At 65.7% G+C, this 40,423-nt stretch carries 47 protein-coding genes, 1 pseudogene and 1 riboswitch; of the genes and pseudogenes, 21 read left to right on the top strand and 27 right to left on the bottom strand.

The window, feature by feature from the left end; all coding sequences use genetic code 11:
* The 5 genes from SAS01S_RS11960 to rimP all read right to left on the bottom strand — a co-directional run.
* On the bottom strand, positions 1 to 447 hold a 447-nt coding region (locus SAS01S_RS11960; RefSeq protein ID WP_174544958.1), incomplete at its 3' end, for a translation initiation factor IF-2 associated domain-containing protein.
* Positions 444 to 1,235 carry a DUF448 domain-containing protein gene (locus tag SAS01S_RS11955; protein ID WP_439646839.1) on the bottom strand — a complete coding sequence of 264 codons (792 nt, stop codon included), beginning with the start codon at positions 1,233 to 1,235 and terminating at the stop codon, positions 444 to 446. The genes SAS01S_RS11960 and SAS01S_RS11955, both read right to left, overlap by 4 nt.
* Before the next feature lie 61 nt (positions 1,236 to 1,296).
* Positions 1,297 to 1,527: a tautomerase family protein gene (locus SAS01S_RS11950; RefSeq protein ID WP_066808197.1), complete on the bottom strand. Its 231-nt coding sequence runs from the start codon at positions 1,525 to 1,527 to the stop codon at positions 1,297 to 1,299.
* Positions 1,527 to 3,140 carry a transcription termination factor NusA gene (nusA, locus tag SAS01S_RS11945; RefSeq protein ID WP_066808195.1) on the bottom strand — a complete coding sequence of 538 codons (1,614 nt, stop codon included), beginning with the start codon at positions 3,138 to 3,140 and terminating at the stop codon, positions 1,527 to 1,529. Before nusA ends, SAS01S_RS11950 begins: the two co-directional genes overlap by 1 nt.
* A complete protein-coding gene (gene rimP / locus SAS01S_RS11940) occupies positions 3,140 to 3,670 on the bottom strand; it encodes a ribosome maturation protein RimP (protein ID WP_066808193.1) in 531 nt (176 codons plus the stop codon). Before rimP ends, nusA begins: the two co-directional genes overlap by 1 nt.
* A 182-nt stretch (positions 3,671 to 3,852) precedes the next feature.
* Here rimP and SAS01S_RS11935 point away from each other — a divergent pair, with 182 nt between their 5' ends.
* On the top strand, positions 3,853 to 5,097 hold the full coding sequence (locus tag SAS01S_RS11935; RefSeq protein WP_066808191.1) for a PQQ-dependent sugar dehydrogenase: 1,245 nt from the start codon (positions 3,853 to 3,855) through the stop codon (positions 5,095 to 5,097).
* 257 nt (positions 5,098 to 5,354) lie between these two features.
* Here SAS01S_RS11935 and SAS01S_RS11930 read toward each other — a convergent pair whose 3' ends face one another.
* Both SAS01S_RS11930 and SAS01S_RS11925 read right to left on the bottom strand, forming a co-directional pair.
* The gene (locus SAS01S_RS11930) at positions 5,355 to 5,744 is read right to left on the bottom strand and encodes a PaaI family thioesterase (protein WP_066808188.1); all 390 of its coding nucleotides are present in this window, start codon (positions 5,742 to 5,744) and stop codon (positions 5,355 to 5,357) included.
* Positions 5,741 to 6,175: a PaaI family thioesterase gene (locus SAS01S_RS11925; protein ID WP_066808186.1), complete on the bottom strand. Its 435-nt coding sequence runs from the start codon at positions 6,173 to 6,175 to the stop codon at positions 5,741 to 5,743. The genes SAS01S_RS11930 and SAS01S_RS11925 overlap by 4 nt, the downstream gene beginning before the upstream one ends.
* A 107-nt stretch (positions 6,176 to 6,282) precedes the next feature.
* Between SAS01S_RS11925 and SAS01S_RS11920 the strand changes: the two genes are divergently transcribed.
* From SAS01S_RS11920 to SAS01S_RS11910, 3 genes are all read left to right on the top strand, one after another.
* The gene (locus SAS01S_RS11920) at positions 6,283 to 7,824 is read left to right on the top strand and encodes an acyl-CoA synthetase (protein ID WP_066808184.1); all 1,542 of its coding nucleotides are present in this window, start codon (positions 6,283 to 6,285) and stop codon (positions 7,822 to 7,824) included.
* A 96-nt stretch (positions 7,825 to 7,920) separates the two neighbouring features.
* Positions 7,921 to 8,703, top strand: coding sequence for a crotonase/enoyl-CoA hydratase family protein (locus SAS01S_RS11915; RefSeq protein ID WP_066808183.1), 783 nt, complete (start codon positions 7,921 to 7,923; stop codon positions 8,701 to 8,703).
* 5 nt (positions 8,704 to 8,708) lie between these two features.
* Positions 8,709 to 9,200 carry a GNAT family N-acetyltransferase gene (locus SAS01S_RS11910; RefSeq protein ID WP_157082788.1) on the top strand — a complete coding sequence of 164 codons (492 nt, stop codon included), beginning with the start codon at positions 8,709 to 8,711 and terminating at the stop codon, positions 9,198 to 9,200.
* Here the strand turns inward: SAS01S_RS11910 and SAS01S_RS11905 are convergent.
* Positions 9,197 to 9,622: an acyl-CoA thioesterase gene (locus tag SAS01S_RS11905; protein ID WP_066808182.1), complete on the bottom strand. Its 426-nt coding sequence runs from the start codon at positions 9,620 to 9,622 to the stop codon at positions 9,197 to 9,199. The two genes, SAS01S_RS11910 and SAS01S_RS11905, sit on opposite strands and share 4 nt — an antisense overlap.
* A gap of 180 nt (positions 9,623 to 9,802) precedes the next feature.
* On the opposite strand from SAS01S_RS11905, the gene SAS01S_RS11900 reads away from it, so the two are divergent.
* The 13 genes from SAS01S_RS11900 (at position 9,803) to SAS01S_RS11845 (ending at position 19,096) form a co-directional block, all read left to right on the top strand.
* On the top strand, positions 9,803 to 10,255 hold the full coding sequence (locus tag SAS01S_RS11900; RefSeq protein WP_157082787.1) for a hypothetical protein: 453 nt from the start codon (positions 9,803 to 9,805) through the stop codon (positions 10,253 to 10,255).
* Between the two features lie 90 nt (positions 10,256 to 10,345).
* A complete protein-coding gene (locus tag SAS01S_RS11895) occupies positions 10,346 to 11,011 on the top strand; it encodes a nitroreductase (protein WP_066808180.1) in 666 nt (221 codons plus the stop codon).
* Positions 11,012 to 11,363: 352 nt separating this feature from the next.
* On the top strand, positions 11,364 to 12,002 hold the full coding sequence (locus tag SAS01S_RS11890; protein WP_066808179.1) for a nicotinate-nucleotide adenylyltransferase: 639 nt from the start codon (positions 11,364 to 11,366) through the stop codon (positions 12,000 to 12,002).
* Positions 12,003 to 12,010: 8 nt separating this feature from the next.
* On the top strand, positions 12,011 to 12,397 hold the full coding sequence (gene rsfS, locus SAS01S_RS11885) for a ribosome silencing factor (protein ID WP_066808177.1): 387 nt from the start codon (positions 12,011 to 12,013) through the stop codon (positions 12,395 to 12,397).
* A 146-nt stretch (positions 12,398 to 12,543) separates the two neighbouring features.
* The gene (locus SAS01S_RS11880) at positions 12,544 to 12,966 is read left to right on the top strand and encodes a 23S rRNA (pseudouridine(1915)-N(3))-methyltransferase RlmH (RefSeq protein WP_066808175.1); all 423 of its coding nucleotides are present in this window, start codon (positions 12,544 to 12,546) and stop codon (positions 12,964 to 12,966) included.
* Positions 12,967 to 12,970: 4 nt separating this feature from the next.
* Positions 12,971 to 14,164 (top strand): murein hydrolase activator EnvC family protein, encoded by a 1,194-nt coding sequence (locus SAS01S_RS11875; protein WP_066808173.1) that lies wholly within the window; start codon positions 12,971 to 12,973, stop codon positions 14,162 to 14,164.
* A 59-nt stretch (positions 14,165 to 14,223) separates the two neighbouring features.
* On the top strand, positions 14,224 to 15,567 hold the full coding sequence (locus SAS01S_RS11870; RefSeq protein WP_066808171.1) for a S41 family peptidase: 1,344 nt from the start codon (positions 14,224 to 14,226) through the stop codon (positions 15,565 to 15,567).
* Between the two features lie 7 nt (positions 15,568 to 15,574).
* A complete protein-coding gene (locus SAS01S_RS11865) occupies positions 15,575 to 16,045 on the top strand; it encodes a disulfide bond formation protein B (RefSeq protein ID WP_066808169.1) in 471 nt (156 codons plus the stop codon).
* The gene (locus tag SAS01S_RS11860; protein WP_066808167.1) at positions 16,042 to 16,578 is read left to right on the top strand and encodes a demethoxyubiquinone hydroxylase family protein; all 537 of its coding nucleotides are present in this window, start codon (positions 16,042 to 16,044) and stop codon (positions 16,576 to 16,578) included. Before SAS01S_RS11865 ends, SAS01S_RS11860 begins: the two co-directional genes overlap by 4 nt.
* A gap of 25 nt (positions 16,579 to 16,603) precedes the next feature.
* On the top strand, positions 16,604 to 17,050 hold the full coding sequence (locus SAS01S_RS22980) for a hypothetical protein (RefSeq protein ID WP_066808165.1): 447 nt from the start codon (positions 16,604 to 16,606) through the stop codon (positions 17,048 to 17,050).
* 150 nt (positions 17,051 to 17,200) lie between these two features.
* A complete protein-coding gene (locus SAS01S_RS11850) occupies positions 17,201 to 17,560 on the top strand; it encodes a DUF2306 domain-containing protein (RefSeq protein WP_369405740.1) in 360 nt (119 codons plus the stop codon).
* Positions 17,557 to 17,709, top strand: a complete 153-nt coding sequence (locus SAS01S_RS23335; RefSeq protein WP_369405739.1) for a DUF2306 domain-containing protein — start codon at positions 17,557 to 17,559, stop codon at positions 17,707 to 17,709. The genes SAS01S_RS11850 and SAS01S_RS23335 overlap by 4 nt, the downstream gene beginning before the upstream one ends.
* A gap of 4 nt (positions 17,710 to 17,713) precedes the next feature.
* On the top strand, positions 17,714 to 19,096 hold the full coding sequence (locus tag SAS01S_RS11845) for a glycosyltransferase family protein (protein WP_066808163.1): 1,383 nt from the start codon (positions 17,714 to 17,716) through the stop codon (positions 19,094 to 19,096).
* An 80-nt stretch (positions 19,097 to 19,176) separates the two neighbouring features.
* Here SAS01S_RS11845 and SAS01S_RS11840 read toward each other — a convergent pair whose 3' ends face one another.
* Complete coding sequence (locus tag SAS01S_RS11840) at positions 19,177 to 19,707, bottom strand: hypothetical protein (protein WP_066808162.1); 531 nt, start codon at positions 19,705 to 19,707, stop codon at positions 19,177 to 19,179.
* A 126-nt stretch (positions 19,708 to 19,833) separates the two neighbouring features.
* Positions 19,834 to 19,914, top strand: a riboswitch (ZMP/ZTP riboswitch).
* A 22-nt stretch (positions 19,915 to 19,936) separates the two neighbouring features.
* Here SAS01S_RS11840 and SAS01S_RS11835 point away from each other — a divergent pair.
* Positions 19,937 to 20,635 (top strand): DJ-1/PfpI family protein, encoded by a 699-nt coding sequence (locus SAS01S_RS11835; protein ID WP_066808160.1) that lies wholly within the window; start codon positions 19,937 to 19,939, stop codon positions 20,633 to 20,635.
* Here the strand turns inward: SAS01S_RS11835 and SAS01S_RS11830 are convergent.
* The 10 genes from SAS01S_RS11830 to SAS01S_RS11785 form a co-directional block, all read right to left on the bottom strand.
* The gene (locus tag SAS01S_RS11830) at positions 20,601 to 21,251 is read right to left on the bottom strand and encodes a DedA family protein (protein WP_066808157.1); all 651 of its coding nucleotides are present in this window, start codon (positions 21,249 to 21,251) and stop codon (positions 20,601 to 20,603) included. The two genes, SAS01S_RS11835 and SAS01S_RS11830, sit on opposite strands and share 35 nt — an antisense overlap.
* 60 nt (positions 21,252 to 21,311) lie before the next feature.
* The gene (locus SAS01S_RS11825; protein ID WP_066808155.1) at positions 21,312 to 22,367 is read right to left on the bottom strand and encodes a sulfotransferase; all 1,056 of its coding nucleotides are present in this window, start codon (positions 22,365 to 22,367) and stop codon (positions 21,312 to 21,314) included.
* Positions 22,318 to 22,719, bottom strand: a complete 402-nt coding sequence (locus SAS01S_RS22535; protein WP_066808153.1) for a hypothetical protein — start codon at positions 22,717 to 22,719, stop codon at positions 22,318 to 22,320. Before SAS01S_RS22535 ends, SAS01S_RS11825 begins: the two co-directional genes overlap by 50 nt.
* Positions 22,716 to 22,949, bottom strand: coding sequence for a hypothetical protein (locus SAS01S_RS11815; RefSeq protein WP_157082786.1), 234 nt, complete (start codon positions 22,947 to 22,949; stop codon positions 22,716 to 22,718). The genes SAS01S_RS22535 and SAS01S_RS11815 overlap by 4 nt, the downstream gene beginning before the upstream one ends.
* Positions 22,946 to 24,316: an arylsulfotransferase family protein gene (locus SAS01S_RS11810; RefSeq protein ID WP_066808150.1), complete on the bottom strand. Its 1,371-nt coding sequence runs from the start codon at positions 24,314 to 24,316 to the stop codon at positions 22,946 to 22,948. The genes SAS01S_RS11815 and SAS01S_RS11810 overlap by 4 nt, the downstream gene beginning before the upstream one ends.
* 194 nt (positions 24,317 to 24,510) lie before the next feature.
* Positions 24,511 to 25,899: a UdgX family uracil-DNA binding protein gene (locus SAS01S_RS11805; RefSeq protein ID WP_066808148.1), complete on the bottom strand. Its 1,389-nt coding sequence runs from the start codon at positions 25,897 to 25,899 to the stop codon at positions 24,511 to 24,513.
* A gap of 56 nt (positions 25,900 to 25,955) precedes the next feature.
* Complete coding sequence (locus SAS01S_RS11800) at positions 25,956 to 27,215, bottom strand: putative DNA modification/repair radical SAM protein (protein ID WP_066808146.1); 1,260 nt, start codon at positions 27,213 to 27,215, stop codon at positions 25,956 to 25,958.
* Positions 27,216 to 27,273: 58 nt separating this feature from the next.
* The gene (locus tag SAS01S_RS11795; RefSeq protein ID WP_218016290.1) at positions 27,274 to 28,218 is read right to left on the bottom strand and encodes a retroviral-like aspartic protease family protein; all 945 of its coding nucleotides are present in this window, start codon (positions 28,216 to 28,218) and stop codon (positions 27,274 to 27,276) included.
* 103 nt (positions 28,219 to 28,321) lie between these two features.
* Entirely contained in the window at positions 28,322 to 30,730 is a 2,409-nt protein-coding gene (locus tag SAS01S_RS11790; RefSeq protein ID WP_084238890.1) for a ligase-associated DNA damage response DEXH box helicase, read from the bottom strand.
* A gap of 33 nt (positions 30,731 to 30,763) precedes the next feature.
* Positions 30,764 to 31,441 (bottom strand): hypothetical protein, encoded by a 678-nt coding sequence (locus SAS01S_RS11785; RefSeq protein WP_066808141.1) that lies wholly within the window; start codon positions 31,439 to 31,441, stop codon positions 30,764 to 30,766.
* Between the two features lie 62 nt (positions 31,442 to 31,503).
* Here SAS01S_RS11785 and SAS01S_RS11780 point away from each other — a divergent pair, with 62 nt between their 5' ends.
* The 3 genes from SAS01S_RS11780 to SAS01S_RS11770 are packed head-to-tail and all read left to right on the top strand — an operon-like array spanning position 31,504 to position 34,377.
* The gene (locus SAS01S_RS11780; protein ID WP_066808199.1) at positions 31,504 to 32,502 is read left to right on the top strand and encodes a ligase-associated DNA damage response exonuclease; all 999 of its coding nucleotides are present in this window, start codon (positions 31,504 to 31,506) and stop codon (positions 32,500 to 32,502) included.
* 46 nt (positions 32,503 to 32,548) lie between these two features.
* On the top strand, positions 32,549 to 33,616 hold the full coding sequence (locus SAS01S_RS11775; RefSeq protein WP_066808139.1) for a zinc-binding dehydrogenase: 1,068 nt from the start codon (positions 32,549 to 32,551) through the stop codon (positions 33,614 to 33,616).
* Between the two features lie 53 nt (positions 33,617 to 33,669).
* Positions 33,670 to 34,377, top strand: coding sequence for a DUF899 family protein (locus tag SAS01S_RS11770; RefSeq protein ID WP_066808137.1), 708 nt, complete (start codon positions 33,670 to 33,672; stop codon positions 34,375 to 34,377).
* Here the strand turns inward: SAS01S_RS11770 and SAS01S_RS11765 are convergent.
* The 8 genes and pseudogenes from SAS01S_RS11765 to SAS01S_RS23015 form a co-directional block, all read right to left on the bottom strand.
* Positions 34,371 to 34,670 (bottom strand): putative quinol monooxygenase, encoded by a 300-nt coding sequence (locus SAS01S_RS11765; RefSeq protein WP_066808135.1) that lies wholly within the window; start codon positions 34,668 to 34,670, stop codon positions 34,371 to 34,373. The genes SAS01S_RS11770 and SAS01S_RS11765 overlap by 7 nt on opposite strands.
* Before the next feature lie 219 nt (positions 34,671 to 34,889).
* Positions 34,890 to 35,279, bottom strand: a complete 390-nt coding sequence (locus SAS01S_RS11760; RefSeq protein WP_066808133.1) for an STAS/SEC14 domain-containing protein — start codon at positions 35,277 to 35,279, stop codon at positions 34,890 to 34,892.
* Positions 35,280 to 35,320: 41 nt separating this feature from the next.
* Positions 35,321 to 36,823 carry an RNA polymerase factor sigma-54 gene (gene rpoN, locus SAS01S_RS11755; RefSeq protein ID WP_066808131.1) on the bottom strand — a complete coding sequence of 501 codons (1,503 nt, stop codon included), beginning with the start codon at positions 36,821 to 36,823 and terminating at the stop codon, positions 35,321 to 35,323.
* A gap of 117 nt (positions 36,824 to 36,940) precedes the next feature.
* Positions 36,941 to 37,717, bottom strand: a complete 777-nt coding sequence (lptB, locus tag SAS01S_RS11750; protein WP_066808129.1) for an LPS export ABC transporter ATP-binding protein — start codon at positions 37,715 to 37,717, stop codon at positions 36,941 to 36,943.
* Positions 37,718 to 37,876: 159 nt separating this feature from the next.
* Positions 37,877 to 38,521, bottom strand: coding sequence for an LPS export ABC transporter periplasmic protein LptC (lptC, locus tag SAS01S_RS11745; RefSeq protein ID WP_066808123.1), 645 nt, complete (start codon positions 38,519 to 38,521; stop codon positions 37,877 to 37,879).
* A complete protein-coding gene (locus SAS01S_RS11740; RefSeq protein WP_066808121.1) occupies positions 38,514 to 39,134 on the bottom strand; it encodes a ribonuclease D in 621 nt (206 codons plus the stop codon). Before SAS01S_RS11740 ends, lptC begins: the two co-directional genes overlap by 8 nt.
* 56 nt (positions 39,135 to 39,190) lie before the next feature.
* Entirely contained in the window at positions 39,191 to 39,988 is a 798-nt protein-coding gene (locus tag SAS01S_RS11735) for a TerC family protein (protein ID WP_066808119.1), read from the bottom strand.
* A 118-nt stretch (positions 39,989 to 40,106) separates the two neighbouring features.
* A pseudogene (locus tag SAS01S_RS23015) lies at positions 40,107 to 40,423 on the bottom strand (hypothetical protein); the annotation flags it as partial.

Genomic DNA, 40,423 nt, shown 5'->3' with positions numbered 1-40,423 from the left:
GGCGGGCACCTCGGCCGGTGCCGGCGGCGGCGCGACCACCTTGCCCTTTTCTTCGACGCGGCGTTTTTCGTCCTCGACCGCGGCCTGACGCTGCGCGTCCTCACGGCGGCGCGCCTCCTCCAGCGCGCCCATGCGCTGTTCTTCGGCTTCGCGCAGCAATTGCGTCTGGCGCTCCTGCGCCGACAGCTGCGGCGCCGCGGGCGTACGAGCGACCGGGGCCGCGGGGGCGGGCGCCGGGGTCGGCGCTTGTGCTTCCTCGACGACCGGCGCCTCGGCAGGGCCGCCGGCATTCGGGCCGAGCACGCGACGGCGCTTGACCTCGACCACGACGGTGTTCGAGCGCCCGTGGCTGAAGCTTTGCTTCACCTTGCCGGTCTCGACCGTGCGCTTCAGCCCCAATGGCTGGCGCATTCCGAGTTTCGGCTTGTCGTTGTCGGTATCGCTCACTCAATATCCTCGTCGTTCTCGGCCGAGCCGCCAGCGCTTCCTGTAGCGGAAAGCGCCGATGCGCCCTGCGAGGCCGTTTCGCAAGGCTCGGTAGTCAAATCAGGGCCGATAAAATGCCGCCAGCGGTCGAGCGCGTCACGCACGCGGACCGCGGCAGCGGGGTCGGTCACGGCGATATGTACCACATTTTCGCGGCCTAGCGCCAAGGACAATATGGTGCGCGGGAGAGGAAGTGCCAAGCCCTCTTCGCCCGATCCTTCGCGATCGCGCCCGACCCGCCACGCCTGAGCGAGCTTGCGCGCGCCGTCGCTGCCGGCATCGGAGGCATGGAGCAACAGCCGGACTTGGCCCGATCGCGCCGCCTTCTCCACACGTTCCGTGCCGTTGACGATCTTGCCCGCCTTCGATTCGAGGCCGAGCCGGTCGAGGAACGCGCGCTGCAACTGGTCCGCGATCAGCGTGCCCAAATCGGCGGGGATCGTCAGGTCGTTCGACTTGAATGCCCGCGCCAGTGCGCCGCGCAGCTTGCCCTTGGCATTGGCCGCGTCGAGTTCGCTTTGCGTCACCCCGATCCACGCCCCGCGGCCCGGCGCCTTGGCCCGGATGTCGGGCAGCACCTGACCCTCGGGCCCGAGCGCCAGCCGGATCAACTCGCCGCGCGGCTCCCGGTCGCCCGACAGGATGCAGCGGCGGATGGGGTCGCTGGAGCCCTTCCCCTTCGGAATAGGAGAGTCGCCTGTAACCGCAGCATCGGCCGAGGCATCGAGCGTCGACTGTTGCTGCTCCACCTCTTGCCCCTCTCCCGAAGGGGAGTGGCTGGGGTTACGCCGCTTGCCTACGTTGGCGTTATCATTGCGAGGGGACCGCATGCGCGTCTCCCTCGCTTTTGGGGGCATCGCGATCGGCGATCAGGATGCCGCCGGCGCCATAATTCTCGGTCGAAACCTCCTCGATCACGATCTGCACCGCAGCCGGGTTCTTTCCCAGCCGCTCGACGAGCGACTGGGTGACGTCCGCCACGATTCCGGACTTCTGGTCCTTCGTGGCGGTGCCCGAGATGCGGATCGAGACGAACGGCATCAGGCTTCTTCACCCTCCGCCGCTTCGCCTTCCGCGGCGGGTTCGTCCTCGAACCAATGCGCGCGGGCGGCCATGATGATCTCATTACCCTGCTCATCCGTCAGGCCATATTCGGCCAGCACGCCACCCTTATGCTCGGGACGCTTGGGCGCGTCCTCGGCGCGGCGGCGCGGTTCCTGGCGCTTCTTCTCGACCAGTTCGTCGGTGGCGAGATCGGCGAGATCGTCGAGCGTCTTGATCCCAGCCTTGCCGAGCGTGACCAGCATCGCTTCGGTCATGTAGGGCATGCCGGCGAGCGCATCCTCGACGCCGAGCGCCTTGCGCTCCTCGCGATTGGCCTGTTCGCGGCGATCGAGCGCTTCCTGCGCGCGGCTCTGCAGCTCCTGGCCGAGATCGTCGTCAAAGCCTTCGATCGCGGCGAGTTCGGCGAGGTCGACATAAGCCACTTCCTCGAGCGCGCCGAAGCCCTCGGCGACCAGCAGCTGGGCCAAGGTCTCGTCGACGTCGAGCTCGTTCTGGAACATTTCCGACCGCTCGACGAACTCGCGCTGGCGCTTCTCGCTGGCATCGGCCTCGGTCAGGATGTCGATCGCCTTGGCGGTCAGCTGGCTAGCGAGGCGGACGTTCTGGCCGCGGCGACCGATCGCCAGGCTGAGCTGGTCGTCCGGCACCACCACTTCGATCCGGTCCTCTTCCTCGTCGATCACGACGCGGCTGACCGATGCCGGCTGCAGCGCGTTGACGACGAAGGTCGCGGTGTCCTCGGACCAGGGAATGATGTCGATCTTCTCGCCCTGCATTTCCTGGACCACCGCCTGAACGCGGCTGCCCTTCATGCCGACGCAGGCGCCGACCGGGTCGATGCTGGAGTCGTGGCTGATCACGCCGATCTTGGCGCGCGACCCCGGATCGCGGGCCGCAGCCTTGATCTCGATGATGCCGTCATAGATTTCGGGCACTTCCTGCGCGAACAGCTTCTTCATGAAGTCGGGGTGCGCGCGGCTCAGGAAAATCTGCGGCCCGCGATTCTCGCGGCGGACATTGAGGATCAGCGAGCGGATGCGGTCGTTGACGCGTACCACTTCGCGCGGGATTTGCTGGTCGCGGCGGATGACGCCCTCGGCGCGGCCCAGATCGACGACGACGTGACCGAACTCGACGCGCTTGACCACGCCGGTGATGATCTCGCCCATGCGGTCCTTGAACTCTTCGAACTGGCGCTCGCGCTCGGCGTCGCGGACCTTCTGGAAGATGACCTGCTTGGCGGCCTGGGCGGCGATGCGGCCGAATTCGATCGGGGGCAGCGGATCGACGATGAAGTCGCCGACCTTGGCGTCCTTCTGCAGCTTCTGCGCGCCCTTCAAATCGACCTGCTTGAAATAATCGTCGACCGCCTCGACCACTTCGACGACGCGCCACAAGCGCAGGTCGCCGGTATTCGGGTCGAGCTTGGCGCGGATGTCATTCTCGGCGCCGTAGCGCGCGCGGGCGGCGCGCTGGATGGCGTCTTCCATCGCCTCGATCACGATGCCGCGGTCGATCATCTTTTCGGTCGCGACCGAGTTTGCGATCGCGATCAGTTCGGCCCGGTTGGCGGTAACGGCGGTGGCCATCAGTTACTTTCCTCTGTCTCGAATTCTTCTGCGCCGTCGCTCGACAGCGGCGCGGTTGCGGCAATTAGTTTGTCGGTGATCAGCAATTTCGCATCGGCGACCTGATCGAAGCCGATCGTCATCGGCTGATGCTTCTTTACATCGATCGTGATGCGGTCGCCGTCCACCCCGGCGAGATCGCCGGTGAGTTGCTTGCGGCCATCGACCGGCGCGGTCAGGTGGATGCGCGCCTCTTGCCCGATCCAATTGGCGAAATCCTTGAGCCGCGTCAGCGGCCGATCGATTCCAGGCGACGATACTTCGAGGCGATAGGCGTCTTCGATCGGATCGACCTCGTCGAACTTGTCGGAGATCCGGCGCGACAGGTCGGCGCAATCGTCGATCGTCAGCTGACCCGTGTCCGGCCGCTCGGCCATTACCTGCAACGTGAGGTCGTCCTTGCCCCCGAACATCTTCACGCGCACCAGATCGAAGCCAAGGGCCTGGGCCTCTGGCTCGATCAATTGCGTCAGTCGGGCGATGTCCGCCATGGGGTGTCCGTGAAACAAGCAGGTTGGGCGCCGGGGAGCGGGAGCCCTCCGACCTCTTCACCTGGCGATGTAGAGATTGGCCAATGATATAGGCCGGTCAGCGCGCCGTGGCAAGCGGGCAACCCTGGCGATCCGCGAGACGTTGTGCCAGCATCGCTCTCCCCCCTCCCCGGAGATGCCCGATGATCCGTCTTGCGATGTTGTCGACCGCCCTGTTCGCCATGGCCTGCTCGGCGCCCCCCGATACCGCCGGCAAAGACACCGGCAGCCCCGCTATCACCGGCAACGCCCAAGCCGCCCCGATCACCGATCTGCCCGATGATTCGCCGCTCGAACCCGAGATCAAGAATATCCCGGCGGCGACCGGCCGCGCCAATTTACCGCTCACCCAGCCCCCGTTCGCGGTCGCGAAGATCGGCGAGTTTGACGAGCCGTTCGCGATGGCATTCCTGCCCGGCGACCAGGGTCTGCTCGTCACCGAGAAAGGGGGCGCGCTCAAGCTGCGCCGGACAGACGGCGGCGTCGTGACCATCAACGGCGTGCCCAAGGTCGTGGCGGGCGGGCAGGGCGGCCTGCTCGATGTCGCGATCGCGCCCGATTATGCCGCCAGCCACCACATCTATCTGAGCTACGCAGAGCCGGGTCCGGGCGGCAGCGCGCTGGCGCTTGCCCGCGCGACGCTCGACATTGCCGGCAAGAGGCTCGCCGACCTCTCGGTGATCTGGCGCTCGGGCTCATCCGGCCCAGGCGGCCAGTTCGGGTCGGTCATCACCTTCTCACCCGACGGGCAAAATCTGTTCCTGACCTCGGGCGAGCGCCAGCGCTTCACCCCGGCACAGGATCCCAAACAGGCGCTCGGCAAGATCCTGCGGCTGACGCTCGACGGAAAGGCGGCGCCGGGCAATCCGATGTACGACAAGGGTGGGATCGAGGCGACGACCTGGACCAGCGGGCACCGTAACCCTTATGGTCTGGTCTTCGCTCCCGACGGAAAATTGTGGGAGGACGAAATGGGTCCGCGCGGCGGCGACGAGCTCAACCTGATCCTGCCGGGCAAGAATTACGGTTGGCCGATCGTCTCCAATGGCGACAATTATTCGGGCCAGCCGATTCCCGATCATCCCAGCCGCCCGGATTTCGAGGCGCCCAAATTGTGGTGGAACCCGTCGGTCTCGCCGGCCGGCATGATCTATTATTCGGGCGACATGTTCCCGGCGCTCAAGGGCTCGCTCCTGATCGGCACGATGTCGACTCCGGGGCTGGCGCATGTGACCCTTGCCGGGGACAAGGCGCATCCGGCCGACTTCTGGGATTTCCAGGCGAGGTTGCGCGACATCGCGCAGGCGCCCGACGGATCGATCTGGCTGCTCGAAGATGGCGAGAAGGGATCGGGCGGCCGCTTGCTGCGGCTGACGCCGAAGGGGTGAGCGGAGCTCACCATCGCTGTTTCGAGAAGAGCGGATATTTCCTCTCCCGCACGCGGGGGAGGAAGGGGCCCGCCGCGAAGCGGTGGGAAGGTGAGGGTCTTCTTACTTCTTCTGTCTTGGTATCCGCTGAAAGAAGAAAGAAGACCCTCACCCAACCTGCGCCGGGTGAACAGCGCCCGCGCTGTTCAGGTCATGCCGGGGGCATGACCGACCCGGTGCACCCGCTTGCGGGAGAGGGCAGCGCAACACGTGTTCTGTCACCGCCGCACGATCAGATAGTTCATCCGCGCCGCGGCGATCGGCTTGGCGGGGTCGTCCTGCCACGCGGTCGCCTCAACATTGGCGACACGCGTGCCCAGCCGGGTGACGATACCGCGCGAGCGAGTCGGTTTGTCGCGACCGCCGCGCATGAAATCGACCGTCACGTTGACCGGCTTGACCTCGCCCCCGCCTTCGTCCGCCAAGGCGTCGTACAAGGCGACGATCGCCGCCATCTCCATCAAGCCGCTGATCGCCCCGCCATGTAGGAATCCCGGGCGGCCCAGCACATGATTGCCGAACGGCATCACCAGCACCGGCGCACCGTCGCCGTCGCGTTCGGCGGTCAGCCCCAGGAGCTGCGCATAAGGGGGAAGCCGGTCGATCATCGCGGATAGCCGTCGGGCGCCATGAACGTGCCGGCGACATGCGCCAGCGGATCGTCCGGATCGCCGTCATGCGCCTGGCCGCGCACGAACGCGATCGATCGCGTCAGCCGGTAACATTCGCCGCGCCCGATCACGGCCTTGCCCGGTGTCGCCGGCCGCAGATAATCGACCCGCAAGTCGAGCGTCGCATGGGCGACAAACGCGTCGGCGCGCAGCCACACGCCGAGGCTGGTCGCCATGTCCATCATCGACAGGATCGGGCCCGAGGCGATCACGCCGGTATCGACATTGCCGATCAGCCGCTCGTCATAAGGCAATTCGAGTTCGGCCCAATCGGGCCCGTGCGCGCGATAGCCGATGCCGATCGCGCCGCCATGTCCCAGCCGGCTGTTGAGGAACCGCGCGGGGTCGAACTGAAAGCCCTCACTCATTGCCCATTGCCCTACACGCGCCGCCGCTTGGCGCAACCGGGTACGCGCGCTCTTGCCTTGCTACGGCGAACGGCTAGCCTTGCTGACAATGATGTAAGGAGGGGCGGATGCATCCCAGCGTCCATGCGCGAACCGACGCCGGCAAACCGGCGCTGATCGTCGCCGAAACCGGCGAGACGTGGAGCTATGCCGAGCTCGATCGTCGGTCGAACCGCGTCGCCCAGTTGTTCCGCGGGCGCGGCCTGCCGATCGGCGACACCGTCGCTATCTTCATGGACAATGTGCCGGAATATTTCGCGCTAACCTGGGGCGCGCAGCGCGCCGGGCTGTTCTACGTCTGCATCTCGTCCAAACTGACGGCGCCCGAGGCCGAGTATATCGTCCGCGATTCGGGCGCGAAATTGGTTGTCGCCTCGGCCGCGCTCGCCGCCATTGCCGAGCCGCTCGCCGCGCTGATCCCCGATCTCGACCGGCTGATGCTGGGCGGCGCGGCGACCGGCTGGAACAGCCTCGAAGAGGCGTTATCGTCACAACCGGACACGCCGATCGCCGACCAGCGCGCCGGGATCGACATGCTCTATTCGTCGGGCACTACCGGCCGACCCAAAGGCGTTCGCGTCGCCTTGCCCGAGGATACCGACATCGCCGCGGTCAACGTCCTAGCGATGCTCGCCCAGGGACTCTACGGCTTCGGCCCCGATACGATCTATCTCAGCCCGGCGCCGATGTATCATGCCGCGCCGCTGCGCTGGTGCATGACCGTCCACCGGCTCGGCGGCACGGTAATCATGATGCAGCATTTCGATCCCGTTGCCGCGCTCGCGCTGATCGAGAAATATCGCGTCAATGCCAGCCAATGGGTCCCGACCCATTTCGTCCGCATGCTCAAGCTGCCCGAAACCGATCGGCTGGCGCACGACGTGTCGAGCATGAAGGCCGCGATCCACGCCGCGGCACCCTGCCCGGTCCCGGTCAAGGAAGCGATGATCGGCTGGTGGGGACCAGTGATCTACGAATATTATGCCGGATCGGAAGGCAATGGTTTCACCTCGATCACGTCGGAGCAATGGCTCGCGCACAAGGGCTCGGTCGGCAAGCCGGCCTACGGCATCGCGCGTATCTGCGGCGAGGATGGCGAGGAATTGCCGGCGGGAAGCGAAGGCCTGATCTATTTCGAGGGCGGCGGACAATTCGCCTATCATAACGATCCGGCCAAGACCGCCGAGGCGTCGAACGCCAGGGGCTGGACGACGCTAGGCGATATCGGGCGTCTTGATGAGGAAGGCTTCCTCTACCTGACCGATCGCAAAAGCTTCATGATCATCTCGGGCGGGGTGAACATCTATCCACAGGAGATAGAGAATCGCATCATCACCCATCCCAAGGTCGCCGACGTCGCGGTGATTGGCGGCCCCGACCCCGATATGGGCGAGCGCGTGATCGCGGTGGTCCAGCCTGCGGACATGGCCGATGCCGGCCCTGCTCTGGCCGAGGAACTGACCGCCTGGTGCCGCGCCGAATTGTCGGGGGTGAAGACGCCGCGCCAGATCGACTTCACTGCCGAATTGCCGCGTCACCCCACCGGCAAACTCTACAAACGCTTGCTCCGCGACCGCTATTGGGGCGAGAGCGGAAGCAGGATCGTCTAGGTCATGTGCTCCTGCGAAAGCAGGAACCCAGGTAACAAAGGACAGGGCCTGCGGCCCTAGGCTCCTGCTTTCGCAGGAGCACTTGGAGAGTGGAACATGAACGACCGCGTCACCATCACCATTGCCGACCAGATCGCCGACGTCCGGCTCGCCCGACCCGACAAGATGAACGCGATCGACCCGGCGATGTTCGAAGGCATCGGCGCGGCGATCGATTCGCTCGCGGGGCGAACCGACGTCCGCTGCGTCGTGCTGTCGGGTGAAGGGCGAGCCTTCTGTGCCGGGCTCGACATGACGAGCATGCAGGCGGGCGGATCCGGCCTGTCGTCGCGCGAGCGCAACGACCAGGGTGCGATCCTGCCGCAGCATGTGGCATGGGGCTGGCGCAACCTGCCGATGCCGGTGATCGCGGCAGTCCATGGCGTCGCGTTCGGCGGCGGGTTTCAGATCATGTCGGGCGCCGACATCCGTATCGCCGCGCCGACCGCGCGTTTCGCCATCCGGGAGACGTATTGGGGCCTGGTCCCCGACATGGCCGGCTTCCCCTTGTGGCGCAGCCTGGTCCGCGACGATGTGCTGCGCGAGCTGGTCTATACCGCACGCGAGTTCGATGCCCAGGAAGCCCTGGCCCACGGCTTCGTCACGCGCCTCGCCGACGATCCCCTCAGCGCGGCGATGGACCTGGCGCGTCAGATCGCCGGCCGCAGCCCGCATGCGATCCGTGGCGACAAGCGCCTGCTCAACATGATGCACGATGCCGATCCGCTGACGATGCTCGCCGCCGAGACCGAGGAGCAGGTCAAGGTGATCGGCAAGCCCAACATGATGGAAGCGGTCGCCGCCAATATGCAGAAGCGGGCCGCGGTGTTTCAGGACTGATTGCGATGGAACTGCGTGTCCGCCCGACGGTGCGCACCGACGCACCGGCGCTCGCCGATCTGCTCAACGAGATCATCGCAGCGGGCGGCACCACCGCCTATGAGACCCCGTTCACGCCTGAGGCGTTCGCCGACGCCCATATCGACGGGCCGGCCGTGATCACCAGCATCATCGCCGAGGACGAGGACGGCCGCCCGATGGGCTTTCAGATCCTGCTCGCCAGCGGCAAGCTCGGGCCCGGCTGGGGTGATATCGGCACGTTCGCGCGCCGCGGATCGACCGCGCGTGGAATCGGATCGGCGCTGTTCGCCGCTACCAAGGACGCAGCGACCGCGGCCGGATTGAAGACGATCAACGCGACGATCCGAGCCGATAACTCCGGCGGATTGACCTTCTACGCGCGGATGGGGTTCGTCGATTACGCGGTCGCGCGCGCTGTCCCGCTCGCCGATGGTACACCGGTCGACCGGATTTCGCGGCGCTATGACCTGATTTAAGCCGGCTCGCGCACCGGCCATTTCTCGATCTCGGCGCGAAATGCCGGGTCGGTGCGGTCGACCCCGGTGCTGACGATCGTCACGTCGCACGTGACGAGCGGTTTGCCGTCCTGTAGTGCGAGGCTTAGCGTCTGCCACGATCGCGTGCCGAGCCGTCCGATCCCACTGGCGATCGTCATCTCGGCAGGAAAATTGCCCTCGCCAAGGTAATTGATCTCGACATTGGCGACGAGGCCGCGGTTGCGCCCCGGCCCGATTTTGCTGAGCGTGTGATAGAACCGCACCCGCGCGGTCTCGAACAACGCCGCCCAAGCGACGTTATTGATATGGCCGAGCACGTCGAGATCCTGAAAGCGAGTCTGGATGACATCGTGGTGCGGATAAGCGGCCGGATCGAGCCGCCAAGGTGCAGGGCGAGGCATAGTTCGTCCTTGCCGACCCGTTGTGGACAAGTCGAGTCCCTCGCCCCGGTATAACTTAGCGCATAGATAATATGTCGATCAGGTTGGTTATTTTCAATCTATTGCCGGTGCGGAACGATTTTGGTTGCGTCCGATTTCGAATGAGACTTTCCTCTTACAATTAACACAGGGGAGGTTACCATGAGTCGTGCCATGATTTTGGTGGCGGTAGGCGCCGCTTGCCTTGCCGCAACTGTCGCTATATCCAAGCAATATACTGATTACATGCCACAAAAGGGCGTGTGGGAAATCAACGCCATCGAAGTCGATCCCAATCACGTCGACGACTATCTGACCGGCCTGCGCAAATCGCAGGTTCCCGGGTTCGAAGTGATGAAGGCGCATGGAGTCATCGACTCCTACAAATTCCTCGTCCGCAACGGCTATAACAAGGGCGCGCCGAGCGTCCTGATCATGACCCATTTCACCAGCGCCGCGATGCTCGAGCCCGATAAGGCACGCGACCAGATGATCGAAAAGGAAATCGTCGCCAAGTTTAGCGAGGAAGACGGTAAGATCGCGGTGGCGGGGTACGAGAAGTACCGCACCTTTATCGACGACGGCCTGTGGTCCGAAATCGTGATGGCGAAATAATCGGCTTGGCCTCGGGTGGCGCGTGTCATCCGGGGCATTGCCCTATGATCCCGCTTGCCGATCCGTGCGCGTGAGGCAAGGGTAGCCGGCATGAACGTCTCCGATGCCATCGCGGCCCGCCGGTCGGTGCGCGGCTTCCTCGATACCCCGGTCGACCCGACACTGCTCCACGACATCGCCGTGAAGGCCTCACGCGCGGCAAGCGGCGGTAATATCCAGCCCTGGCACGTCGATCTCGTCGCCGGCGACAGCCTGGCCGGGCTGAAGGCGATCATGACGGCCAAACTGATGGCGGGCGAGACCGAGACGCCCGGCTATGACATCTATCCCAGGGAGTTCGTCGCGCCCTATCGCGCGCGGACCTTCGCGGTCGGCGAGGCGATGTACCGCCATGTCGGCATTCCGCGCGAGGACAAGACGGCGAGGCGAATGTGGTTCGCGCGCAACTTCCAATTCTTCGGCGCCCCCGCGGCGTTGTTCTGCACGGTTGACCGCCGGATGGGCCCGCCGCAATGGTCGGACCTCGGCATGTACCTGCAGAACGTGATGCTGCTCGCGGTCGAGGCGGGGTTGGCGACCTGTCCGCAGGAATGCTGGGCGATGTATCCGGAGACGATCGAGCGCTTCCTCGCCACGCCGGCCGACCGCATGCTCTTCTGCGGCATGGCGATCGGATATGAGGACAAGGAAGAGCCCGCCAACCGCCTGCGCACCGAGCGCGCGCCGGAAGGGGAGTGGCTGAGCTTTAGGGAATAGGGGGGAAATGGTGCCGCGGCGCTGCGCCGCTGGGCTACGCGATGCCGGCTATACGTTCCTCACTTTGCGTCTTGGAAAATGCTGCGAGACTATGTTCCCCTCCCGCAAGCGGGAGGGGAGAGCTCGGCTAACCGATCGCGGCGCCAGCGAATGCCCTTGCCCGGCTGACGTCATCCGTTCACAGATGCGGCATGACCGATCGCCCAATCGCCCCGTCCAGTTTGGGGGCGTCGAATCTCCTGGAGGCACTGCGCGAGGGAGAGCGCGCGATCAGGCGCGGCGAGTTCCTTACCCATAGCCAAATGATTGCCGACGTCGGGCGCTGGAAACAATTGAGGAGGGCAGCCCGCTGATGGCGGGAGCATTACGCGTCGGGCTATTGGGTGGGTCGTTCAACCCGGCGCATTCGGGGCATCGGGCGATCAGCCTGGCGGCAATCAAGGCGCTGGGGCTCGACGAAGTCTGGTGGATGGTGTCGCCCGGCAATCCGTTGAAGGACAAGGCGACCGACATGGCGCCGTTCGCGGTGCGCTTCGCCTCGGCGCGCGCCATGGCGGGGCACGCGCCGATTCGGGTGACCGCGATCGAGCAGCGGCTGGGTACGCGCTACACGGTCGATACCCTGTCCAAGCTGCAGCAACTCTATTCGCGAATCGACTTCATCTGGTTGATGGGTGAGGACAATCTGATCAATTTCGACCAGTGGAAGGGTTGGCGCCATATAGCGAAATCGATCCCGATTGCGGTTGTCGCGCGGCCGGGCTATGATCATGCTGCCCAGGCGGTGCCCGCTATGGGTTGGTTGCGGCGCTTTTTCCGGCCCGTACACCAGGCGAAGAACTGGACGACGTGGAGATTGCCAGCCCTCGTGCTGCTTCGTTTCCGCCCTGATTCCACCTCAGCCACCCGGCTGCGTTTGGCCGATCCGGCCTGGCAGCGTCGTTTTCTTCGTCGATCGCACGACACCGATCCTCCTTCCTCCGCACCATAGGACCCACATTGGCCACTAACCCGCATGCGTACCGCTCGTCCGACCCCCAAGGGGCCGAGGCGTTGCACCAGCTTGTCCTGTCCAGCCTCGATGACGACCAGGCGGTCGACACCATCTCGATCCCGCTCGCCGGCAAATCGTCGATCGCCGACCATATGGTGATCGCGAGCGGCCGGTCGACGCGCCAGGTCGCGTCGATGGCGCAGAAGCTCGCCGAACGGATCAAGGCCGAAACCGGCCGCGGCCCGCGGATCGAAGGCCTGCCGACCGCCGACTGGGTGCTGATCGACGCCGGCGACGTGATCATCCATTTGTTCCGGCCTGAGGTTCGGACCTTCTACAATCTCGAGCGGATGTGGGCGTTCGGGGATGGACCGTCGGGCTCGTCGCACTGACAAGGCGATGACTTGCGGCGTAAGCCGTTCTTACCTTTTCTCGTCACCCCGGCCTTGTGCCGGGTCTGCCTATCCACCATTGCCGCCTTCCGTTGTTGCGCGGCGGATGCCGGCACAAGGCCGGCATGACGGGAGGGGATTGAACTATGCTCCTCCACATCGTCGCGCGGGGACGGATCGGGCGGAGTCCCGAGGCGGAGTTGGTCGACCGCTACCTCAAGCGCGTCAGCTTCCCCACGCGGGTGACCGAATTGCCCGATACCGGCGGAAAGATGCCGGCAATCGAACCGCAGACGCGCATCGTCATGCTCGACGAGACCGGCGAGACGCCCGGATCGATCGCGTTCGCCGACAAGATCGGCAAGTGGCGCGACGACGGCGTGCGCGAAATCCGCTTCCTGATCGGCGCGGCCGACGGGTTTTCGGCAGAGGAGCGCAAGGCCGCCGACTGGCTGGTATCGTTCGGCCGGCTGACCTGGCCGCACATGCTGGCGCGCGCGATGCTGGCCGAGCAATTGTGGCGCGCCAGCTCGATCCTTGCCAACCACCCCTATCATCGCGAAGGTTAGCGCGATGCGCGCCGCCTGGACACTTGCCCTGCTCCCGATCGCCGCCGCGTTCGCCGCGAGCCAAGGCAATGCCCAATCCGATCCGGCACAATCCGATCTGGCCGACCAGCAGCGCCGACTGCTCGCCGCACGAGCACAATCGGCCGCCGCCGCCGAGCGTGCCGCCAAGCTCGACGCCGCGGCCAAGGCAGAACAGAATGAAGCCGCCAAGGCGCGCGCCGAGGAAGAGGCGATGGGCGCGCGGATCCAGCAGGCCCAGGCCGATATCGCCGCGGCGAGCGCGCGGGTGACGTTGGTCGATCGGCTGCTCGGCGACCAGCAGGCGCGGCTGGCGGCGCAACAAGGCCCGATTGCAAGACTGATCGCCGCGCTCTGTTCGCTGGCGCAGCGCCCCGACGCGGTCAGCGTGATGCAGCCGGGGTCGGTCGGCGACCTCGTCCATGTCCGCGCGGTGATCGGCAGCACGCTGCCGCTGGTACGCGCGCGCACCGCAGGGCTGCGCGCCGATCTGAACAATACCCGCCGGCTACGCGCCGACGCCGCGCTCGCCGCGCACAGCCTGACCGAAGGGCGCCGCCGGCTCGAGACCAACCGCATCGCGCTGGCGCGACTGGAGGCGGAGCATCGCCTGAAGTCGCAGGATCTCAGTCGCTCCGCGCTGGCCGAGAGCGACCGCGCGATCGGCCTGGGCGAACGTGCCCGCGACCTGGTCGACAACATGCAGGAGACGACGGACGGCGCGACCACCGCACGCGCGCTGGCGGCGCTGTCAGGGCCGTTGCCGCGCCCCGGCGAGGCGACCGACCCGCCCTTGTCGTGGACCGGCGGCACTGCGCCCTATCGCGTGCCGGTCACCGGCAAGCTGGTCACCGGGTTCGGCGAGGTGTCGGCCGACGCCGGCGTCACGTCGCGCGGGTTGACCTGGGCAGTGCCGGGCGGGGCCGATATCGCCGCGCCTGCTGCGGGCAAGGTCTTATTCGCCGGCCCGTTCCGCGATTACGGCCGGATCGTCGTGATCGACCATGGCGGCGGCTGGAGCACGGTATTGATCGGGCTCGGCACCTTGTCGGTCACCGCCGGCCAGCGCGTCGGGCAAGGCGCGCTGCTCGGCGCGGCGCCCCAAGGCGAAGACCGCCAGGTCACCGCCGAACTGCGCCGCAAGGGCCGTCCCATCGATCCGGTGGCGCTGACTGGCTAGGCCGATCGAATACCGCTACATGACATTCACGTTGAGCAAGATCGGAACGCAATAACCCCATGGCCCGTGCTTTTACCTGGCTCCAGGCGACCGCCATCGCCGGCGCCATCGCCCTCGTCCCTACCGCCACCGCGGCGATGGCGGCATCCGACGGCGACACCTATCGCGAGATCGACCGGTTCATGGAGGTCTTCAACCAGGTCAAGAAGTCGTATGTCGACAAGGTCGACGACAAGACGCTGATCCGCGGCGCGATCGACGGCATGCTCAACAGTCTCGACCCGCATTCGTCCTATATGGACGCGGTCGATTTTCAGAACATGAAGATCCTGACCGAGGGCAATTATGGCGGCCTGGGTCTGTCGGTCACGATGCAGGACGGCGCGGTCAAGGTCATCGCGCCGCAGGAAGATACGCCGGCCTTCCGTGCCGGGATCAAGGCCGGCGATTACATCACCCATATCGACGGGCAGCTGATCTTCGGCGAAACGCTCGACCAGGCGATCACTTCGATGCGCGGCAAGCCCGGCACCAAGATTGCGCTGACCCTGGTCCGGCCGGGCCGCGACAAGCCGATCGATGTCAGCCTGGTCCGCGAGATCATCGTCCAGAAGCCGGTCAAATGGGAAGTCCGCGACGGCATCGGCTATATCAACATCAACACCTTCTCCGAAAATACCGGCGCCGACGTCCGCTCGGCGATCTCCAGCGTCGACAAGTCGCTGGGCCACAAGCCGCTCGGCTATGTCGTCGACCTGCGCGACAATGGCGGCGGGTTGCTGAGCCAGGCGATCGAAGTGTCCGACGCGTTCCTGTCCTATGGCGAGATCGTCAGCCAGCGCGGCCGCGACGCCGCGGATATCGAGCGTTATTACGCCAAGCCGGGAGATCTCGCGACGGGCCTGCCGGTGATCGTGTTGACCAACGCCGGTACCGCATCGGCATCCGAGATCGTCGCCGGCGCGCTGCAGGATCATCACCGCGCGCTGATCATGGGCGAGCGCAGTTTCGGCAAGGGATCGGTCCAGACCCTCCTCCAACTCGATGAGAATAGCGCGCTCCGCCTGACCACCGCGCGTTACTATACGCCGTCGGGCCGATCGGTGCAGGAAGGCGGCATCCGCCCCGACATTGCGGTACCGCAGATTTCGGACCCCGATTACAAATCGCGCCCGATCTTCCGCGAGGCCGATCTGCGCAAGCATCTGGTCAACGAGGTCAAGGCCGACAACGCCATCCTGGAAGAAGATACCAAGACCGATCCGCGCTTCGCCGCGACGCCCGATGAGCTGAAGAAGAAGGGCGTGACCGACTTCCAATTGTGGTACGCGCTGCAGACGATCGGGCGGCTGTCCAAGGTGCCCGCCGTGACCACCGCGGCGGCGACGCCGAACAAGCGCTGAGACCGTCATGACCTCGCTGCAAAAGGCCCGTGCGCTGGCATTGCTCATCCCCACGGCGTTGCTTGCCGGTGCCTGGGGGTTCCAGCTGATCGGACACCTTTACCCATGCGAGATGTGCCATTGGCAGCGATGGCCGCATTATGCCGCATTGCCGATCGCCTTGCTGGCGTTCGTGCCGGGCATGCCGCAGCGGCCGCTGGTCGCGCTGGCGGCGATCGCGATCGCGGTCAGCGGTGCGATCGGCGTCGCGCATGCCGGCGTCGAATATCATTGGTGGCAGGGGTTCACCCCGTGTACCTCGACCTTCAGCAGCAGCGGCGACACGTTGAGCGCGATCATGAATGCGCCGGTGGTGCGCTGCGACGCGCCGCAATGGACCTTTGCCGGGATTTCGCTGGCGGGGTTCAACGCGATCGTCTCACTGGGCGGCGCCTTGGTCATCCTGGCCCTGCTGACTCGCCGGAGCCGTGCGGCATGAGCCGTTGGCGCCCCGGCGACCCCAAGCCGCGGACCGACTCGATGATTCGGGTCGACCAGGCCGGCGAATATGGTGCGACGCGCATCTATGCCGGTCAGCTGGCGATCATGGGCGACCGCACGCCGGCCGCGCGCGAGATCGCCGGCATGGCGCGGCAAGAGGAACGCCATCGCGCGTTCTTCGACAAGATGATCGCCGATCGAGGGGTGCGCCCGACCTTGCTCCAGCCATTCTGGACGGTCGCCGGTTTCGCGCTCGGCGCGGCGACCGCGGCGATCGGCCCCGAAGCCGCGATGGCCTGCACCGCGGCGGTCGAAACCGAGATCGACAAACATTATTCAGAACAGCTTCAGCAATTGGGCGATAGCGATCCCGCATTGTCGGCGGCGATCGCGGAATTCCAGGCCGAGGAGGTCGAGCATCGCGAGACCGCGCTGGCGCACGGTGCCGAATCGGCCCCAGCCTATCCGCTTATGTCGGCGCTGATCCGGCTCGGCTGCCGAGTAGCGATCGAAACCGCCAAGCGCTTCTAGGCGTTGGCGGGAGGAGGAGACGAGGATGCGTAACATTGCCCCGGGCCTGTTGGCCGCGACCATGATCGCGATGCCTGCGACCGCACAAGTCGCGGGTCCCGGCGTGCCCCCGCCGCCCAAGCCGACCACGCCCGGCCAGGTGTCTCGCAACGCGCCGGTCAACGGCGTTCTGGTGCTCTATGGCAACGAGAAATGCCCGACCGACCGCGACGGCAACGAGATCGTCGTCTGCACGCGCCGCGACGCCGCCGAACAATTTCGCGTCCCCAAGGAATTGCGCGACTTCAAGGTCACCCCGCAGAACGAGAGCTGGGCGATGCGCGCGCAGGGCACGCTCAATACCGGCGCCTCAGGGATCGGCTCGTGCTCGGCGATCGGGCCGGGCGGATCGCTCGGTTGCTCGCAACAGCAGTTCCGGGAAAACAAGCTGATCAACAAGGACCGCAAGGCGGCCGAGGAAGAGGGGAAATAGGCCCCGCCCAGCGCTCCTGCTGAAGCAGGAGCCCAGGGTTACGACGGGAAAAGCTTGCGGCCCTAGGCTCCTGCTTTCGCAGGAGAACCGGTTGGGCTTCCATCTAATCGCCCTCGACCCTAGGGTCCCTCTGCATCAGCAGGGGACACAATGGCAACCTTATTCCTGAAAGCCGATGCGAAGGTCGGCTCGCTCGCTCCCAATTGGTACGACAAGGCGTTATCCGCCGCGGCGACGCTGTTGCTCGCGGCCGTCGTCGTCGCACTGGCGCGGGGCATGGCGCAATGGCCCCAGGTCCCCGGCGTGGTCTGGGCACATTTGGTCACGGTACTGATCGCGCTCATACTGACGCCCTGGATGCTGTTGCGGCCGCGCGGCACCAAGGCCCACCGCCTACTCGGCAAGATCTGGGTGACGGCGATGGTCGCTACCGCCGCGCTCAGCCTGTCAAGACGATCAACCCCGGCCATTTCAGCGTCATCCATATCCTGTCGATCTTCACGCTGGTGATGGCGCCGCGCGTCTGGCTGACCGCGCGCGCGCATCAGGTGGCGCGGCATCGCGCGACGGTGCGCGGGCTGGTGACCGGCGCGTTGCTGATCGCGGGGTTCTTCACCTTGCCGCCGTTCCGGCTGCTTGGCGGCTGGTTGTTCGGCTGAGGCAATGGCGCGGACGCGGTTGCTGCTGTTCGCGCTGGTCTGGCTGTCGTGCGTGTGGTTCGGGTCGTGGGCGCTCAATCCCAATAATGCGACACGGATCTATGCGGGCATCGCGCTGGTCGAGCGTGGCGATGCGCGGATCGACGCCTACCAGGCGCTGACGATCGACAAGGCCGAGTTCGGCGGCCATTTCTACATGGACAAGGCGCCGGGGATGACCCTGTTGTCGCTGCCCGCGATGGCGATCGCCGACCATGTCGGGCGGCCGCTCGAATATGTCCCGCCGACGATCTACGACGCGAGCTTCGAACATTACATGACCGTGCGGCTGCGGCTGGCAGTGGCGATGGTGAGCGCGGTCATCACCGCGCTGGCAGCGCTGGCGATGCACGATCTCGGCTATCGGCTGACAGGAAGCGCGAGCGGCGCGCTGGTCGCGAGCCTGGGTTTTGCGCTGGGGACGCCGGTCTGGGGCTGGTCGACGACCTTGTTCGGACACGCGCCGGTGGCGGGGCTGTTCGTCATCGCGGTATGGGCATTGTGGCGCGCGAGCGAGGGCCGGGCGATGCGCTTCGCAGCGATCGGCGGCGCGGCGCTGGGGCTGGCGGTGCTGATCGAGTTCGAGGCGGCGCTGGCGGGGTCGGTGATCGCGATCTGGGGAGCGTTGCGGCTGTGGCGGGCTGATCGGCGCGCGGTGGCGGCAGCGGCGGTCGCTGGACTTGTAACGCTGTTAGTGCCGTTCATGACCTACAATTTGATCGCGTTCGGCACGCCATTTCGGCTCGGCTATCAGGGCGTAGTCGGCTTCGCCGGCATGGATCAGGGGCTGTTCGGCCTGACCACCCCCAAGCCGATGGCGCTGCTCAAGATCCTGGTCGGTATGCGACGGGGATTGCTGTGGGTGGCGCCGGTGCTGATCCCGGCCTTTGTCGGATTGTGGTTACTCGGCAGGAAGCATCGTGAGCTGGCGGTGATGCTGGCGGCAGCGGCGCTCACCGTGCTGCTGGTCAATTCGGCCTATGTCTATTGGGACGGCGGCCACTCGACCGGCCCGCGCCATTCGGTTCCGGCGATCGGCCTGATCGCGATCGGCCTGGCGCCGTTCTGGGCGCGGCTGCGGTTCACGTGGGAACGCGCATTGACCGTCGCGCTATTGCTAGTGTCGATGGTCATCAACCTGATGATCGCAGCGGCGAACATCACCACGCCGGATACCTATCGCTTTCCGCTGGCCGATCCGATCCTGACCAATTGGCAGAGGGGAGAACTGAGGACGCTGCCGAGCGATTTTCTGGGGTGGAGTCCCGCCGCCGGGGTGGTTGCGTATTTGGTGCCGGTGTTACTGCTGACAGGGCTAATGCTGGCCCGACGACCTACCAAACGATAACCGGCGCTGTACGAATACGGAAACGCGACCTTTGCCCGGTCAGAGGGTGGCGGAGGACGGTGAGCCCTCCGCCGTTCTTGTCAGAGGGCGGCCGTGGCAGTCCGCGGGCGGGTCGAATTATGGCCCCCCGCATTGTCCAGCACGTCGCGGATCGTTTCGGCGGACGTCGTGCCGTCGCTATTGTCGACCGACACGAACACGCCGCCGTTGTTCACGCGATCCTCGTAATAGGCCGCATCTTCGTGGCCGACACCATGATCGCCGAGCACCTTGGTCAGCCCGCCGGCTGCGCCACCGATAGCGGCGCCGGTGATGGCGGCACCCGGAATCGCCGACGAGGCAATGGCGCCTGCGGCGACCAGTGGCCCGACGCCAGGAATCGCGAGCGCGGCGATGCCGAGCAACGTACCGATGCCCGCACCGGCGGCGACCTTGCCAACGAAGTCGGTGGTCTCTTCGGCGCCGCTTCCGTCGGTTTCGGTGTGCTTGCCATCCTGCTGCGCGACGATCGAGATCGCGGCGTCGCTTACCCCTACTCGGCGCAATTCGCTCACGGCACGCTCGGCGTCCGCACGGTTGTCGAAGACGGCGGAAACGATGTTCGGGTTCATATTACTCTCCTACAGGGCCAGAGCGGCCGAATTGCCCAAACCCCCGCCGCTCAGCTCATGTTCCGCTCATTCGTACCAACCCACATTAGGAAGGCTTGGCCTGCCCGCTCGCCGCCGATACACTCCGCCCCGCTGCGTGACTGGCGAAACCGTGGGGCACCACATGGGAGCGTAGCCGAACTACCGCCGCTCGCCTGGGCATTCCCGCAATCGAGAGGAGTCCCGTGTCATGGCCAGCATTCCGCCGATCTCTGTCGCCTTCCTGCTATTCCCCAACGTCACCCAGCTCGATCTGACCGGGCCGGCGCAAGTGCTGTCGCGGCTGGGCAATGTGACGCTCGATCTGGTGTGGAAGGATCGCGATCCGGTTACGACCGATGCCGGGTTCGCGATCATGCCGACCGCGACTTTCGCCCAGGTGCCGCGCGCCGACATCCTGTGCGTCCCCGGCGGAATGGGGGTGACCGAGGTGATCGCCGACGACGAGGCGATGGCCTGGGTGCGCGCGGTCGGAGCCGAAGCGAACTGGGTAACGAGCGTTTGCACCGGGTCGCTGATCCTGGGCGCGGCGGGGCTGCTCAACGGCTATCGCGCGGCGACGCATTGGTCGTGGCGCGACTATCTCGCCATGTTCGGGGCGGAGATGGTGCCCGAGCGCGTCGTCATCGACCGCAACCGGGTGACCGGCGGCGGCGTGACCGCGGGGATCGACTTCGCGCTGACCTTGATGGCCGAAGTGCGCGGTCCGGACTTCGCCAAGGCGGTGCAGCTAAGCCTGGAATATGACCCCGCGCCGCCGTTCGATGCGGGGTCACCCGAGAAAGCGGGCCCCGAACTGGTCGCGACCTATCAGCGGCGGGTGGCGCAACTCGCGCCCGACCGTGAGGCCCAGTTCAGGGCTGCGGCGGCGCGGCTCGGTTTTTTCTGACGCCGCGCAGGCGGTGCCACAGATAGAAAGCGACTACCGCGACCAACAGTGCCGCGATGACCACATCGGCCGAGTGGAACGCCGCTTTCAGCCGCGGGTCGCTGTTCCAAGCCTTGCCCAGTTTCATGCCGACCCAGGCGAGCCCGAAGCACCACGGCCACGAGCCGAGGAAGGTATAGATGTGGAACGGCACCAGCCGCATCCGCGCGACCCCTGCGGGAAAGGCGATGAACGAGCGGATCACCGGCAACAGCCGCCCGATCAGCACCGCGATCGATCCGTAGCGCGCAAAGAAGCGGTCGGCGGCATCGATCTCGCCAGGGCCGACCAGCACGTACTTGCCCCATTTGAGCGCGAGCGGTCGGCCGCCGCGCTTGCCGATCTCATAGGCGACGATCGAGCCGAGGTTGCAGCCGATCGCGCCCGCGGTCGCGGCGAGATAGAGGTCGAACCGACCGGTCGAGACGAGATAGCCGGCGAACGGCATGATGATTTCGGACGGCAGCGGAATGCACGCGCTCTCGATCGCCATCAGCAGCACGATGCCCAGATAGCCGCCGGTCGAGATCACGGCGATAATGATGCCGGCGAGCCAGCCCAGGATTTTCTCGATCATGGGACCGACCGATGCGCAGAATGGCCGTTTGGGGTCAATCGGCAATCGGGAGCGACAGCCTTATCGGGCGCGCGCAACCAACTGGCTATGGATCGCGCGCGCCTCGGCCAACAGGTCGCCGCTCACGCCCTCTACCGCATGTGCCGACGGCGGCCGCAGACCATCGCCCGAGCCCAGCGCCACACCCGTCGCGGCGGCAATGCGCGCAACGCCGGCGGCCGGCTGGGCGCACAACGCGTCGTAATCGACGAACACTTGCCGCGCCCTCACCTCGCCCGGCTGGTCGAGCAACAAGCGGTGCACCGCACGCCAGATCGCCAGCCAGTAATCGATCCGGTCGGTCGGCTCGCTCGAAGCGGGAGCGCCGGGGATTAAAGGCGGCCGGTGGCTGCGACCGAATTCGTAATGGCCGAGCCAACGCATATAGCTCGCGCGGAACGGATCGGCCCGGCCGAGCGCGACTGAGCGGCGATGCTGACTGAGCAGCGACGCCGCTTGTTGCAAGGGATCGCGAAACGGATGGATCAGCACCGCGTCGGGGAAGGCCGCGACAATGCCGCCCAGGCGCAGCACGTTGGCGTTGTTCTTCGACAGATAGCGCGGGCGATCATAGCGGTGGCGCACCAAGGCGACGAGATCTCGGAACGCGTCGACGCTGTCGGGCAGCGGCTCGTGCGGATGGACGTGGCTGCGCGTGATGTAGCGTTTGCCCTCGGTGCTGCGCCAGAACACTTCCTCGATCGCCTCCGGGCTGTCTAGGTCGTGCGCGATGCCGTCGCCATGGCCGCGCTCCTGCGCCGCGACGTCGTGGCGCGAGCGCCTGCTCATTTTCTGCCAGCTGTTGGGCGCGAGCGGGAACGGCATGTCGCGATAAGTGAGCGAGGCGAATTGACCGCTGTCGTGGAGCAAACGGAGCAGGATCGTGGTGCCGGCGCGCGCCAGCCCGGTGACGAATACCGGCGCGCCGCCGTCGCGCGCGCGGGCGACGGCGCCATAGCGTGCGCGCTCGAGGTCGAACGAGAGGTCGAGCACCGCCGGGTTCATCGCCAGGCGGTGGAGCAGACGGTCAGCGCGGCTGTAGCCGCCGCCGGCCGAGACGCCATCGGGCGATGACATAGATCAGACTCACGAAAAGGATGAGGAGACGCTCTTGCCAGTCGAAAAAGGCGGCGCGCACGCCGAGCGGCACCGTCCCGTCGACCAGCAGCAGCAGGACGACGGGCGCAATCACCAGCACCAGGATCGCCCCTGCGGTCAGCGACGATGCCATCATGCGGCCGGCCAGGATGCGCGTCGCGCGCTCCTTCAGATGATCGGACACGCCGCGCCGGGCAAGCACGGCGCCGGCGCGACGGCCGAGCGCGGCAAGGCTGGCGAAGCGCGGCACGATGCGCAGCCGGCGCGCGAGTTCGCCCGCCACGGCGATCGCGGCGAGCAGCAGCAAGATCGGCGCGATCGCCCCGGTCATGCCTTGCTGTCGCGCGGCGGCGCCGCTGGGCGCTGGCGCAGGCCGCGGATCAGTCGCTTGACCGGGTACCAGACCAGCGAAACGGTCATCAGGAACACCGAACCCAGGATGCCGAGCACCACGCCGATCGCGCCGAGCCCGACGCCGGGGCCGCTATAGGCCTGGGCGATCGCCGGGATCATCGTCAGCAGGATTGCGCCGGTCAGCGCGGAGATGCGGTGGGGGGTCATGTGCATTGCTCCCTGGCAGTGGCCGTCTTGACGGCGGAGAGGACCCCGGGATCACTGGGGTCGAGATAGCGGCTCCAGCTCAGCCACAAGCGACGGCCGGAGGAATCGGCGGAGACGTAGCGCCAGCGCAGGCTGCCGTCGGGGGCGATACGCATCAACTGGCCGCGCTCGGTCTCCTCGACCATCACGTCGCCGTTCGACAGCGGCGTGGCGCGCCCCTGGGTCGCGGTGGTGATGCCGCGCACCGCGAAGGTGGTGGCCAGCGGCGAACTCACCTTGTCAGTCGCCAGATCGTAGATCAGCAAACGGCTATTGCCGTCGACGCGGCGCCCCGCCACGCCCCAGCGCACGTGATTGTCGAACACCATGATGCGATGATCGTCGAGGATCGAGACGTCATGCTGCGCCGACCACGGCCCCGCGCGCGTCCACAGGATGCGGCCGGTCGACGGGCGATAAAGCGCGATCAGCGACATGTTGCGAAGCGACAGGATGACGTCCCCCTGTTGCCAGTAAGGACCCGATGTCAGCACCGGCTCGATATCGTTGAGGTGGAACGGGTCCTCTTCATAGGGCCGGCCGCGCCACAGCCCGCCGAGATCGTTGCGATCGAGGATGTCGATCAATCGCTCGACACGGATCAGCCGACCTTTCTCGTCGACCTGCGCCAGCGCCTCATCGGCGAATTTGGCGCCGACACCGGGAACGTTGGATCGCGTCAGCCGATAGGGAATCCACAGCGTGCCGTCGGCGGCGCGTTCGAGCGAATGGTGGAATATGCCGTCGATCACCCAACGCGGCCGCCCGCAGCCGTCGATCCGCGACAAGGGCGTGTTGTCGTGGATCAACAGATCACCATTGGCGAGCAGCATCGGATGCATCGGCCGCATGCGATCGACGCTCTTATCGCGATAGAGGTCGACGATCGCCGAATGGAAACGCGAGTGTGCGTTGATCGCGGCGACGTCGGGCAGCCATTCCTTGACCATCCTACCGTCGGATAAGCGGATCAGCTGAACCGTCGCGCGACCGCGCTTGGTGTCATAAGGAGTGATCAGCGCATAACCGGGATCGATGAAAGACCGCGCGGGATTGCGCTGGAACCCGCCGGGGAGCTTTTCGTAAGGCGGCGTGGCGAACGGCGCGGCGCCTTTCCACCAATCGCCGATCGTGTCGGGTATCTCCGCGATCTGCGCTGCCGCGACACCCAGCGCGCCATGCTTCTCCGCGCTGCGCGCGAGCGCCGCTACCGCGACGACCAGGATCAGCGACAGGTTGAAGACGAGGACGAGCATCCAGACCGGCACCCGGCGCGCGAGCAACGGTATCTCCCGCCGCTCTTCGACGGCGTTCTCGTCGCGGGCCATCAGCACCCCGCTCGCTCTGAATCCCGGCCGCCGCCAGCCGTCATGTCGTCCCCTTCGTCGCGCTGCGGCCGGGCTAAGCGCGATTTGTCGCATAAGTTTGTCACTGGGACAGGATCATTGCCCCTTGCTTGCGCTTGTGTTGCGATGGAGTTGCGGCACCGGGCGCAGCGGTAACGCGCCGGCAATAGTCGCGATCAACGGTCAAGGCGGTTGGCAACAGCCTTGAGATCGTGGACGAATTTGGCGAATTCCGCGTGCCGCGCTTCCTCGTCGGGCAGCCGAAGCAGGAAGCTGGGATGGACGGTGATCCAGGCCTCCCCGATCTCGGGCAGGTCGTGCGGCCGGCCGCGTTCGCGGCTGATCGTTACCGTCTTGCCGAACAAGGACCGCGCCGCGGTTGCGCCCAGCGCCACCGTCACGCGCGGCTTCAATAGTGCAAGTTCCTGCTCGATCCACCAGCGGCAGGCGGTGATCTCGCCCGCATCGGGCTTGGAATGGATGCGGCGTTTGCCGCGCAGTTCGAATTTGAAATGCTTGACCGCGTTGCTGACATAGACGCGGGCGCGGTCGATCCCCGCCTCCGCCAGCGCGCGGTCGAACACTTGCCCGGCCGGGCCGACGAACGGCTTCCCCGCCAGATCCTCCTGGTCGCCCGGCTGTTCGCCGACAAAGACCAGATCGGCATCGATCGGGCCTTCGCCGAACACGGTCTGGGTCGCGTGCTTGTAGAGATCGCAGCGCCGGCAATGCATCGCCTCGTCGCGGAGCGCCGCCCAGGCGGCCTCGACATTGTCTCCGGTCTTCGCGCGTGCTGTCGCGACCATCACCTGCTCCCGTGCCTGCGCCCCCGCGATCAACTCGGGTACCAACGCGGTTTCCGGCATGTTTTTCCAATATTTGCGCGGCATTTCCTTGAGCATCGCGCCGATCTTGACCCGCGCCGGGTTGAAGATCGACGCATAATAGGTCTTCCACACCACCTCGACCGGATCGCCCTCGGGCGCATCGGCCTTCGACGCGCCGGGGCCCTGGGTCAGGCGCTTGCCGTCCCAATGGATCGAGAGCTCGGGAGTCAGGATCGACCAGCGCATCGTCGCGAACCGATCGACGAAGAAGCCGGCATTGGCGCGGACAATGTGATGCTCGGGCTCGAACCAGGCGATGTACCGCGTCCCGCCATCATCACGCGCCTCGCGGAAACGCACGAACGCGCGCATCTTGTGGATGTCGCGGCGGACCGCCTTCGCCATGCCCTCGATCTTGCGGACCAGCGGATCGGCCTGGTCCTCCATTAGCCCAGGTTCGCGGAGCACGCGGTCGAGCAAGGTGTGTAGCAAAGCAAAGCGCTGGCGGTCGGCATGAAGGATCGCCGAGCGCGCAAGGTCGATGAAGCCGCGCGGCACCGAGAACGCGCCGCGATCGACGGGGACCACGGGCATCTCCCCGGCGAACAACTCGCCCGGGTCGTCCTCGCCGACCTGCCACACCATTTGATCGGGCGGCACCTGGTCAAGCACCAGGCCGCGCACCGCGTCGCGCCAGCCGTCGAAATCGTCTTCCGCCTCCAGCGTGACGATCCGCATCAGCGCACCGGCGCGGTCGTGGCGGTCGTGGCGGTCGCTTTCATGCCCAGGTCCATTCAGCCGAACAGCTCCATTTGCTTCGCCTTGGGCGCGACCAGCGGGCGGAGGTCGGCCCGAAGATCGTCCTTGTCGGCGAGCGCGACGGGTTTCCAGTCGCTGGCGATCAGGAACGGGCGGACCTTGGCGACCGATGCGGTCAGCCGGCCGATATCGGCAAGCGCGAGCCGCCGCCAACGCCGCGCGGCGAGGATGCGGTCGACCGCGCGCGTGCCAAGCCCCGGCACGCGCAGCAGCGCCTCGCGCGGCGCGCGGTTGACGTCGACCGGGAAGCGGTCGCGGAACTTGAGCGCCCAGGCGAGCTTGGGATCGATGTCGAGCGGCATCATCCCCGTCGCGTCGTCGGCTGCCGCGGCAACTTCGCCGGGAGTGTAATCGTAAAAGCGCATTAGCCAGTCGGACTGGTACAACCGGTGCTCGCGCATCAGCGGCGGGCGTTTCAACGGCAGCACCGCACTGGCGTCGGGAATCGGCGAGAAGGCCGAATAATAGACGCGGCGCAGGTCGAACTTGCCATAGAGCCCGGCGGCGCGCGTCACGATGTCGCGGTCAGTCGCGGCGTCGGCGCCGACGATCATCTGGGTCGACTGGCCGGCAGGAGCAAAGCGCGGCGCGGATTTGTAGCGGCGGGTGGCGTCGCCGGCATCGACGATGTCGCGCTTCATCCCCGCCATCGCGCCCTCGATCCGGCCCGCGTCCTTTTCGGGCGCGAGCCGTTCGAGCCCGGCGCGGGTCGGCAACTCGACATTGATCGACACGCGATCGGCATGGGCGCCGGCGCGATGGACCAGTTCGGGATCGGCGTCGGGAATGGTCTTCAAATGGATATAGCCGCGGAAATCGTGATCCTCACGCAAGGATCGCGCGACCTCGACGATCTGCTCCATCGTGTAGTTGGACGATCGGATGATGCCCGAGGAGAGGAACAGTCCCTCGATATAATTGCGCCGGTAGAAAGCGAGCGTGAGCTGGACGACTTCGTCGGTGGTGAAGCGCGCACGGCGCACGTTCGAGCTCTTGCGGTTGATGCAATAATGGCAATCGAACACGCAGCTGTTGGTCAGCAGGATCTTGAGCAGCGAGATGCAGCGTCCGTCGGGCGCATAAGCATGGCAGATGCCCATGCCCTGGTCGGTCGAGCCGATTCCTTTGCCCCCGCGCGAGTCGCGCTTGACCGAGCCTGACGACGCGCACGAGGCATCATATTTGGCGGCGTCGGCGAGGATTTCGAGCTTTTGACGGGTGTCGAGTTGGGCCACTCGTTCTCTATATGTTCACGCTGCCCCCGAGTCACTGATATGTATCAGTGGTCTGCCGTCAGGATGAAGGGCCGATGGTCCTGCAGGCGGCACTGCCGTTTCTGCAAATGTCGTGGAAATCGATCTGCGGTCGCGGCAGGCTGAACCCGATCTCGCGATTGACGAAGTCGAGCTCCACCCGGCCAAACAGCTTGAGCGAACTCATCCCCAGGATCAGTGCCGGTTGGTCGCGCAACCCAAACCGATCGAATGGCGGCACGTCGGCGAACACCAGCCCGAAATTGTCGAACCGGATGGTATCGATCTTGACGTTGCTGATCGAGACGAAATTGGCGGTAAAGGTCCGTCCGGTCACCGACGTGATCGCCACCGGTCCATATGATCGCGGCGTTTTCTTCGCCAGCTTGAGCATGGCGGTGTTGCCGACGCTGAGCCACGATCCGGTATCGATGATCACCGCGATCGGCTGATTGTTGAACCACGCCTTGGTCACGATCAGCTGACCGGTACGCGATTGGGCGCGAATGACGAAATCGCCAGAGGCGTGGCGCCGCCCAGGTCGCAGCAGCATCCGTCGCGCACCGAAATCAAGCACGACCTTCTGCCCCTGGAGCGCGTCGATGCCGAGCATGCCCGGCGCACCGATATCCGCTAGCAGCAGCTGCGGCGCCTCCATCGCTGGCGTACCGAGCTTGCCCGCGGTGAGCGACGGCACTTTTACCGTCGCGACCTGAGCGGCGCCGGTGAAGTCGAACAGCTTCACGTCCGTGCCCGGCAACAGCTTGAGATAGCTGGCGAGTTCGCGCGAAACGACCGAGCGCTCGGCCCCGGTATCGATGATGAACGGAAAAGGCCCGTGCGGCCCAATCGTCACGGGGACCGTCATGCGATCGGTTCGTTCGCCGATGGTGAGCACATCCGGCGCGGGTTCCGCGGCGGGAACGGAGGCGACCGGCTTGATCGAGGGTTGCGCCTGTTGCGCGGCAAGGGGCGGTCCGGCCATTGTACCGATGCCAAGCGCCAGCAGGGGAATGAACCCGCGCATGGCCGGATCATACGCCCGTTTCGGACGTGTACCAAGCGGATAATACGCCCCGAAGTTGCGCTCAGTCGAGCCGCATCGCCTCCTGGGCCAGGCTTTCCGCTTCCGACAGCAGCGCGTCGTCGGCGAGGCCCGTCGCGACATTCTCCCGGCCGATCAGCGTCAGCACCGGGACCGCCAGCGGCGATACGCGGTCGAGCATCACATGCAACATCGTGTTGCCGGCGCGGTCGAGCAGATCCGCGAGGCGCCCGACGTCGGTCATCCGTGCGCGGGCATCGGCCCAGGCGGCCTGGAGCAGCAGATGGCCAGGCTCGTATTTGCGCAGCACGTCGTAGATCAGGTCAGTCGAGAAAGTGACCTGTTTGCCGGTCTTGCGCTTGCCGGGATGCTGACGCTCGACCAGCCCGCCGATCACCGCGACCTCGCGGAACGCGCGCTTGAGCAGATGCGATTGCTGAACCCAATCGACAAATTCGTGTTCGAGGATATCGGGCGAGAACAGACTGGCCGGATCGGTTACCGGATCGAGCGAATAGCAGCCGATGGCATAGTCGCTGGCGACGAATCCCAGCGGTTTCAGCCCCTGCGTCTCCATCCGCCGGGTGAGCAGCATGCCAAGCGATTGGTGCGCGTTCCAGCCCTCGAAACTATAGGCGACCATATAGTGGCGCCCGTCACGCGGAAAGGTCTCGATCAGCAATTGGCCGGGTTCGGGCAGGCGCGAACGATAGGACTGCACTTCGAGCCATTGGCGCACATCGTCGGGAAAGCGCGCCCATTCCTCCGGATGCGCGAGGAAAGCGCGCACGCGGTCGGCAAGATGAGTCGAGATCGGCATGCGCGCGCCGCCATAGGTCGGGATCCGCGCCGGCCGGGCCGAAGCGCGGACCAGCACGTCCTCGGTGTCGATCCGGATCACTTCGCAGCTCATCCCGGCGAAGAAGAAAGTGTCGCCGTTCGACAGCGAGGCGGCGAACGCCTCTTCCACCTTGCCGAGCAGGCGGCCGTTCTTGAACCGCACGTTGAGCATCGCCGCCTCGACGATGATCCCGGCATTGAGGCGATGCTGCTGGACGAAGCGCGGGTGGCTGACGCGCCAGGTCCCGTCGGGCTCTTGGGTCAACCGCTTGAAGCGGTCATAGGCGCGCAGGGCATAACCCCCGTCGCGGATGAAGCTGAGCACGCGCTCGAAGGTCTCCGCATCGAGCGCCGAATATGGCAGGGCGCCTTGCACTTCGCTCAGCATCTCGTCGCCCTGAAATGGTGCGGCGCAGGCGCAGGCCATGATGTGCTGGGCGAGCACATCGAGCGCGCCGAGGCGAAAGGGCTCGTTATCGAGTTCGCCCATCTCGACCGCGTCGATCGCCGCGCGCGCTTCGAGATATTCGAAGCGGTTGCCGGGAACGATGATCGCCTCGCTCGATTCGTCGAGCCGGTGATTGGCGCGGCCGATCCGCTGCAGCAGGCGTGACGAGCCCTTGGGCGCGCCCATCTGGATCACGCAATCGACATCGCCCCAATCGACCCCGAGATCGAGGCTGGCGGTGGCGACCAAAGCGCGCAACCGGCCCGCCGCCATCGCGCCCTCCACCTTGCGCCGCGCCTCTTTCGACAGGCTGCCGTGATGCACGCCGATCGGCAGCGACATCACATTCACTTTCCACAGATCCTGGAAGATCAATTCGGCGAGGCTGCGCGTGTTGCAGAACACGATCGTCGTGCGCCGCGTCTCGATCTCCGCCATCACTTGTTCGGCGGCGTAGCGCCCCGAATGGCCGGCCCAGGGCACGCGGCCTTCAGGCAGCAGGATGGTGATGTCGGGATCGGCACCGGGCTCGCCGAGCACGAGATCGACCATGTCGATATCGCCGTCGGGGGCAAGCCAGGCGCGGTAGGAATCCGGGTCGGCAACGGTCGCCGATAGTGCAACGCGGCGCATATCGGGCGCGATCCGCTGCAGCCGCGCCATGCATAGCGACAACAGGTCGCCGCGCTTGCCGCTGGCGAAGGCGTGAACCTCATCGACCACGACGCGCTTGAGCCCGGCGAACATCAGAAAGCTGTCGGGATAGCTCAGCAGCAGCGACAGGCTTTCGGGCGTGGTCAGCAGGATCTGCGGCGGGCGGACACGCTGGCGCGCCTTACGGTCGCTCGGCGTATCGCCGGTGCGCGTCTCGACACGGATGTCGAGTCCCATCTCCTCGATCGGAGTTAGCAGGTTGCGCTGGACGTCGACCGCGAGCGCCTTGAGCGGCGAGACGTAGAGCGTGTAGAGACCCTCGCTCGGAGTCTCGATCAGTTCGGCCAGCGTCGGAAGGAATCCCGCCAGCGTCTTGCCAGCCCCGGTCGCCGCGACGAGCAAGGCATGATGCCCGGCACGCGCGGCGTCGAGCATCTGGAGTTGATGCCGCCGCGGGCGCCAGCCGCGCGCGGCGAACCAGTCGGTCAAGGGTTGGGGGAGAGGAGTCACCCGACCGATATAGGGTGCGGGCCGCCGATCGCGCTATGGCGCCGGCGGAGCACCCGCCGGCCGGGCGATCAGCTTCGGCGCCGCTTTGCTGTCGACCGCCAGCCTCGCGCGCTCGCCCTCTGCGCGGTCCTGAAGCGACAGCCACGCCGTGTCCCCCTGGGTCCCCATCCGCAGCCCTTCGGCATATTCGCCCAGCGGGTTCTGGTAGTTGACCACCAGCCCGGCGAACCCGGTCTTATCGTTGGCGGTGAGGAGCACCGCATCGCCACCGGGACGGTCGAGCGACAGGATGGCGCGGCCATTATCGAGGAAGCTGAACCCGCCGCGCTCATTGCCTTTGGCATCGTGGATCAGCAGGCCGTAAGCACTGGCAATCCGCGGATAGGCCTTGCCATCGACCAGCACCGGCGGCTGCTCGCCCAGCACCAGGCGATCGGCGCCGCCGGGGCCGAGCACGACGATCGACGCGGTCTGCGCGTTCTTGCGCAGGCGACCGTCGGTGGGCGGCGGTGCGCCGATCAGGATACGCGGCTTGCCCGCGGCGTCGACGATACGGATCGCTTGCGCCTCGATCGTGCCGGGCGCGGCGGGCGCGAGCGCCATCAGCAACGCCGCCGCGCCACCCAGTCCGGCCACGGCCAATATCAACCGTTGCCGCCTGACCGTGCGTTCAAGCCGATCGAGCCGCTGATCGAGAGCCGTTTGCTGCATCCGTTTCCTCCTTATTTGCGGACAAGATGGAACAGGAACGCCCGCCGCGCCATATTGGCGTGATGACCAAGCTCGGCGACTGGATCACGCCCCATCCACAGGGGATCTATGTGGCGCCGGCCGATGTCTGGATCGATCCGTCGGTGGCCAGCCCGCGCGCGCTGGTGACGCACGGTCACGCTGATCACGCTCGCGGCGGGCATGAAGCAGTGTGGGCGACGCCCGAGACGCTGGCGATCATGGAGGCGCGCTACGGTCCGCAGGCCGGACACGCCGTCCACTATGGCGAGCCGCGCGACATGGGCGGAGTCGAGGTCGAATTCGTCCCCGCCGGCCATGTGCTGGGATCGGCGCAGATAGTGCTGAGATATCGCGGCGAGACCATCGTCGTATCGGGCGATTACAAACGCCGCCCCGACCCGACCTGCGCGCGGTTTGAGCCCGTAAAATGCGATGTCTTCGTGACCGAGGCGACGTTCGGCCTGCCCGTCTTTCGCCATCCGGAGACGCATGACGAAATCGACAAATTGCTTGCCGCGTCGCGCGCCAATCCCGATCGCTGCGTGCTGGTCGGCGCCTATGCCTTGGGCAAGGCGCAACGCGTGATCCGCGAGCTGCGCGACATGGGCTATGACGATCCGATCTACATCCATGGCGCGCTGCAGCGGCTATGCGACCTCTATGTCGAACTGGGCGTCGATCTCGGCGAGCTTCGCCCCGCCACCGGCGTCGCCAAGGCCGAATTGCAGGGGCGGATCGTGCTATGCCCGCCCGGCGCGCTCAACGATCGCTGGTCGCGGCGGTTGCCCGACCCGATCACCGCGATGGCCAGCGGCTGGATGCGGGTCCGCCAGCGCGCGCGGCAGAGACTGGTGGAACTGCCGCTGATCCTGTCCGACCATGCCGATTGGGACGAATTGACCGAAACACTGATCGAGATCGCACCCAGGGAAGTGTGGGTGACGCATGGCCGCGAGGACGCGCTGATCCATTGGTGCGAGACGCGGCAGATCAAGGCACGCGCGCTGGCGCTGGTCGGCTATGAAGACGAGGACGATTGACCGCGCTCAGTATTTTCGAAAAGAGGGTACGGAAAGGGAGAGCGGGATGCGGGCAGTGGTCAAGCGCGGGCAGCGGCTGGAACTCGATGAGATCGTCGAGCCGACGCCCGACAAGGGACAGGCGTTGGTACGGACTCTCCGTTGCGGCATCTGCGGGTCCGATCTCCACGCGCTCCACCATATGGACAAGATGGTCGCCGAGCGCGCCGGCGGTACGCCGCGGCCCTTACCGGACATGGTGATGGGGCATGAATTCTGCGCCGAGATCCTCGATTACGGTCCCGACACGCCGCATCGGCTAAAGCCCGGAACGCGTGTGGTCTCAGTTCCCGTCACCAATTCTTCCAAAGGCTATCATCCCGTCGGCTATTCGCCCTCGGCGCCCGGTGGCTTTGCCGAGTGCATGCTGCTCGACGAGCGGTTGTTGCTCGAAGTGCCCAACGGACTGTCGGACGATCTCGCCGCGCTGACCGAGCCGTTCGCGGTCGGTGCGCATGCCGTCGCCAGAGCAGCGCTCGAGCCCGGGTCGGCGTCTTTGGTTATCGGTTGCGGGCCGGTCGGGCTGGCGATCATCGCCGCGCTCAAGATCGCCGGCAAGGGACCGGTGATCGCCGCGGATTTCTCGCCGCGCCGCCGCGCCGAGGCCGAGCGAATGGGCGCCGACGTGGTGGTGGACCCGGCGGTCGACGGGCCGCACAGGAAATGGACCGACTATGGCGTCCCCGCGACCGAGGCGGAGGCGCACATCGCCAGAATGGCAGGCAAAATGCACGCGCGGCCGATCGTGTTCGAATGCGTCGGCGTGCCGGGCATGGTGCAGCGGATCATCGAGGATTGCCCGCCCGGCGCGCAGATCGTCGTCGCCGGCGTGTGCATGGAGCCCGACAGCTTCCGGCCGTCGATGGCGATCACCAAGCAGCTCAACCTCGAATTCGTCTATGGCTATACGCCCGACGAGTTCGCCGCGACGTTGCGCGAGATCGCCGAGGGAACCGTCGATGCCGGGCGGATCATTACCGGGACGGTCGATCTGGGCGGCGTGCCGCAGGCGTTCGACGATTTGAGCGATCCCGAAAACCACGTGAAGATCATGGTCGATCCGACCATCGCCTGATAGGAACCCAATTCCGACTTCGAGCGCTTTGATGGCGCGAAAAGGAGAGGACCATGGCCGCGGCCGACGTCAAATTGCTCGCTCCTGCCAGCGAGCTCGCCGAGAAGGCGCGTCATCCCTATCCCGACGAAAGCGCCGATTACGCCGAAGCGCGCAAGAAGCTGCTCGCCGAGGAAATCGAATTGCGCCGCCACCTAGAACGCGTCGCCGCGCAACGCCGCGCGCTACCGCCCGGACCAGTAGTCACGAAGGACTATCGCTTCCAGGGCAAGGACGGCGAGGTCGGCCTCGCCGACCTGTTTGAAGGCCATGACACGCTGGTCACCTATTGCTGGATGTTCGGCCCCGAGCGCGCGCGGCCATGCCCGATGTGCACGCAATTTCTGGGCCCGCTTGCCGCCAATGCGCTCGACCTACGCCAAAAGGTCGCGCTGGCGGTGATCGCGCGCTCGCCGGTCGACCGGCTGTACGATTTCGCCAAGGAACGCGGCTGGCGCGGCCTGCCGCTCTATAGCGACACCAGCGAAGCATTCGGCCGCGATCATAATGCGTGGCACGACGATGGCGACTGGCCGTCCTATGACGTGTTTACCAAGGATGCTGACGGGACGATCCGCCATTTCTGGGGGGCCGAACTGGGCGGTACCCAGGATCCCGGTCAGGACCCGCGCGGCGCGCCCGAAATGTCGCCTTTATGGAACGTGCTCGACACGATTCCTGCCGGGCGCGGCACCGACTGGTATCCGAGCATCGATTACTGATCCGGCGCCTTTTGCGCGCTATAGGTCGTGATCTTCTCGCTCGACGCGGCGTGCTCGCGGACCGCGCCCATCAGCTCGGCGATGCCGGGCGTGACGAAATGTTCCTGCAGCGCGGGCAGGTCGCGCCATTCCTCGAAAAACACCAGGCGGAGCGGATTTTCGGCATCGATATGAACCGCATGGCTGATGCAGCCGTCCTCGGTCCGCGAGCGGTGGACATGCGCGAGGCAGGCGTCGCGCAACGGCTCGAACTGCCCGTCCTTCGCGGTGATGCTGCCAGTGACGATGATCATGACGCCCTCTCCCTGGCCGGGAGGCTAACGCATTTTCGCGTTCCGGGAAACTAACGAAAGTATTGGAAAACAAGCGAAACAAAATAATGCTCGCTTATTCCGTGTCGCGCCCCGCTGTCCGGCATCAACCAGACCGGCGGCGAGATGCTCGACCCATCTTTCCGCGCCGGCGGCACAGCGCCCCCGCACGGCCGGGGTGACGTTAAAAAGAGCTGGCCGTCAGGCCGCCACCATCTCCGAATCGTGTGCGAACAGCCATTGCTCGGCCTCGACGCGGTTTTCGAAGCATTTCGCGGTGCGGCCGTTGAGCGCGCGCATCAATTGGCTGCGCGCGAGCGTGCGGTCGACGACGAATGCGAGTTTGCGCGACCGATAGGCGGGATCGGCGAGCAGGTTCTGGAAGGCGGCGACCACGTCCTGCGCCTGCACCTTCATCGCCCGCAGATCGTTGAGCGTGACATGCTGGTTGGGTCCGCAGGTCAGGCGGGCATGCTCCGCGGCGCGCGCGTCGCAAAATGCCTGGATGTCGTCGGGACTGAAGAAGCCGGACATGGTGATGCGAATCAAATCGCGCGAGGGCTCGGCCCGGACGGTGAACTGTGCAGCCATGCCGCTGGGTTACGGCGAATGTTTTGCTGAACGGTAAAAGACTAGCCGACTCCCTCCAGCGCCTTTTGCCGGCGGCGCTGGACCGAACTGCCGATCCCCAGCGCTTCGCGATATTTGGCGACGGTGCGGCGCGCGATGTCGAAACCCTTGGCGTTGAGCATATCGACCAAGGTATCGTCAGACAGGATCGCCTTCGGACTCTCCGCCGAAATGAGCGCGCGGATCGCCGACTTGACCGCCTGGGCCGACACCGCGTCGCCGCCATCGGCCGCCTGGATCGCCGAGGTGAAGAAATATTTGAGCTCGTACAGCCCACGCGCGCAGCTGAGATATTTATTCGAGGTCACTCGGCTGACGGTTGATTCGTGCATCTCGATCGCATCGGCGACCTGCTTCAGGGTCATCGGCTTCAGATGCGCGACGCCGTGGAGGAAGAACGCTTCCTGCTGTTTCACGATCTCGCTGGCGACCTTGATGATCGTGCGTTGACGCTGGTCGAGCGCCTTGACCAGCCAGTTGGCGCTGGCGAGCATCTCGCTCAGCCACGCCTTGGCCGTCTTGTCCTGCGGGCCCGAGGACAGCTCGACATAATAAGAGCGGTTGACCAGCACCTTGGGCAACGTCGCCGCGTTGATCTCGATCGCCCAGCCCTGTTTGGCGCGCGCGACATAGAGATCGGGCACCACCGCCTGCATCGGCTCGCCGCCGAATCGGCAGCCGGGCTTGGGGTCGTAATTGCGCAATTCGCGGATCATGTCCGCCAGATCTTCGTCGTCGACGTCGCAGATCCGCCGCAGCCGCGACATCTCGCCACGCGCGACCAGGTCGAGGTTGTCGATCAGCCGCACCATGCAGGGATCGTAGCGATCGGCCTCCTTGGCCTGGAGCGCGAGGCATTCAGCGAGGTCGCGCGCGCCGACCCCGGTCGGGTCGAACGTCTGGATCACCTTGAGCACGTGCTCGACATGCACCAGCGGCACACCGAGCCGGTTGGCGATGTCGATCAGCGGCGTGGTCAGATAGCCGGCGTCGTCGATCAGGTCGATCAGATGCCGAGCGACGAACATGTCGGGACCAGACAGCACTTCGCCCGCCTGGGTCAGCAAGTGATCGGCAAGCGTCAGGCTGGTGTCGGCAAACGCGTCGAGATCGGGACCGTCCTCGCTCGCCCCACCCGACGTGCCGCCGTTCATGCCGAGCGAACCGTCCATCCCGGCTTGATCGGACGGCGAATCGTGATGGAAACTCTCGGCCGCGAAATCGACGTCGAGCGAGGCCTCACCGCCGCTCTCGCCGTTCAGCAACGCATCGGCGCTGACGGGTTCCTCGCCCATCGCGGCCGGCGCTTCGCGTTCGACGATCGGGCCGTCATCGTCGCTGCCTGCGCTCGAACTGTCGAGCAACGGATTGCGCTCGATCTCCTCGGCGATAAAGGTTTCGACTTCAAGGTTCGACAGCGCGAGCAGGCGAATCGCCTGCTGCAACTGCGGCGTCATCACCAAAGATTGCGACTGCCGAAGGTCGAGACGCGGTGCCAGGCTCATCGCCGGTTTTCCGTCGCCCCGACGCAGGCCGGGGCCGGCACGCGATGGAGGGTCCTTCGCCGCCAGCGGCCCCGGCTTTCGCCGGGGCGACGAGTGGGGAAAAGGTCGCGCATCATCCTACAACGTGAAGCTTTCGCCCAAATAGAGGCGGCGGACATTCTCGTCGGCGACGAGTTCCTCGGGCGAGCCCGCGAACAGCACGCGGCCGTCATAAATGATGTAACCGCGGTCGACGATGTCGAGCGTCTCGCGGACATTATGGTCGGTGATCAGCACGCCGATGCCGCGCTTCTTCAGTTCGACGATCAGGTCGCGAATGTCGGAGATCGACAAAGGATCGATGCCGGCGAACGGCTCGTCGAGCAGCATGATCGAGGGATTGGCGGCAAGCGCCCGGGCGATCTCGGCGCGGCGGCGCTCGCCGCCCGACAATGCCATGGCCGGCGCGTCGCGCAGCCGGGTCAGGCCGAATTCGTCGAGCAACTGGTCGAGCCGGCGTTCGCGCGCGCCTTTGTCCGGCTCGGAGAGTTCGAGCACGGTGAGGATGTTCTTTTCAACCGACAGGCCGCGAAAGATCGAGGTTTCCTGCGGCAGATAGCCCAGGCCGAGGATCGCCCGACGGTACATCGGCAGCCCGGTGATATCGTCGCCATCGAGCATGATGCGGCCCGAATCGGGCTTCACCAGCCCCATCACCGAATAGAAGCAGGTGGTCTTGCCGGCGCCGTTGGGACCCAACAGGCCGATCACTTCGCCCGGGCCCACCGACAGCGACACGTCGGTCAGCACGACCCGCTTGTCGTACGACTTGGCGATCGACACGACCGACAGGCCGCGCATCACCGGCGATTCGGCGATCGGCGGAATTTCTTCCAGGGTAACGGCGTCGTTCATATCGGCTCCCTGAGTGCCCGCCTGTTGGTTACTGAATGGTTATCGGACGGGCAATTGGCAAGCTTTGTGCATGGCGCACGCCGGTGCCATGCACCGGCGCCTTGCCGCGGGCAAGCGCGCGCGCGGCGAATGCGCCAAAAAATCGGCCGAAAAATCGGGCTATCGGTTGCGCTTGGCCTTGCCGCTGAAGTGCATGGTCGCGCGTCCGTTGAGGCGCACCACGCGATTCTCGAGGTCCGCGTTCATCGTATCGGCGTTGAAATTCCCTTGCGGCAAGGTCCCGGAAACGCCGCCCGAGCCCTGCATCGTGCGCTTCCGCAAATCGACCGTCGCCGCCTTGCTTTGCAGGCTGTAGCCCTTGGGACCAGTGAAGGTGATCGGCCCCGACACATCGACCTGCTGGCTCTTCAGATTGTAATTGCCCTTGGGCGCCACAAGCTTGCCGGGACCATCCGTGAGCGAGATGTCGCCCATCATCCGGTCGATCTCGACGATCGGCTGGGTGGCGTCGCGCTGCACCGCCGATTGCGCGGTCAAGGTGAAGGGCTGGCCTTTGTCGTCCTGGCCGCGATAGGTCGCCGACTGCACGCGCAGGCGTTCCTTGGTGATTTCCACCTTGTTGCGATCGAGCACGAAACTGACGTCGCCGCCGGCGGTCAGCGGCAAGAACACCATCAGCGCGGCGACGACGCCGACGGCCGACGGCAGGACGACGCGCAGGATCGCGATCAATGTGTCGTGCCCGCTCCCCGGCGCCGCCCAGCGCTGACGCTCGGACCGCATCTGGAGCGCGACGTCAGACATGCGCGAAGATGTCGATTTCGGGCCAGCCGGCGAGATCGAGCTCGGCGCGCCACGGCAGGAAGTCGAAACAGGCCTGCGCCAGCTCGGCGCGGTTTTCGCGAACCAAACGGCGATCGAGTTCGTCGCGCAGGCGATGCAGATAGCGCACGTCGGACGCGGCATAATCCTTTTGCGCGTCGCTCAGCTCAGGACCGCCCCAATCGGACGATTGCTGCTGTTTCGAAATGTCCTGGCCGAGCAGCTCGCGGACCAATTCCTTCAGCCCATGGCGGTCGGTATAGGTGCGGACCAGCCGCGATGCGGTCTTGGTGCAATAGACCGGGGCGGCGGTGACGCCGAGATAGTGTTTGATCGCGGCGAGATCGAACCGCGCGAAATGATAGAGCTTGTCGCGTGCCGGATCGGCGAGCAGCGCCTTCAGATTAGGCGCGGCATAGTCGCTGCCGGGGCCGAAGCGGACGAGGTGCTCGTCGGGCCCGCCATCGGACAATTGCACCAGGCACAATCGGTCGCGCGGCGTGATCAGCCCCATCGTCTCGGTATCGACGGCGATCGCGGCACCGGGCGCGAACAGCCCGGCGGGAAGGTCTTCCTCATGGAGATATACGGTCATCGCCTAGCGCCTAGCCCTTCCGGGCCGAACGCTCAATGGCTGGGAAAATGCGGCGTTCAGTGAGCGGCGCCGTTCCCGCCTCGCCGCTCGCGCGCCTTGCGGCTCCAGATGTTGAGGATCTCAACGCCTGCGGAGAACGCCATTGCGGTATAGACATAGCCCTTGGGGACATGGACGCCGAAGCCGTCGGCGATCAGCACGAGGCCGATCATTAAGAGGAAGCCGAGCGCGAGCATCACTACGGTCGGATTCTTGGCGATGAAGTTGGACAAGGGATCGGCCGCCAGCAGCATCACTCCAACCGCGACCACCACCGCGACGATCATGATCGGCAATTCGTCCGTCATGCCGACCGCGGTCAGGATCGAATCGATCGAGAAGACCAGATCGAGCACCAGGATCTGGGCGATCGCGGACGCGAAGCCCAGCGACTTCTGGCTGTTGGTCTTGTCGAGCGGCGAGTCCGACTCGGCCGGATCGACGCTGTGATGGATCTCCGTCGTCGCCTTGTAGAGCAAGAACAGGCCGCCCGCGATCAGGATGAGGTCGCGAATCGAAAAGGCCGTTTCGAAACTGGGACTGCCATGCGCGTCGATCCCGCCGGTCAGCCCGAGATCGATCACCGGCGCGGTCATGCCGACGATCCAGCTGATCGTCGTGAGCAGCAGCAGGCGCATGATCAGCGCGAGCCCGATACCGATTCGCCGCGTGCGGGCACGGTCCGCCTCGGGCAATTTGTTCGACAGGATCGCGACGAAGACCAGATTGTCGATACCAAGCACGACTTCCATCATGATCAGCGTCAACAGCGCCGCCCAGGCGGCCGGACTGGCGAGAAGTTCGATGATCGACATGGGGCACGGCTGTGCCGTCTCGGCCACGCTCGCGCAAGTATCGCGACGACAAGGGCAGGAATGCCGACGATTTTGTTCGCGGCGAGGCCGATTTTCGGCTAAGACTCGCACTAAGGCGCTATTGGTTTGCGTCCGAAGGCCTGCGTCTGTCGTCCGACGCTTTGGTTCTTGAATGTGATACGGGGCGAACCGGAAAGACGAACAGGGCATGAGTTTCGATAAAGGTGGCCGTGGCAATCGTGGTGGTCGCGGCCGTGACAAGCGCGACAATTTCGGCGGTGACGAATTTGGCGGCGGCGGTGGAGATTTCGGCGGCGGTGGCTTTGGCGGCGGTAGCAGCTATGGCGGCGGCGGTGGCGGATATCGCGGCGGCGGTGGCGGCTTCGGCGGTGGTGGCGGCTTCGGCGGCGGCGGCGGCGGTGGTTTCCGCGGCGG

The organism is Sphingomonas asaccharolytica NBRC 15499, from assembly GCF_001598355.1.
Taxonomy (GTDB): domain Bacteria; phylum Pseudomonadota; class Alphaproteobacteria; order Sphingomonadales; family Sphingomonadaceae; genus Sphingomonas; species Sphingomonas asaccharolytica.
Note: the sequence above shows the minus strand (reverse complement) of the source record. Positions and strands in the feature narration are given on the sequence as shown.

What these genes read in the sequence shown, in the direction of transcription:
- SAS01S_RS11950 (WP_066808197.1), bottom strand. Translation starts at nt 1,527, where the DNA reads ATGCCGTTCGTCTCGATCCGCATCTCGGGCACCGCCACGAAGGACCAG.
- nusA (WP_066808195.1), bottom strand. Translation starts at nt 3,140, where the DNA reads ATGGCCACCGCCGTTACCGCCAACCGGGCCGAACTGATCGCGATCGCA.
- rimP (WP_066808193.1), bottom strand. Translation starts at nt 3,670, where the DNA reads ATGGCGGACATCGCCCGACTGACGCAATTGATCGAGCCAGAGGCCCAG.
- SAS01S_RS11935 (WP_066808191.1), top strand. Translation starts at nt 3,853, where the DNA reads ATGATCCGTCTTGCGATGTTGTCGACCGCCCTGTTCGCCATGGCCTGC.
- SAS01S_RS11930 (WP_066808188.1), bottom strand. Translation starts at nt 5,744, where the DNA reads ATGATCGACCGGCTTCCCCCTTATGCGCAGCTCCTGGGGCTGACCGCC.
- SAS01S_RS11925 (WP_066808186.1), bottom strand. Translation starts at nt 6,175, where the DNA reads ATGAGTGAGGGCTTTCAGTTCGACCCCGCGCGGTTCCTCAACAGCCGG.
- SAS01S_RS11920 (WP_066808184.1), top strand. Translation starts at nt 6,283, where the DNA reads ATGCATCCCAGCGTCCATGCGCGAACCGACGCCGGCAAACCGGCGCTG.
- SAS01S_RS11915 (WP_066808183.1), top strand. Translation starts at nt 7,921, where the DNA reads ATGAACGACCGCGTCACCATCACCATTGCCGACCAGATCGCCGACGTC.
- SAS01S_RS11910 (WP_157082788.1), top strand. Translation starts at nt 8,709, where the DNA reads ATGGAACTGCGTGTCCGCCCGACGGTGCGCACCGACGCACCGGCGCTC.
- SAS01S_RS11905 (WP_066808182.1), bottom strand. Translation starts at nt 9,622, where the DNA reads ATGCCTCGCCCTGCACCTTGGCGGCTCGATCCGGCCGCTTATCCGCAC.
- SAS01S_RS11900 (WP_157082787.1), top strand. Translation starts at nt 9,803, where the DNA reads ATGAGTCGTGCCATGATTTTGGTGGCGGTAGGCGCCGCTTGCCTTGCC.
- SAS01S_RS11895 (WP_066808180.1), top strand. Translation starts at nt 10,346, where the DNA reads ATGAACGTCTCCGATGCCATCGCGGCCCGCCGGTCGGTGCGCGGCTTC.
- SAS01S_RS11890 (WP_066808179.1), top strand. Translation starts at nt 11,364, where the DNA reads ATGGCGGGAGCATTACGCGTCGGGCTATTGGGTGGGTCGTTCAACCCG.
- SAS01S_RS11880 (WP_066808175.1), top strand. Translation starts at nt 12,544, where the DNA reads ATGCTCCTCCACATCGTCGCGCGGGGACGGATCGGGCGGAGTCCCGAG.
- SAS01S_RS11875 (WP_066808173.1), top strand. Translation starts at nt 12,971, where the DNA reads ATGCGCGCCGCCTGGACACTTGCCCTGCTCCCGATCGCCGCCGCGTTC.
- SAS01S_RS11870 (WP_066808171.1), top strand. Translation starts at nt 14,224, where the DNA reads ATGGCCCGTGCTTTTACCTGGCTCCAGGCGACCGCCATCGCCGGCGCC.
- SAS01S_RS11865 (WP_066808169.1), top strand. Translation starts at nt 15,575, where the DNA reads ATGACCTCGCTGCAAAAGGCCCGTGCGCTGGCATTGCTCATCCCCACG.
- SAS01S_RS11860 (WP_066808167.1), top strand. Translation starts at nt 16,042, where the DNA reads ATGAGCCGTTGGCGCCCCGGCGACCCCAAGCCGCGGACCGACTCGATG.
- SAS01S_RS22980 (WP_066808165.1), top strand. Translation starts at nt 16,604, where the DNA reads ATGCGTAACATTGCCCCGGGCCTGTTGGCCGCGACCATGATCGCGATG.
- SAS01S_RS11850 (WP_369405740.1), top strand. Translation starts at nt 17,201, where the DNA reads ATGGCAACCTTATTCCTGAAAGCCGATGCGAAGGTCGGCTCGCTCGCT.
- SAS01S_RS11845 (WP_066808163.1), top strand. Translation starts at nt 17,714, where the DNA reads ATGGCGCGGACGCGGTTGCTGCTGTTCGCGCTGGTCTGGCTGTCGTGC.
- SAS01S_RS11840 (WP_066808162.1), bottom strand. Translation starts at nt 19,707, where the DNA reads ATGAACCCGAACATCGTTTCCGCCGTCTTCGACAACCGTGCGGACGCC.
- SAS01S_RS11835 (WP_066808160.1), top strand. Translation starts at nt 19,937, where the DNA reads ATGGCCAGCATTCCGCCGATCTCTGTCGCCTTCCTGCTATTCCCCAAC.
- SAS01S_RS11830 (WP_066808157.1), bottom strand. Translation starts at nt 21,251, where the DNA reads ATGATCGAGAAAATCCTGGGCTGGCTCGCCGGCATCATTATCGCCGTG.
- SAS01S_RS11825 (WP_066808155.1), bottom strand. Translation starts at nt 22,367, where the DNA reads ATGTCATCGCCCGATGGCGTCTCGGCCGGCGGCGGCTACAGCCGCGCT.
- SAS01S_RS22535 (WP_066808153.1), bottom strand. Translation starts at nt 22,719, where the DNA reads ATGACCGGGGCGATCGCGCCGATCTTGCTGCTGCTCGCCGCGATCGCC.
- SAS01S_RS11815 (WP_157082786.1), bottom strand. Translation starts at nt 22,949, where the DNA reads ATGACCCCCCACCGCATCTCCGCGCTGACCGGCGCAATCCTGCTGACG.
- SAS01S_RS11810 (WP_066808150.1), bottom strand. Translation starts at nt 24,316, where the DNA reads ATGGCCCGCGACGAGAACGCCGTCGAAGAGCGGCGGGAGATACCGTTG.
- SAS01S_RS11805 (WP_066808148.1), bottom strand. Translation starts at nt 25,899, where the DNA reads ATGCGGATCGTCACGCTGGAGGCGGAAGACGATTTCGACGGCTGGCGC.
- SAS01S_RS11795 (WP_218016290.1), bottom strand. Translation starts at nt 28,218, where the DNA reads ATGGCCGGACCGCCCCTTGCCGCGCAACAGGCGCAACCCTCGATCAAG.
- SAS01S_RS11785 (WP_066808141.1), bottom strand. Translation starts at nt 31,441, where the DNA reads ATGCAGCAAACGGCTCTCGATCAGCGGCTCGATCGGCTTGAACGCACG.
- SAS01S_RS11780 (WP_066808199.1), top strand. Translation starts at nt 31,504, where the DNA reads ATGACCAAGCTCGGCGACTGGATCACGCCCCATCCACAGGGGATCTAT.
- SAS01S_RS11775 (WP_066808139.1), top strand. Translation starts at nt 32,549, where the DNA reads ATGCGGGCAGTGGTCAAGCGCGGGCAGCGGCTGGAACTCGATGAGATC.
- SAS01S_RS11770 (WP_066808137.1), top strand. Translation starts at nt 33,670, where the DNA reads ATGGCCGCGGCCGACGTCAAATTGCTCGCTCCTGCCAGCGAGCTCGCC.
- SAS01S_RS11765 (WP_066808135.1), bottom strand. Translation starts at nt 34,670, where the DNA reads ATGATCATCGTCACTGGCAGCATCACCGCGAAGGACGGGCAGTTCGAG.
- SAS01S_RS11760 (WP_066808133.1), bottom strand. Translation starts at nt 35,279, where the DNA reads ATGGCTGCACAGTTCACCGTCCGGGCCGAGCCCTCGCGCGATTTGATT.
- rpoN (WP_066808131.1), bottom strand. Translation starts at nt 36,823, where the DNA reads ATGAGCCTGGCACCGCGTCTCGACCTTCGGCAGTCGCAATCTTTGGTG.
- lptB (WP_066808129.1), bottom strand. Translation starts at nt 37,717, where the DNA reads ATGAACGACGCCGTTACCCTGGAAGAAATTCCGCCGATCGCCGAATCG.
- lptC (WP_066808123.1), bottom strand. Translation starts at nt 38,521, where the DNA reads ATGTCTGACGTCGCGCTCCAGATGCGGTCCGAGCGTCAGCGCTGGGCG.
- SAS01S_RS11740 (WP_066808121.1), bottom strand. Translation starts at nt 39,134, where the DNA reads ATGACCGTATATCTCCATGAGGAAGACCTTCCCGCCGGGCTGTTCGCG.
- SAS01S_RS11735 (WP_066808119.1), bottom strand. Translation starts at nt 39,988, where the DNA reads ATGTCGATCATCGAACTTCTCGCCAGTCCGGCCGCCTGGGCGGCGCTG.